This is a genomic window from Citrobacter sp. Marseille-Q6884 (genome assembly GCF_945906775.1).
Taxonomy (GTDB): domain Bacteria; phylum Pseudomonadota; class Gammaproteobacteria; order Enterobacterales; family Enterobacteriaceae; genus Citrobacter.
Genome location: NZ_CAMDRE010000001.1, coordinates 346030 through 403700 on the forward strand (window position 1 = coordinate 346030; position 57671 = coordinate 403700).

General features: G+C 51.5%; 50 protein-coding genes and 1 tRNA gene (2 of these 51 only partly in view). 23 read left to right on the forward strand and 28 right to left on the reverse strand.

Translation table 11 applies throughout. The features are described from left to right. The 5 genes from N7268_RS01535 to N7268_RS01555 form a co-directional block, all read right to left on the reverse strand. Window positions 1-3 carry the start of a small-conductance mechanosensitive channel MscS gene (locus N7268_RS01535; protein ID WP_260861573.1) on the reverse strand. Its footprint begins 858 nt before the window's first position, so the window shows 3 of its 861 coding nt (coding positions 1-3); its start codon is at window positions 1-3; its stop codon lies off the left edge, out of view. A gap of 192 nt (window positions 4-195) precedes the next feature. Then, the gene (fbaA, locus tag N7268_RS01540; RefSeq protein WP_003027029.1) at window positions 196-1275 is read right to left on the reverse strand and encodes a class II fructose-bisphosphate aldolase; all 1080 of its coding nucleotides are present in this window, start codon (window positions 1273-1275) and stop codon (window positions 196-198) included. 89 nt (window positions 1276-1364) lie between these two features. Continuing rightward, window positions 1365-2528 (reverse strand): phosphoglycerate kinase, encoded by a 1164-nt coding sequence (gene pgk, locus N7268_RS01545; protein WP_198905848.1) that lies wholly within the window; start codon window positions 2526-2528, stop codon window positions 1365-1367. A 39-nt stretch (window positions 2529-2567) separates the two neighbouring features. Further along, complete coding sequence (gene epd / locus N7268_RS01550; RefSeq protein ID WP_198905846.1) at window positions 2568-3596, reverse strand: erythrose-4-phosphate dehydrogenase; 1029 nt, start codon at window positions 3594-3596, stop codon at window positions 2568-2570. 343 nt (window positions 3597-3939) lie between these two features. After that, complete coding sequence (locus tag N7268_RS01555) at window positions 3940-8139, reverse strand: Ig-like domain-containing protein (RefSeq protein ID WP_260861574.1); 4200 nt, start codon at window positions 8137-8139, stop codon at window positions 3940-3942. Window positions 8140-8416: 277 nt separating this feature from the next. On the opposite strand from N7268_RS01555, the gene N7268_RS01560 reads away from it, so the two are divergent. Together N7268_RS01560 and N7268_RS25125 are read left to right on the forward strand one after the other, a co-directional pair. Further along, complete coding sequence (locus N7268_RS01560; protein WP_000019445.1) at window positions 8417-9397, forward strand: IS5-like element ISKpn26 family transposase; 981 nt, start codon at window positions 8417-8419, stop codon at window positions 9395-9397. Next, a complete protein-coding gene (locus N7268_RS25125) occupies window positions 9379-9564 on the forward strand; it encodes a hypothetical protein (RefSeq protein ID WP_313958365.1) in 186 nt (61 codons plus the stop codon). Before N7268_RS01560 ends, N7268_RS25125 begins: the two co-directional genes overlap by 19 nt. Window positions 9565-9880: 316 nt before the next feature. Here N7268_RS25125 and tkt read toward each other — a convergent pair whose 3' ends face one another. Further along, entirely contained in the window at window positions 9881-11872 is a 1992-nt protein-coding gene (gene tkt, locus N7268_RS01565) for a transketolase (protein ID WP_260861575.1), read from the reverse strand. Between the two features lie 279 nt (window positions 11873-12151). Here tkt and N7268_RS01570 point away from each other — a divergent pair, with 279 nt between their 5' ends. Then, on the forward strand, window positions 12152-12910 hold the full coding sequence (locus tag N7268_RS01570) for a M48 family metallopeptidase (RefSeq protein WP_260861576.1): 759 nt from the start codon (window positions 12152-12154) through the stop codon (window positions 12908-12910). Window positions 12911-13056: 146 nt separating this feature from the next. Here the strand turns inward: N7268_RS01570 and speB are convergent, their stop codons facing one another. The 4 genes from speB to N7268_RS25130 form a co-directional block, all read right to left on the reverse strand. Continuing rightward, a complete protein-coding gene (speB, locus tag N7268_RS01575) occupies window positions 13057-13977 on the reverse strand; it encodes an agmatinase (RefSeq protein ID WP_198905842.1) in 921 nt (306 codons plus the stop codon). 143 nt (window positions 13978-14120) lie between these two features. Next, the gene (gene speA, locus N7268_RS01580; protein WP_260861577.1) at window positions 14121-16097 is read right to left on the reverse strand and encodes a biosynthetic arginine decarboxylase; all 1977 of its coding nucleotides are present in this window, start codon (window positions 16095-16097) and stop codon (window positions 14121-14123) included. 8 nt (window positions 16098-16105) lie between these two features. Further along, complete coding sequence (yqgB, locus tag N7268_RS01585; protein WP_198905840.1) at window positions 16106-16237, reverse strand: acid stress response protein YqgB; 132 nt, start codon at window positions 16235-16237, stop codon at window positions 16106-16108. Window positions 16238-16327: 90 nt separating this feature from the next. Beyond that, complete coding sequence (locus N7268_RS25130; protein ID WP_269149342.1) at window positions 16328-16465, reverse strand: hypothetical protein; 138 nt, start codon at window positions 16463-16465, stop codon at window positions 16328-16330. A 541-nt stretch (window positions 16466-17006) separates the two neighbouring features. Between N7268_RS25130 and metK the strand changes: the two genes are divergently transcribed. The 8 genes from metK to ruvX all read left to right on the forward strand — a co-directional run bounded on the left by metK (window position 17007) and on the right by ruvX (window position 24280). After that, on the forward strand, window positions 17007-18161 hold the full coding sequence (gene metK, locus N7268_RS01590) for a methionine adenosyltransferase (protein ID WP_020996311.1): 1155 nt from the start codon (window positions 17007-17009) through the stop codon (window positions 18159-18161). Between the two features lie 406 nt (window positions 18162-18567). After that, entirely contained in the window at window positions 18568-19962 is a 1395-nt protein-coding gene (gene galP / locus N7268_RS01595) for a galactose/proton symporter (RefSeq protein ID WP_260861578.1), read from the forward strand. A 77-nt stretch (window positions 19963-20039) separates the two neighbouring features. Then, window positions 20040-20537, forward strand: coding sequence for a SprT family zinc-dependent metalloprotease (locus tag N7268_RS01600; RefSeq protein WP_260861579.1), 498 nt, complete (start codon window positions 20040-20042; stop codon window positions 20535-20537). Between the two features lie 94 nt (window positions 20538-20631). After that, entirely contained in the window at window positions 20632-21339 is a 708-nt protein-coding gene (gene endA / locus N7268_RS01605; RefSeq protein WP_198905834.1) for a deoxyribonuclease I, read from the forward strand. Window positions 21340-21414: 75 nt separating this feature from the next. Then, window positions 21415-22146 (forward strand): 16S rRNA (uracil(1498)-N(3))-methyltransferase, encoded by a 732-nt coding sequence (gene rsmE / locus N7268_RS01610; protein WP_198905832.1) that lies wholly within the window; start codon window positions 21415-21417, stop codon window positions 22144-22146. Window positions 22147-22166: 20 nt separating this feature from the next. Then, complete coding sequence (gene gshB / locus N7268_RS01615; protein WP_198905830.1) at window positions 22167-23114, forward strand: glutathione synthase; 948 nt, start codon at window positions 22167-22169, stop codon at window positions 23112-23114. A gap of 186 nt (window positions 23115-23300) precedes the next feature. Continuing rightward, window positions 23301-23864 (forward strand): YqgE/AlgH family protein, encoded by a 564-nt coding sequence (locus tag N7268_RS01620; RefSeq protein ID WP_260861580.1) that lies wholly within the window; start codon window positions 23301-23303, stop codon window positions 23862-23864. Beyond that, window positions 23864-24280: a Holliday junction resolvase RuvX gene (ruvX, locus tag N7268_RS01625; RefSeq protein WP_198905827.1), complete on the forward strand. Its 417-nt coding sequence runs from the start codon at window positions 23864-23866 to the stop codon at window positions 24278-24280. Before N7268_RS01620 ends, ruvX begins: the two co-directional genes overlap by 1 nt. Window positions 24281-24286: 6 nt before the next feature. Here ruvX and N7268_RS01630 read toward each other — a convergent pair whose 3' ends face one another. Then, window positions 24287-25267 (reverse strand): type IV pilus twitching motility protein PilT, encoded by a 981-nt coding sequence (locus N7268_RS01630; protein ID WP_260861581.1) that lies wholly within the window; start codon window positions 25265-25267, stop codon window positions 24287-24289. 17 nt (window positions 25268-25284) lie between these two features. Here N7268_RS01630 and N7268_RS01635 point away from each other — a divergent pair, with 17 nt between their 5' ends. The 5 genes from N7268_RS01635 to hemW are packed head-to-tail and all read left to right on the forward strand — an operon-like array spanning window position 25285 to window position 28591. Next, window positions 25285-25989 (forward strand): YggS family pyridoxal phosphate-dependent enzyme, encoded by a 705-nt coding sequence (locus tag N7268_RS01635; RefSeq protein ID WP_260861582.1) that lies wholly within the window; start codon window positions 25285-25287, stop codon window positions 25987-25989. A gap of 18 nt (window positions 25990-26007) precedes the next feature. Then, complete coding sequence (locus N7268_RS01640) at window positions 26008-26574, forward strand: YggT family protein (RefSeq protein WP_198905824.1); 567 nt, start codon at window positions 26008-26010, stop codon at window positions 26572-26574. After that, window positions 26571-26861 (forward strand): DUF167 family protein YggU, encoded by a 291-nt coding sequence (gene yggU, locus N7268_RS01645; protein WP_003027101.1) that lies wholly within the window; start codon window positions 26571-26573, stop codon window positions 26859-26861. The genes N7268_RS01640 and yggU overlap by 4 nt, the downstream gene beginning before the upstream one ends. A 7-nt stretch (window positions 26862-26868) precedes the next feature. After that, window positions 26869-27462, forward strand: a complete 594-nt coding sequence (locus N7268_RS01650) for an XTP/dITP diphosphatase (protein WP_260861583.1) — start codon at window positions 26869-26871, stop codon at window positions 27460-27462. After that, window positions 27455-28591 (forward strand): radical SAM family heme chaperone HemW, encoded by a 1137-nt coding sequence (hemW, locus tag N7268_RS01655; protein WP_260861584.1) that lies wholly within the window; start codon window positions 27455-27457, stop codon window positions 28589-28591. The genes N7268_RS01650 and hemW overlap by 8 nt, the downstream gene beginning before the upstream one ends. A gap of 80 nt (window positions 28592-28671) precedes the next feature. Here the strand turns inward: hemW and ansB are convergent, their stop codons facing one another. The 4 genes from ansB to trmB form a co-directional block, all read right to left on the reverse strand. Then, the gene (gene ansB, locus N7268_RS01660; protein WP_260861585.1) at window positions 28672-29718 is read right to left on the reverse strand and encodes an L-asparaginase 2; all 1047 of its coding nucleotides are present in this window, start codon (window positions 29716-29718) and stop codon (window positions 28672-28674) included. 189 nt (window positions 29719-29907) lie between these two features. Next, window positions 29908-30627: a DUF2884 domain-containing protein gene (locus N7268_RS01665; protein ID WP_198905819.1), complete on the reverse strand. Its 720-nt coding sequence runs from the start codon at window positions 30625-30627 to the stop codon at window positions 29908-29910. Between the two features lie 49 nt (window positions 30628-30676). Continuing rightward, entirely contained in the window at window positions 30677-31003 is a 327-nt protein-coding gene (locus N7268_RS01670) for a YggL family protein (RefSeq protein WP_260861586.1), read from the reverse strand. Beyond that, the gene (trmB, locus tag N7268_RS01675; RefSeq protein ID WP_260861587.1) at window positions 31003-31722 is read right to left on the reverse strand and encodes a tRNA (guanosine(46)-N7)-methyltransferase TrmB; all 720 of its coding nucleotides are present in this window, start codon (window positions 31720-31722) and stop codon (window positions 31003-31005) included. The genes N7268_RS01670 and trmB overlap by 1 nt, the downstream gene beginning before the upstream one ends. Window positions 31723-31882: 160 nt before the next feature. Here trmB and mutY point away from each other — a divergent pair, with 160 nt between their 5' ends. The 4 genes from mutY to N7268_RS01695 all read left to right on the forward strand — a co-directional run bounded on the left by mutY (window position 31883) and on the right by N7268_RS01695 (window position 35885). After that, window positions 31883-32935, forward strand: a complete 1053-nt coding sequence (gene mutY / locus N7268_RS01680; protein WP_260861588.1) for an A/G-specific adenine glycosylase — start codon at window positions 31883-31885, stop codon at window positions 32933-32935. A gap of 27 nt (window positions 32936-32962) precedes the next feature. Next, the gene (locus N7268_RS01685) at window positions 32963-33238 is read left to right on the forward strand and encodes an oxidative damage protection protein (protein ID WP_016154409.1); all 276 of its coding nucleotides are present in this window, start codon (window positions 32963-32965) and stop codon (window positions 33236-33238) included. Between the two features lie 97 nt (window positions 33239-33335). Beyond that, entirely contained in the window at window positions 33336-34418 is a 1083-nt protein-coding gene (gene mltC / locus N7268_RS01690) for a membrane-bound lytic murein transglycosylase MltC (protein WP_260861589.1), read from the forward strand. A 210-nt stretch (window positions 34419-34628) separates the two neighbouring features. Then, complete coding sequence (locus N7268_RS01695; protein WP_260861590.1) at window positions 34629-35885, forward strand: nucleoside permease; 1257 nt, start codon at window positions 34629-34631, stop codon at window positions 35883-35885. A 71-nt stretch (window positions 35886-35956) separates the two neighbouring features. Here the strand turns inward: N7268_RS01695 and N7268_RS01700 are convergent, their stop codons facing one another. Next, on the reverse strand, window positions 35957-38092 hold the full coding sequence (locus N7268_RS01700) for an ornithine decarboxylase (protein WP_260861591.1): 2136 nt from the start codon (window positions 38090-38092) through the stop codon (window positions 35957-35959). A gap of 469 nt (window positions 38093-38561) precedes the next feature. Between N7268_RS01700 and N7268_RS01705 the strand changes: the two genes are divergently transcribed. Then, the gene (locus tag N7268_RS01705; protein ID WP_260861592.1) at window positions 38562-39269 is read left to right on the forward strand and encodes a DUF554 domain-containing protein; all 708 of its coding nucleotides are present in this window, start codon (window positions 38562-38564) and stop codon (window positions 39267-39269) included. Between the two features lie 105 nt (window positions 39270-39374). Beyond that, window positions 39375-39450, forward strand: a tRNA-Phe gene (locus N7268_RS01710). A gap of 245 nt (window positions 39451-39695) precedes the next feature. Here the strand turns inward: N7268_RS01710 and N7268_RS01715 are convergent. The 5 genes from N7268_RS01715 to N7268_RS01735 form a co-directional block, all read right to left on the reverse strand. Continuing rightward, complete coding sequence (locus tag N7268_RS01715) at window positions 39696-43454, reverse strand: peroxidase family protein (protein WP_260861593.1); 3759 nt, start codon at window positions 43452-43454, stop codon at window positions 39696-39698. A 778-nt stretch (window positions 43455-44232) separates the two neighbouring features. Continuing rightward, a complete protein-coding gene (locus N7268_RS01720) occupies window positions 44233-45723 on the reverse strand; it encodes a hypothetical protein (protein ID WP_260861594.1) in 1491 nt (496 codons plus the stop codon). A 71-nt stretch (window positions 45724-45794) separates the two neighbouring features. Then, entirely contained in the window at window positions 45795-47288 is a 1494-nt protein-coding gene (locus N7268_RS01725) for a hypothetical protein (RefSeq protein ID WP_260861595.1), read from the reverse strand. A gap of 270 nt (window positions 47289-47558) precedes the next feature. Next, a complete protein-coding gene (gss, locus tag N7268_RS01730; protein ID WP_260861596.1) occupies window positions 47559-49418 on the reverse strand; it encodes a bifunctional glutathionylspermidine amidase/synthase in 1860 nt (619 codons plus the stop codon). Between the two features lie 151 nt (window positions 49419-49569). Continuing rightward, the gene (locus tag N7268_RS01735; protein WP_260861597.1) at window positions 49570-51858 is read right to left on the reverse strand and encodes an FdhF/YdeP family oxidoreductase; all 2289 of its coding nucleotides are present in this window, start codon (window positions 51856-51858) and stop codon (window positions 49570-49572) included. A 218-nt stretch (window positions 51859-52076) separates the two neighbouring features. Here N7268_RS01735 and yghU point away from each other — a divergent pair, with 218 nt between their 5' ends. Then, entirely contained in the window at window positions 52077-52943 is an 867-nt protein-coding gene (gene yghU / locus N7268_RS01740) for a glutathione-dependent disulfide-bond oxidoreductase (protein ID WP_260861598.1), read from the forward strand. 51 nt (window positions 52944-52994) lie between these two features. Here the strand turns inward: yghU and hybG are convergent, their stop codons facing one another. The 7 genes in view from hybG to hybA are tightly spaced (at most 30 nt apart) and all read right to left on the reverse strand, a layout consistent with a single transcriptional unit that may run on beyond the window. Further along, window positions 52995-53243, reverse strand: a complete 249-nt coding sequence (gene hybG, locus N7268_RS01745; RefSeq protein WP_260861599.1) for a hydrogenase maturation factor HybG — start codon at window positions 53241-53243, stop codon at window positions 52995-52997. A gap of 30 nt (window positions 53244-53273) precedes the next feature. Then, window positions 53274-53615 carry a hydrogenase maturation nickel metallochaperone HypA gene (gene hypA, locus N7268_RS01750; protein WP_198905799.1) on the reverse strand — a complete coding sequence of 114 codons (342 nt, stop codon included), beginning with the start codon at window positions 53613-53615 and terminating at the stop codon, window positions 53274-53276. Continuing rightward, window positions 53608-54099 carry a hydrogenase-2 assembly chaperone gene (hybE, locus tag N7268_RS01755; protein WP_260861600.1) on the reverse strand — a complete coding sequence of 164 codons (492 nt, stop codon included), beginning with the start codon at window positions 54097-54099 and terminating at the stop codon, window positions 53608-53610. The genes hypA and hybE overlap by 8 nt, the downstream gene beginning before the upstream one ends. Next, on the reverse strand, window positions 54092-54586 hold the full coding sequence (locus N7268_RS01760) for a HyaD/HybD family hydrogenase maturation endopeptidase (protein WP_260861601.1): 495 nt from the start codon (window positions 54584-54586) through the stop codon (window positions 54092-54094). Before N7268_RS01760 ends, hybE begins: the two co-directional genes overlap by 8 nt. Further along, window positions 54586-56289 (reverse strand): hydrogenase 2 large subunit, encoded by a 1704-nt coding sequence (gene hybC / locus N7268_RS01765; RefSeq protein ID WP_260861602.1) that lies wholly within the window; start codon window positions 56287-56289, stop codon window positions 54586-54588. Before hybC ends, N7268_RS01760 begins: the two co-directional genes overlap by 1 nt. Then, window positions 56286-57464 (reverse strand): Ni/Fe-hydrogenase cytochrome b subunit, encoded by a 1179-nt coding sequence (gene hybB, locus N7268_RS01770; protein ID WP_198905795.1) that lies wholly within the window; start codon window positions 57462-57464, stop codon window positions 56286-56288. The genes hybC and hybB overlap by 4 nt, the downstream gene beginning before the upstream one ends. Next, window positions 57454-57671, reverse strand: the 3' end of a protein-coding gene (hybA, locus tag N7268_RS01775) for a hydrogenase 2 operon protein HybA (RefSeq protein ID WP_260861603.1). The gene runs 769 nt beyond the window's last position; 218 of the gene's 987 nt are visible here — the last part of the coding sequence; its start codon lies beyond the right edge, outside the window; the stop codon is at window positions 57454-57456. Before hybA ends, hybB begins: the two co-directional genes overlap by 11 nt.

Below are 57671 nucleotides of genomic sequence, written 5' to 3' on the forward strand. Positions count from 1 at the left end.
CATTCACTATTCCTTTTATGCTTACCCAAAACGGGAGAAATAAAGCCGTCCCATAAGGACGGGCAATTTGACAAGGGTAAACAATAAACCCGGTTTTTGCCAAATTGATCACAGAAATTTCTGTAAATAGCACATTGAAATAGAAATAAAAAAGGCCCGCATGTGCGGGCCTCGTCTCACGTAGAACGGGATAAATTACAGAACGTCAACCGCGTTCAGTTCTTTGAAAGCCTGTTCCAGACGGGTGATCATGGTTGCCTGACCAGCACGCAGCCATACGCGCGGATCGTAGTATTTCTTGTTCGGCTGATCTTCGCCTTTCGGGTTACCCAGTTGACCCTGCAGGTAAGCTTCGTTTGCTTTGTAGTAGTTCAGAACACCTTCCCAGGTTGCCCATTGGGTGTCGGTATCGATGTTCATTTTCACTACACCGTAGCTTACGGAGTCTTTGATTTCCTGAGCAGTAGAACCGGAACCGCCGTGGAAGACGAAGTTCAGGCTGTTGTGCGGCAGGTTGTGTTTCTTAGAAACATAGTCCTGAGAGTCGCGCAGGATAGTCGGGGTCAGAACCACGTTGCCTGGCTTGTACACGCCGTGTACGTTACCGAAGGAAGCCGCGATGGTGAAACGCGGGCTGATTTTGCTCAGTTCAGTGTACGCGTAATCAACGTCTTCTGGCTGAGTGTACAGTGCAGAAGCGTCCATGTGGCTGTTGTCCACACCATCTTCTTCGCCACCGGTGCAACCCAGTTCGATTTCCAGAGTCATGCCCATTTTGGACATGCGCGCCAGGTATTTGGAGCAGATTTCGATGTTCTCTTCCAGAGACTCTTCAGACAGGTCGATCATGTGAGAAGAGAACAGCGGTTTGCCGGTAGCTGCGAAGTGTTTTTCACCTGCGTCCAGCAGACCGTCGATCCACGGCAGCAGTTTCTTCGCGCAGTGGTCAGTGTGCAGGATAACCGGAACACCGTAGTGTTCAGCCATCTGATGAACGTGATGCGCGCCAGAGATAGCACCCAGGATAGCAGCACCCTGAGGAACGTCGGACTTCACGCCTTTACCCGCGATGAAAGAAGCACCACCGTTGGAGAACTGTACGATAACCGGCGCTTTCACTTTTGCAGCGGTTTCCAGAACGGCGTTGATGGAGTCGGTACCAACGCAGTTAACCGCTGGCAGAGCAAAGTTGTTTTCTTTTGCTACCTGGAAAACTTTCTGTACGTCATCACCAGTGATTACGCCCGGTTTTACGAAATCAAAAATTTTAGACATGTTGCGAGTCCTGTATCTTCGGCCTTGGAAAGGGCGCGCGCTCTGAAGCGCGCTAAAAATTGGGCAGGTTATCCCTGCCCATTAGTGTCTTACTTTTTAGCACGCTCTTCGAGCATAGCTACTGCTGGCAGTACTTTACCTTCCACGAATTCGAGGAATGCGCCGCCGCCAGTGGAGATGTAGGAGATCTTGTCAGCAATGCCGAACAGGTCGATTGCTGCCAGAGTATCGCCGCCACCTGCGATAGAGAATGCTTCGCTGTCTGCGATAGCGTTAGCAACGATTTCAGTCCCTTTACGGAAGTTCGGGAATTCAAACACGCCAACCGGGCCGTTCCACAGAATGGTTTTTGCATTCTTCAGGATGTCAGCCAGCTGCTGTGCAGACGCGTCACCGATATCCAGGATCTGCTCGTCTTCTTTCACATCGCTAACGGATTTCAGCGTCGCTGCGGCGGATTCAGAGAACTCGGTCGCAACACGAACGTCAGTCGGAACCGGGATGTCGCAAGTGGTCAGCAGACGTTTAGCTTCATCAACCAGATCAGCTTCGTACAGGGATTTACCCACGTTGTGGCCTTGAGCAGCAACGAAGGTGTTCGCGATACCACCACCTACGATCAGCTGGTCAGCGATTTTAGACAGGGAGTCCAGAACGGTCAGTTTGGTAGAAACTTTAGAACCACCAACGATAGCAACCATCGGGCGAGCCGGTTCTTTCAGTGCTTTACCCAGCGCGTCCAGTTCAGCAGCCAGCAGCGGACCTGCGCAAGCTACGTCGGCGAATTTACCGATACCGTGGGTAGAAGCCTGCGCACGGTGAGCGGTACCGAATGCGTCCATGACGAATACGTCACACAGTGCAGCGTATTTTTTGGACAGCGCTTCGTCGTCTTTCTTCTCGCCTTTGTTGAAGCGAACGTTTTCCAGAACAACCAGTTCACCGGCAGCGACTTCAACGCCGTCCAGGTAATCTTTTACCAGGCGAACCGGAGCAGACAGTTTGTCTTTCAGGTAGTTAACAACCGGCAGCAGAGAGAATTCTTCGTTGTACTCGCCTTCGGTAGGACGACCCAGGTGGGAAGTTACCATCACTTTAGCACCCTGTTTCAGGGCCAGTTCGATGGTCGGCAGGGAAGCACGGATACGCGCATCGCTGGTTACTTTCCCTTCTTTAACTGGTACGTTCAGGTCCGCACGGATAAAAACGCGTTTACCAGCCAGATCCAGATCGGTCATCTTAATTACAGACATGGTGAATCCTCTCGTTGATTCATAAAGTTTTGTCGACGCTCAAGCGTCGAGCCTGAAACCAATAGCAGCCATCGCTAACGTCGTGTCGAGCATACGGTTAGCAAAGCCCCATTCATTATCGCACCAGACCAATGTTTTGATCAGGTGAGCACCACTCACCCGCGTTTGCGTACCATCAACGATGGCGCTGTGCGGGTCGTGATTAAAATCTACAGAGACCAACGGTAATTCCGTATAGTCAACTATACCATGAAATGCACCTTGTGCTGCTTTTTGCAGCAACTGGTTGACTTCAATGGCTTTTACCGGTTTTTTCACCGTCACGCTTAAGTCGATCGCCGTCACATTTATGGTCGGAACACGCACCGCAATCGCTTCGAATCGATCGTTGAATTGCGGGAAAATACGCGTGATGCCCGCCGCCAGTTTAGTATCTACTGGAATAATAGACTGGCTGGCCGCTCGCGTACGACGCAGGTCTGGATGATAAGCATCAATTACCTGCTGATCGTGCATCGCTGAGTGGATCGTCGTGACGGTGCCAGATTCAATGCCGTAAGCATCATCCAGCAACTTAATGACGGGAATTATACAATTCGTGGTGCAGGAGGCGTTTGATACGATCCGGTGTTCAGCGCGCAGCTGATCCTGGTTCACGCCAAACACAACGGTTGCGTCGATATCGTGACTACCAGGATGTGAAAAGAGCACTTTTTTTGCACCGGCGGCAATATGCGCCTCACCGTGTTCACGGTTGCCATAAACTCCCGTGCAATCCAGCACAATATCGACACCCAGTTCACGCCATGGCAGCGCATCAAGGGTTCGCTCGTGCAGAATGCGAATCGCGTCGTCACCTACCATGAGCTGGTCGCGTTCCTGGCGAACATCCCATGCAAAACGTCCATGGCTGGTGTCATATTTCAACAAATGCGCCATGCCTTCAGCATCCGCCAGTTCATTGATTGCCACCACGGTGATTTCCGCCCGACGTCCGGATTCATACAACGCACGAACCACGTTACGTCCAATGCGACCGAAACCATTAATCGCTACGCGTACGGTCATAGGTCCCCTGCAAGGATTTCTCAGAAACGATGTGGCAGACAGAGTAATGCAGCAAACCGCTCAGGAAAACCTTACCTGTCGCAAACTGCGACTGATTGATTAATTGTCGAACATTTAATCGACTGAAACGCTTCAGCTAGAATAAGCGAAACGAGGAATAAAAGGAATGATTGTCCAGCAACAGAACACAGTTATCTGACTTACGTCACATTTTACTGTTTGATTGCTGTCAAAAAGTGATGAGGGTGACGAAAGGAATATTGGGGTGGAATTTACTCATACCCCTTGATTTCACATGGAAACCTCTCCCGCAGCAAGCACTGTCGCTGCGGGAGAGATAGCGTTAGTTCACCACCAGCGTCGTTGTGATGGTATAGCTCAACGCCCAGGAAGAGTGCCAGTCGCGACCATTGAAGGTAATCACACCACTATAGTTCCCCTTAGGTAAGGCGGCGTTACTCCCGTCTTCCGGCACATAGGTAATCTTCGGCGCATTACCCGGCGCCGTACACCCTGAGGCACTGTTAAATTCAAAGAAGGTACATTTGTTTGCTACCTGCCCTCTGAACGTTACCGTTTGGGGATTGCCCTTTTCATCAGTCAACTCAGCCGTCAATACTGAGTACGCCCCATAATTCGTCGACCATATTAATGACGTAGGGCCTGTGGTATTCCCGGTGACCACAAAACCCAGGTTGAGAAAGTTATAAATTGTTTCTCCTGTATACGCGTTCGACTGAGTAGAACTGGGAATATTCCACGTATCCTCAATTGACCCCATAAATATGGTCGAGCCATTAGAGAGACTGCTACCGTTAATGCTGGCAGTCACATTCGCATTTCCGAATTCGGAACCGGACAATTGTACCGCCGCTTCCCCTTTATCATTCGTATCGCTAGTCGCAGCAGAAAGATTATTTAAGGTCGTTGTCCATGAGACTGTTACCGCCTGCAAGGGATTATCGTTAGCATCTGTAACCGTGGCCGTATACGTAACAGGCGCGGTGTTTGCTGCTACGTGGTCTGTACTGGCGGTGACTTTGACAACCCTGGCTGTTTTAGCATCACCGATAAACGTCACTGTAGTCGCGCTCAGTTGACTCGCTGGTGATGTCAGGGAGGCTGTTATTTTCACACTCCCGGCTTTAAGCGATTTACCGCTGACGCTCGCTTTGCCACTCTCTGACGTAATACTGTTTGCAGAAGAAAGCTGTATATCTTGATTATCCGCGGTCCAGTTTACTGTCACTCCTTTCAGCATATTCGTGTTGGCATCTGTAATATCGGCAGTCCAGGTGACCGATGAAGAACCCTCTGCGATCGCCTGGGCATTATCTGCAGTCACCGCATTGATTTGCGCCGTTTCGATATTTCCAACCACCTGCAATGTCTGCGACTGACTGCTTACACCTGCTGTTGCCGTTACGGTAATACTCCCCGCTTTCAGGCTGGAAAATGACGTCGTCGCATGTCCATTTTGATCCGTTACGGACGACATGCGGCTGAAAGTACTGCTGGTTTCGCTACTGCTCCAGTTTACCGTCACTCCCGGAACCGGGTTATTGTTTGCGTCCATCACGCTAGCCGTCAGCGCGACACTGTCCTTATCGGCAACAATATCATTTAACTTCTCGGCCACCAGCGTACTCACCTGTAAGGAGTCGCTGTCAGCGGTAAAGTTGAGGTCAGACAACCGTTGTGAACTGCCATTAATGCTGGCATCCACACTATAGCTACCCGCTGTTTTCGACGACACTTGTACCTGAGCAACGCCGCTACTGTTGGTTTTACTGGTCTGTACCGACATTTCCGCACCAGCAGGAGAGGAGCTCCAGTTAACCTCAGCACCTTCCAGCAGATTACCGCTAGCATCAGTGACGGTTGCGCTGATGATAATTCCCTCTTTTCCATTCGCAACGACACTTTGGCGATCGCTGGTGATATTCGCGAGTTTGGCCGTCGTCGCGTCTGCTACAAACGTCACTTTATCGGCCTGAAGCGTCGTACTTGCTTCCGTACGGGCAGAGACAACAACATTACCGGCGCTGGTGGACATCAACACAACCTGCGACTGGCCATTTGCGTCACTGGTGGTTTCCGTCGCACTAAATCGGGCATTTGAGGTATCTGCTGACCAGAGTACCTTCATGTTTTGCAGCGCTTCACCCTGCGCATTTGTCACGGTAGCAGTATAGGTAATGCCATCGTTACCATTCGCAGTAGCCTGCGTTTTACTCATCGTAATGGCGCTAATTTTCTGCGTACTGTTGTCAGCAACAAAGGTGATAGATTCTGTTTTCTGCGGGGATTTTCCGTTCACATCCGCGGTTACCGTCACCGTACCCACTTTTGCCGATTTCAGCGCAAATGTCGCTTTGCCCTGGCTGTCGGTTAGTGACGATTGGCTCCCAACCCGGGTGTTATCCGTTTTCTCCACGGTCCAGTTAACCGTCACGCCTTCCAGAGGGTGATTGAAATCATCCGTCACCTGAGCGGTGAGCGTATTGGTGTCGTTATTATTCGCGACGACCTGCTGTTTTTCACTGTTAATAGAGACAACTTTGGCCGTCGCGGTGTCCGCCACAAAACTCAACGTTGGCGAGCTTAATGTCCTCCCCTGATCCAATTGTGCAGTAATAATCGTGTTAACCACGGCATTACTGGTCACCTGAATTTGTGCATCACCCTGCTCATTGGTCGAGGTTTGGGATGAAGACAACGCTGCCTGCGCGGCGTCTGCCGTCCAGTTTACGGCGATGCCTTTCAGCGGTCTTTCGTATTGGTCGATAACATGTGCCGTCAGCGTTATCGGTGCGGCCCCGCTCGCTACCACACGCGTGGCTGAGGTATCCAGCCCGGCGAGCTGTGGCAGCGTCTCTACCGCCTCTTCGATCAGTTTCGTACTCACCAGCCTCACCGTTTTGTCAATCAGCGGCTGAATGAGCAATGTTTCCGGCTGAGTACCTGATGTCAGCGTCGCTGCATACTCCCCAGGCGCAGTTTCGCTATAACCAGTTATTGTCGCTTTTTTCAGCGAGTCCTCGATATCGGCATCAACCGTTGTTGAGGCAGAGAGCTCGGTGGTTAATCGTGAGGCTAATCCTGTTGCATGCTCACCCTGGCTGGTTTTAAGGCTCACTGTCACCCTGGCGGTGGTAGTACCATCCGCCGGAACCTTACCCGGCGTCACTGCAACCGAAGACTGGAGAGTCGTGACATCAATACCGCTGACATTGACCTTCATCTCGCTGGCATTTGATTTATTGCCATTTTTATCCCACGCGATCCCGGTCAGTGTGTAACTATTGATACCATTACCCTGCCAGGCTGGCAGGGTCAGGACAAACTGTTCCGGAGTGCTACCCTGCGCGATTTTTCCACCGCTATTCAGAAATGACGCCGCCTGCCATTCAATAGATTCAAGGCCATATTTAGTTTTAACCTTCGCACTGACATTCTGTCTGGACTGCTCTTTCCCAGCCAGAGAAGCAGGAAGCGCCAGCGAGATCAGATCCTGTTTGCGGTACTCAAGTACAATATTGTTGTTTCGTGCGACCAAATCATGTCGGCTCCCCATAAGCGAGCGATGTTGCGCAACCGCCGCGCCATCAAGCTGAGCGCTCAACGGCATCCCCATGAGCCAGTTGAACGTCAAATTAAGCTGGGTATCTTTCTCACCATTTTTCCCCCACTTCTGGTCTACACCAAACGTCAGTAATGGGAACGGTGTATAATTCAGACCCAAAGTAATCGCGTGCGGGTTACTCTGGCGGTCATCTTCGTCATCGCCAAACAATCCCACACTGTCGCCATAATATTGTTCATAAACGACGTTGGTGCCAAGCTGCGGCCAGGCGGGTAAATATCCTTCAAGTCGAATATCGAACCCATTAGCAACACGCTCATCATAATCGGTATAACGTGATGAGGACTTCCAGTCACTCAAGCGAAAATAACCATTAGCAGCAAGTTTTATATAGTCCCAACCTGACTCCACGCCAATACCCAAACGGTCATGCTGAACACCTGATACTTGACGATCATAAAAAATATTATTCCCCAGCATCCATTTATCGGAGAAATAACGATAACCTATACCGGCATTAATGATATTACGATCATCGTGACGACGACCACCCAACTGGGTAAACAGGAGATTTTCTTCATAATCATAAAGTGGCAGCAATATATCCATTGAAGAGTCGTTTAACGTGAAACGCTCATCGGTACTGATATTCACCCTCGCCGTACCAAACTGATTTAACCACTGTTGTAACTCAGCAGAGGCTATGCCTGTCGAGGTGGATACCAGTGTCTGACTCAGTGCCCCTGCATTGTCGCCACTGAGTAATGTTCCAGCCTGTATGGTGGCCTTTGCAATACGACTTTCTGTCTGTTTCTGTGAGGATTCATCAGGCTCTGAACGCGTCAATGCCTGTGCGCTAACATTACTGGTTGGCGCTAAATATAATAAAAATGAAGGGGGGCATAATTGCAGAACGATCTGAACCGCAGCAAGCAGTTTTTTGCCAGAAAATTTCATCTCTACACTCCATGAAAGAGAACTCCATATTAATCGGCGAAGATTATATTTGTTAATTTAAATATACAACCCCTCGATCATTTCCCTGACCTTCACACCTTACATATCCCCTCGTTAAATACATTTTAATTATGAATGGTTATTTTATATATCATTATAATTTTGGCACTCAATGCCACCAATACATTAATAAAATGGATTAATACTAAGGAAGGTGCGAACAAGTTCCTGATATGAGATCATCATATTCATCCGGAGCGCATCCCAGAGGGACATCATGAGCCATCAACTCACCTTCGCCGATAGTGAATTCAGCACTAAGCGCCGTCAGACCCGAAAAGAGATTTTCCTCTCCCGCATGGAGCAGATTCTGCCATGGCAGAATATGACCGCTGTCATCGAGCCGTTTTATCCCAAGGCGGGCAATGGCCGACGGCCCTATCCGCTGGAGACCATGCTGCGTATTCACTGCATGCAGCATTGGTACAACCTGAGCGACGGTGCCATGGAAGATGCCCTGTACGAAATCGCCTCCATGCGCCTGTTTGCCCGATTATCCCTGGATAGCGCCCTGCCGGATCGCACCACCATCATGAATTTCCGCCACCTGCTCGAGCAGCATCAACTGGCCCGTCAATTGTTCAAGACCATCAATCGCTGGCTGGCCGAAGCAGGCGTCATGATGACCCAAGGCACTTTGGTGGATGCCACCATCATTGAGGCACCCAGCTCTACCAAGAACAAAGAGCAGCAACGCGATCCGGAGATGCATCAGACCAAGAAAGGCAATCAGTGGCACTTTGGCATGAAGGCCCACATTGGTGTCGATGCCAAGAGTGGCCTGACCCACAGCCTAGTCACCACCGCGGCCAACGAGCATGACCTCAATCAGCTGGGTAATCTGCTTCATGGAGAGGAGCAATTTGTCTCAGCCGATGCCGGCTACCAAGGAGCGCCACAGCGCGAGGAGCTGGCCGAGGTGGATGTGGACTGGCTGATCGCCGAGCGTCCCGGCAAGGTAAAAACCTTGAAGCAGCATCCGCGCAAGAACAAAACGGCCATCAACATCGAATACATGAAAGCCAGCATCCGTGCCAGGGTGGAGCACCCGTTTCGCATCATCAAGCGGCAGTTCGGCTTCGTGAAAGCCAGATACAAAGGGCTGCTGAAAAACGATAACCAACTGGCGATGTTATTCACCCTGGCCAACCTGTTTCGGGTGGACCAAATGATACGTCAGTGGGAGAGATCTCAGTAAAAACCGGAAATAACGCCAGAAATGGTGGAAAAAATAGCCTAAATAGGCTGATTCGATGTGTTTGCGGGAAAAAAATCGGCCCAGATCCGCGAAATTTTAATCAGCGAGTCAGCTTGGGAAGAAATGACCTGCTTATTCGCACCTTCCCTAAGGAAATACTTAATTGAGTAACATCTTAAAATTTACACTGGAGGTATTAAAAAATAAGTGAGGGCATGATAAAAACCCTCCGTTACAGCGGGTAAAGCGGATGTGGGTAACACTGGAAGTGGGTATCGCCCGGCAGGTGCCCGACGCTAAAGCAAGATAGGTAAAGCACGGGGATAATAGAAAAACGATCGGTAAGAAGAAAACGGACCTTCCCGCAAGCGGTGAGGAGAAAACCAAAGATGGGCAGATAAAGCGGGAGAACAGGCAGTCAGTTACTTAACTGACTGACTGGCACGGGCCGCCTGAGCGACCCGTTTTCAACGGTAATCAGAATTACAGCAGTTCTTTTGCTTTCGCGACGACGTTGTCTACAGTGAAGCCGAACTCTTCAAACAGCAGCTCTGCCGGTGCAGACTCACCGAAGGTGGTCATGCCGACGATAGCGCCGTTCAGGCCCACATATTTGAACCAGTAGTCAGCGATACCCGCTTCGATTGCTACGCGAGCAGAAACGGCTTTCGGCAGTACAGATTCACGGTAAGCCGCATCCTGCTTGTCAAACGCATCGGTAGACGGCATGGAAACCACACGCGCCTTCACGCCTTCAGCGGTCAGTTTGTCCCATGCTGCGACAGCCAGCTCAACTTCAGAACCGGTAGCGATGAAGATCAGTTCCGGCTGACCGGCACAATCTTTCAGCACATAACCACCGCGAGCGATGTTTGCCAGCTGCTCAGGAGTACGTTCCTGCTGCGCCAGGTTCTGACGGGAGAGGATCAGCGCGGTCGGGCCGTCCTGACGCTCAACACCGTATTTCCATGCCACTGCAGATTCAACCTGGTCACACGGACGCCATGTAGACATGTTCGGCGTAACGCGCAGAGAAGCAACCTGCTCTACCGGCTGGTGAGTCGGGCCATCTTCGCCCAGACCGATGGAGTCATGGGTGTAAACCATAACCTGACGCTGTTTCATCAACGCAGCCATACGTACGGCGTTACGTGCGTATTCAACGAACATCAGGAAGGTAGAGGTGTACGGCAGGAAACCACCGTGCAGAGAGATACCGTTAGCGATAGCCGTCATACCGAATTCACGAACACCGTAATGGATGTAGTTACCGGCAGTATCTTCGTTGATCGCTTTAGAACCGGACCACAGGGTCAGGTTTGATGGAGCCAGGTCAGCGGAGCCGCCGAGGAACTCAGGCAGCAACGGACCGAATGCTTCGATAGCATTCTGAGACGCTTTACGGCTGGCGATTTTCGCCGGATTAGCCTGCAGCTTCGCAATGAATTCGTTCGCTTTCGCGTCGAAATCAGACGGCATTTCACCTTTCATACGGCGGGTGAACTCAGCAGCTTCCTGCGGGAAGGCTTTCGCATAAGCGGCGAACTTCTCGTTCCATGCTGCTTCTTTTGCCTGACCTGCTTCTTTCGCATCCCACTGAGCATAGATTTCAGACGGGATTTCAAACGGCGCGTATTTCCAGCCCAGCTGTTCACGGGTCAGTGCAATTTCTGCATCACCCAACGGCGCACCGTGAGAATCGTGCGTACCCGCCTTGTTCGGGGAACCGAAACCGATGATGGTTTTGCACATCAGCAGGGACGGTTTGTCGGTCACTGCGCGTGCTTCTTCAACTGCGCGCTTAATCGCGTCAGCATCGTGACCATCTACGCCACGAACCACGTGCCAGCCGTAAGCTTCGAAACGCTTAGCGGTGTCATCAGTGAACCAACCTTCAACGTGACCGTCGATGGAAATACCGTTGTCGTCATAGAACGCAACCAGTTTACCCAGTTTCAGGGTGCCTGCCAGAGAACATACCTCGTGAGAGATACCTTCCATCATGCAGCCATCGCCCATGAACGCATAGGTGAAGTGGTCAACGATATCGTGGCCTGGACGGTTAAACTGCGCCGCCAGCGTTTTTTCAGCGATAGCCATACCAACTGCGTTAGCAATACCCTGACCCAGAGGACCTGTCGTGGTTTCAACACCCGCGGTATAACCCACTTCCGGGTGGCCCGGTGTTTTGGAATGCAGCTGACGGAAGTTCTGCAGCTCGGACATCGGCAGATCGTAGCCGGTGAGGTGCAGCAGGCTATAGATCAGCATGGAGCCGTGACCATTGGACAGCACGAAGCGGTCACGGTCAGCCCAGGACGGGTTATTCGGGTTGTGGTTCAGGAAATCACGCCACAGGACTTCGGCAATGTCAGCCATACCCATCGGGGCACCCGGGTGACCGGATTTGGCTTTCTGTACTGCGTCCATGCTCAGCGCACGAATAGCATTGGCAAGCTCTTTACGTGAGGACATTTTGACTCCAGATCGGATAATGAAGGCCGAGCCCTAAACGACTTGACGACCGCGCGTTTTGGGCTACGCCGGAAAAAAGTGCCAACAATGTAACCTAAGCCGCGTGTCATGTACATGGAGCATCCTTTTGCCGCTTCAGAAATCTCTGGATCATGTACGCATGTTGCGCAATCTTCTCGCCCGCTTATTGTTCTTTTCTTTATACTTAGGCTGAGCGTCGGTTTACCTGCCAACGACGTATTTTTTAGAATAATCCTGACTTTGTGCGGAAGAGAAAAAATGAAAATTCGCGCTTTACTGCTTGCTACGAGCATGGCGGCGGCATTGACTGGCTGCCAGAATATGAACTCCAACGGACTGCTTTCATCGGGGGCCGAAGCTTTTCAGGCCTACAGCCTGAGTGATGCACAGGTAAAAGCGCTAAGCGACCAGGCCTGTACGGATATGGACAGTAAGGCAACCATCGCCCCGGCCAGTAGTGAGTACGCTAAACGACTCACCAAAATCGCGACCGCACTGGGTGACAACATCAACGGGCAGCCAGTGAACTACAAAGTGTATATGGCGAAAGATGTGAACGCGTTTGCGATGGCCAACGGTTGTATTCGCGTATACAGCGGGCTGATGGATATGATGACCGACAACGAAGTTGAGGCGGTGATCGGCCACGAAATGGGGCACGTTGCGCTCGGTCATGTGAAGAAAGGGATGCAGGTTGCGCTGGGTACTAATGCGGTTCGCGCGGCTGCAGCCTCTGCAGGCGGTATCGTCGGCAGCCTTTCACAGTCGCAACTGGGCGACCTTGGCGAGAAACTGGTGAATTCACAGTTCTCACAACGTCAGGAATCCGAAGCGGATGACTACTCGTATGATTTGTTGCGCAAACGCGGCATTAACCCGGCGGGATTAGCGACCAGTTTTGAGAAACTGGCGAAACTTGAAGCAGGACGCCAAAGCTCAATGTTTGACGATCATCCGGCCTCAGCCGAACGTGCCCAGCATATTCGCGATCGAATGAGCGCAGACGGAATTAAATAACCCCTATCTTGCACGGGATATCGGACGCAATTGGCGAAGCCAGTTTGGACACGGGCAGCGCGCCACCACCGGAACGTACACCTGGTACGTAAAGATGGCGAGCACTGCCCGAGTTCAAAATGACGAACAAAAGAGTCCGATTCCGATTACTCGCCTTTCTTCGCCGCCTGGATATACAGCATCTCTAATGCCAGAGTCGCAGCAGCCAGCGCCGTGATTTCAGACTGATCATAAGCCGGAGCCACTTCTACCACATCCATACCGACGATGTTCAGATCCTTCAGACCACGTACCAGTTTGATTGCGCGATCGGAGGTCAGGCCGCCAATTACCGGTGTACCGGTACCCGGCGCAAAAGCCGGATCCAGGCAGTCGATATCGAAGGTCAGATAAACCGGCATATCACCCACGATCTGCTTAACTTGCGCAATGATGTCATCCACGCCGCGATCGTTCACCTGGCAGGCATCCAGCACGGTAAAACCGTTATCTTTGTCGAATTCGGTACGAATGCCGATCTGCACGGAGTGATTCGGATCGATCAGACCTTCGTTCGGCGCGGTGTAGAACATGGTACCGTGGTCAAATTCGCAGCCGTTGGCATAGGTATCAGTATGGGCATCAAAATGCACCAGCGCCATTTTCCCGAAGTGTTTGGCGTGTGCGCGCAGCAGCGGCAGTGTGACAAAGTGGTCACCGCCAAAAGAGAGCATGCGCTTGCCCGCGGACAGCAGCTTCTCAGCATGCGCCTGCAGTTTTTCGCTCATTTCACGGGCATCACCGAACGCGTAAACCAGATCGCCGCAATCCACAACGTTCAGGCGCTCACGCATATCGAAGTTCCACGGGAAACGGTTATGTTCCCATGCCAGGTTAGTGGACACCTGACGGATCGCTGCCGGGCCATGACGACCGCCAGCACGACCGGAAGTCGCCATGTCAAACGGTACGCCAGTAATAACCCAATCGGCATCACTGTCGTATGGCTGGAAATTCATCGGCAGACGCAAAAAACCAAAGGCGTTAGAAACCAGGGAGTTATCGTATTGATGACCTAAGGTGCTCATGTACTGACCTCTTTTAACATCGGTGAAAAAAAAATCCCCTCCGCGTCGTTAAGCCCGACGAGGAAGGGATTGATTTACGTGACTACTTGTATAGGCGAATTATCGCCGTTAATTTGCCCAGGTTCAAGCGAACCAGGACATCCTTACTCGTCTTCGAGATAGGTGTATCCGTACAGACCCGCTTCAAACTCTTCGAGGAACTGCTGTTGCAGCGCATCATCCAGCCCGGTCTGCTTAACCTGATCGCGGAAGTGCGTCAGCAGCGTGTTAGGGTCCAGCTGCACGTACTGCAGCATATCCGCCACGGTATCCCCTTCGTCAGACAGCTCAACTTCCACGCTGCCATCCGGGAAGACAAACACGTCAACCGCTTCGGTATCCCCGAACAGGTTGTGCATGTTGCCAAGGATCTCCTGATACGCGCCCACCATAAAGAATCCGAGCATTGGCGGGTTCTCTGGATCGTATTCCGGCATCGGCATCGTCGTGGCAATACCGTCACCATCGATGTAGTGATCGATAGCACCATCGGAGTCACACGTAATATCCAGCAGCACCGCACGGCGCTCTGGCACTTGATCCAGCCCTTCCAGCGGCAGTACCGGGAACAGTTGATCGATACCCCACGCATCTGGCATTGACTGGAACAGAGAGAAGTTGACGTACATTTTGTCCGCCATACGTTCCTGCAGCTCATCAATGATCGGACGGTGCGCACGGTTTTGCGGGTCCAGCTGTTTTTGCACTTCGTGACACATGCTCAAATACAGCTGCTCTGCCCAGGCACGCTCTTGCAGGCTAAAAGTACCGGAAGAGTATCCGATATGGATATCGTGCAGATCCATCTGGCTGTCGTGCAGCCACTCGCGCAGAGAACGACGGGTGCCTGGTTCGTGCATCTCCTGCCAGGTTTCCCACATGCTTTGCAGCGCGCGCGGCGCGTCTTCTTCCGGAGCGGTAGGTACCGTGTATTCGTTACGCTCCACACCGATGATATTAGACACCAGCACGGTATGGTGCGCGGTAACAGCACGACCAGACTCGGTGATCACCGTCGGGTGCGGCAGACCGTTTTCCTCACACGCATCGCCAATCGCCCAGATGATATTGTTGGCGTACTCGTTCAAACCGTAGTTGACTGAGCAGTCAGACTGCGAGCGCGTACCTTCATAGTCCACACCCAGACCGCCGCCCACATCGAAGCACTGGATATTGACGCCCAGTTTATGCAGCTCAACGTAGAAACGCGCGGATTCACGTACGCCAGTGGCGATATCGCGAATATTCGCCATCTGCGAACCGAGGTGGAAGTGCAGCAGTTGCAGGCTATCCAGTCGCCCTGCTTCACGCAGTGTTTCGACCAGTTGCAGAACCTGCGTGGCAGCGAGGCCGAACTTGGATTTTTCGCCGCCGGAGGACTGCCATTTGCCCGAACCTTGAGAGGCCAGACGCGCACGCACGCCCAGACGAGGGATCACATTCAGGCGTTCAGCTTCATCCAGCACGATGGCGATTTCAGACATCTTCTCGATAACCAGATAGACCTTATGGCCCATCTTCTCGCCAATCAACGCCAGACGGATATATTCGCGGTCTTTATAACCGTTACAAACAATGACGCTACGGGTCATACCCGCATGGGCCAGAACGGCCATCAGTTCAGCCTTCGAACCCGCTTCCAGTCCCAGCGGCTCGCCGGAATGGATCAACGATTCAATCACACGACGGTGTTGGTTCACTTTGATCGGGTAAACGAGGAAGTAGTCACCGTTGTAACCGTAGGATTCACGCGCACGTTTGAACGCGGCATTAATCGAACGCAGACGGTGTTGCAGGATCTGCGGGAAGCAGAACAGTGCAGGCAGGCGCTGGCCTTGCGCTTCACGGGCTTTAACCAGTTTGGCGAGATCGACACGCGCTTCGGGTACGTCAGGGTCCGGGCACACGCTGATGTGGCCTAACTCATTGACGTCATAGTAGTTATTACCCCACCAGGCAATATTGTAAGTACGCAGCATCTTGCTGGCTTCCTGGGAACTCATTGCAACCTCCTGCATGGAGCGTAGTACACCCTGTTCGCCTGCTGACGAAGGCGAACCCATAGAAATGTCGTCAGACATAGCGAACCTCAGATTTTATTAACAAGTGTAAAACAGTTGACTACTATCGCAATCCGAGGACGCGATAACAACCCATATACAGGCAGAATTTCCAGCAGATAGTGCTGACGCTCCGACTGTGCGACCGGTTTCTTTTTCATATCATTGTAAACACGTAACCGAACTTAATGATGATGGTTCGGCGAAACCACGAGAAAACTCTTGTTTCCAAGAGCGCCCTTGTTCAGTCCTTAGTGACCGTTACCGGCTCTGGAGTCCTGAGAAGCGCCGAGATGGGTATAACATCGGCAGGTATGCAAGATGCAGATTGCGGGAGACATATGTACACCAGAACGGTGTGACAGATTCAACAGAATACAACGGTTCATTATCTCGTATCACCTCCACGGGCGCTCCACACGGAACGGACCCACAAGCCAAAGCTAAAGTTTTAACCCGGCTGGAAGTGGCAACACGATGAAAATGTCGTGTGCTTTTTGTCTATCCTAAATAATTCGCGTTGCGGGAAGGCGGCTACGCAGAGAGTCCCCGGGAGCTTACAAAAGTAAGTGACTGGGGCGAGCGAGCATTGCCAACGCACATGCAACTTGAAGTATGACGGATATGAGCCGCGCGCCGCGTTTTATACCGACAACAGTACGAAAAAGCAAAAGATAAATGCACACATTGCCAGCACCGTCAGGAAAAATTTCCAGTTAGATTTTCAAAACAATGCGACCGTCCTCAAAAAAAACTGGAAATCGTGAAAAGAAGTGGCCTAAAATAGACGTCCAGATGTTAATCCATCTATACCGATTAACACTCAGACTGCCGGTGTCCGTCTATGCAGACTCATGGTAGAATCTTCTACACATGACTATTCCACACGACAGCTTGAGCTAACCAAATTCTCCTTAGGTGAAATTAAATATGGCAAAACACCTTTTTACGTCCGAGTCCGTATCAGAAGGGCATCCTGACAAAATCGCTGACCAAATTTCTGATGCCGTGCTGGATGCGATCCTCGAGCAGGATCCGAAAGCACGCGTTGCCTGCGAAACCTACGTCAAAACTGGCATGGTTTTAGTTGGCGGTGAAATCACCACCAGCGCATGGGTCGACATCGAAGAGATCACGCGTAATACGGTTCGCGAAATTGGCTATGTGCATTCCGACATGGGCTTTGATGCCAACTCTTGTGCAGTGCTGAGCGCTATCGGTAAACAGTCCCCGGATATCAACCAGGGTGTTGACCGTGCCGATCCGCTGGAACAGGGTGCAGGCGACCAGGGTCTGATGTTTGGTTATGCAACCAATGAAACCGATGTACTGATGCCAGCACCGATCACTTACGCTCATCGTCTGGTACAGCGTCAGGCTGAAGTACGTAAAAATGGCACATTGTCCTGGCTGCGCCCGGATGCCAAAAGCCAGGTGACCTTCCAGTACGACGACGGCAAGATCGTCGGTATTGATGCGGTCGTTCTGTCTACTCAGCACTCTGAAGATATTGATCAAAAATCACTGCAAGAAGCGGTGATGGAAGAGATCATCAAGCCGGTACTGCCAACTGAATGGTTGACCGCTTCGACTAAATTCTTCATCAACCCAACCGGTCGTTTCGTTATCGGCGGCCCAATGGGCGACTGCGGCCTGACCGGTCGTAAGATCATCGTTGATACCTACGGCGGCATGGCTCGTCACGGCGGCGGTGCATTCTCTGGTAAAGATCCGTCTAAAGTTGACCGCTCTGCAGCCTACGCGGCTCGCTATGTCGCGAAAAACATCGTTGCCGCAGGCCTGGCTGACCGTTGTGAAATTCAGGTTTCCTACGCTATCGGCGTGGCTGAACCGACTTCCATCATGGTGGAAACCTTCGGGACTGAAAAAGTGCCTTCAGAGCAGCTGACCCTGCTGGTTCGCGAGTTCTTCGACCTGCGTCCGTACGGCCTGATTCAGATGCTGGATCTGCTGCACCCGATCTACAAAGAAACCGCCGCTTACGGTCACTTTGGTCGCGAACATTTCCCATGGGAAAAAACCGACAAAGCACAGCTGCTGCGTGATGCTGCCGGCCTGAAGTAATTTTCGCACAACCTGTCACAAGCAGAGACCAGCCTGAGTGCTGGTCTTTTTTTTATGCATTCGCTCCCTTCCCTTCACCGTTTTCTGAATCACATTCTGCACGTCCCATTGAATGAAAATGAAAGCGATTACATTCAATCACGATCAACCCACATTGAATTTACATCCCCTTATTTCTGCAGTTTCAATACTGTTACATCATTTTTCAGCATCGTCTTAATTTCAGACAATTACTCTTGTTCTATCCTTATATAAATCTTTTATTTTCAATGCGATAATTCATAACCACCACAAATAGCAGTGTAACCGATTACACTAATGTGATTTGAATCGCATTTTTTTACCCCGTACTCACCTACCCTTAACATCAACACGATTACCTATACCTACCCAACCGGAGGGCATCATGCCTGACAATAAAAAACAGGGGCGTTCCAATAAGGCGATGACATTCTTTGTCTGCTTTCTTGCAGCCCTGGCAGGATTACTTTTTGGCCTGGATATCGGTGTTATTGCCGGTGCATTACCCTTTATCACGGATGAGTTTCAAATTACTCCGCATACCCAGGAATGGGTGGTGAGTTCCATGATGTTTGGTGCAGCGGTAGGGGCTGTCGGCAGCGGCTGGCTCTCCTTCAAGCTGGGGCGTAAAAAAAGCCTAATGATCGGCGCGATCCTGTTTGTTGCTGGCTCATTGTTCTCCGCCGCCGCACCTAACGTTGAAGTCCTGCTTCTCTCCCGCGTCTTGCTGGGTCTGGCCGTCGGTGTTGCTTCCTACACCGCACCGCTGTACCTGTCCGAAATTGCGCCGGAAAAAATTCGTGGCAGCATGATTTCCATGTATCAGTTGATGATCACCATCGGGATCCTCGGCGCCTATCTGTCGGATACCGCTTTCAGCTATAGCGGCGCATGGCGCTGGATGCTGGGCGTGATCATCATCCCTGCGCTCCTGCTGCTGGTTGGCGTTATCTTCCTGCCGGACAGCCCACGCTGGTTCGCCGCAAAACGTCGCTTTGTCGATGCCGAACGCGTGCTGCTGCGCCTTCGTGACACCAGCGCCGAAGCAAAGCGTGAGCTGGATGAAATTCGCGAAAGCCTGAAAGTGAAGCAAAGCGGCTGGGCGCTGTTTAAAGAAAACAGTAACTTCCGTCGCGCGGTCTTCCTCGGCGTTCTGTTACAGGTGATGCAGCAGTTCACCGGGATGAACGTCATCATGTACTACGCGCCAAAAATCTTTGAACTGGCAGGCTATACCAACACCACCGAACAGATGTGGGGCACCGTTATCGTTGGCCTGACCAACGTACTGGCTACCTTTATCGCCATTGGTCTGGTTGACCGTTGGGGTCGTAAACCAACGCTGATTCTTGGTTTTATCGTGATGGCAGTCGGTATGGGTGTATTGGGCTCGATGATGCACCTGGGTATTCACTCTGCAACCGCTCAGTACTTCGCTGTATTGATGCTGCTGATGTTTATCGTTGGCTTCGCCATGAGCGCCGGTCCGCTGATTTGGGTACTGTGTTCTGAAATTCAGCCGCTGAAAGGCCGTGATTTCGGTATCACCTGCTCTACCGCAACCAACTGGATCGCCAACATGATCGTCGGCGCAACCTTCCTGACGATGCTGAATTCGCTGGGCAGCGCCAACACCTTCTGGGTCTACGGCGGTCTGAACGTTCTGTTCATCTTCCTGACCCTGTGGCTGATTCCTGAAACCAAAAACGTTTCTCTGGAACACATTGAACGTAACCTGATGAAAGGTCGTAAACTGCGCGAAATCGGCGCGCACGACTAATCACCCGAGGCTTCCTCCCTTATCGGGGGAAGCCTTCCTCTTGCAGTCCCTTCCCTGTCGCACTATTCTCTGGCGTTATGAAAACCTCCCGTCTTCCCATCGCCGTCCAGCAAGCCGTTATGCGCAGCCTGCGGGAAAAACTCGCCCAGGCCAATCTCAAGCTTGAACGTCACTACCCGGAACCCAAACTGGTTTACCAGCAGCGCGGAACCGCCGCAGGTACAGCGTGGCTGCAAAGCTATGAAATCCGACTAAACCCGGTATTGCTGATGGAAAACGTCGAGGCTTTTGTTAACGAGGTGGTTCCTCATGAGCTGGCGCATTTGCTGGTATGGAAACACTTTGGCCGCGTACCGCCACACGGCAAAGAGTGGAAATGGATGATGGAAAGCGTACTGGGCGTACCGGCCAGGCGTACGCATCAGTTTGAACTGCAATCCATACAACGTAAGACCTTTACCTACCGCTGTAAGTGTCAGGAACACCAGTTGACCGTCCGCCGCCACAACCGCATTGTCCGCGGGGAAGCGACCTATCGCTGCGTACACTGCGGAGAACCGCTGGTTGCGGAGTAACATTCAGAATTATCAGGAGCTTTTCTGATCCTGCTGATTGCATACATGAACAACTTTCGCTACGTTGCGGGCTCGTTTTAACACGGAGTTCGTGATGTACCGTAATCTCTCTTTTGCAGTGGCGTTGCTGGCCACCGCGCTCTCAGGTTCTGTTTTCGCCGAAGGTATCAACAGTTTCTCACAAGCTAAAGCCGCCGGCGTCAAAGTGAATGCTGACGCGCCTGGCGATTTCTACTGCGGATGTAAAATTAACTGGCAGGGTAAGAAAGGGGTCGTTGACCTGGCCTCCTGCGGCTATAAAGTACGAAAAAATGAAAACCGCGCCAGCCGTATTGAATGGGAACACGTCGTGCCCGCCTGGCAATTTGGCCATCAACGTCAGTGCTGGCAGGACGGCGGTCGTAAAAATTGCGCCAAAGATCCGGTCTATCGCAAAATGGAAAGCGATATGCATAACCTGCAACCGGCGGTGGGTGAAGTGAACGGCGATCGCGCTAACTTCATGTACAGCCAGTGGAACGGTGGCGAAGGTCAGTACGGACAGTGCGACATGAAAGTTGACTTCAAAGAGAAAGTCGCCGAGCCGCCAGCCCGCGCTCGCGGCGCCATTGCCCGTACCTATTTTTACATGCGCGACCAGTACAATCTGACGCTCTCCCGTCAGCAAACCCAGCTTTTTAATGCCTGGAATAAACAATATCCGGTGACCGACTGGGAGTGTGAACGTGATGAACGTATCGCAAAGGTCCAGGGGAACCATAACCCATACGTGCAACGCGCTTGCCAGGCGCAAAAGAGCTAACCTACACTAGCGTCAATATTTTTAACCCATGCCCTGGCCTTTTGCAGCCCAGGGCCATGACGCGGATGTTTAATTATGCGCATTCCTCGCATTTATCACCCTGAGCCACTCTCTTCCGGCAGCCAAATCTCCCTGTGTGAAGATGCTGCCAACCATATCGGTCGTGTACTGCGTATGGGGCCAGGCCAGGCTCTCCAGTTATTTGACGGCAGCAACCAGGTATTCGACGCCGAAATCATCCACGCCAGCAAAAAAAGCGTGGACGTAAAGGTGATTAACGCGGAACCCGACGATCGCGAATCACCGTTGCACATTCATCTCGGGCAGGTAATGTCACGCGGCGAAAAAATGGAATTTACTATCCAGAAATCCATTGAGCTGGGTGTAAGCCTCATTACGCCACTTTTTTCTGAGCGCTGCGGCGTTAAACTGGATAGTGAACGCCTGAACAAGAAGCTCCAGCAGTGGCAGAAAATTGCTATTGCAGCCTGTGAACAGTGTGGTCGTAACCGGGTACCTGAAATCCGCCCGGCAATGGATCTGGAAGCGTGGTGTGCCGAACAGGATGAAGGATTGAAACTCAATCTTCACCCGCGCGCCAGTGCCAGCATCAATACGTTGCCGCTACCGGTGGAGCGCATCCGGTTGCTGATTGGCCCGGAAGGCGGACTGTCGGCCGATGAAATCGCCATGACCGCACGTTACCAGTTTACTGATATCCTGTTAGGACCTCGCGTTCTGCGTACAGAGACAACTGCGCTTACCGCCATTACCGCGCTACAGGTGCGATTTGGCGACTTAGGTTGAAGCGTTAACGGAGAAGAACAATGATCAAGCTCGGCATCGTGATGGACCCCATCGCAAGCATCAACATCAAGAAAGATTCCAGCTTCGCTATGCTGCTGGAAGCACAACGTCGTGGTTACGAACTTCATTATATGGAGATGGCCGATCTTTATCTGATTAACGGTGAAGCCCGCGCCCACACGCGAACCCTCAGCGTCGAACAGAATTACGATAAATGGTACGAATTTACCGGCGAGCAGGATCTGCCACTGGCCGATCTCGACGTTATTCTGATGCGTAAGGACCCGCCGTTTGATACCGAGTTCATCTACGCGACCTATATTCTGGAACGTGCGGAAGAGAAAGGTACGCTGATCGTTAACAAACCGCAGAGCCTGCGTGATTGCAATGAAAAGCTGTTCACCGCGTGGTTCGCCGACCTGACGCCGGAAACGCTGGTCACGCGCAACAAAGCGCAGCTGAAAGCCTTCTGGCAGAAACACAGCGACATTATTCTCAAACCGCTGGACGGTATGGGCGGCGCCTCTATCTTCCGCGTGAAGGAAGGCGACCCGAACCTCGGCGTGATTGCCGAAACGCTGACCGAGCACGGTACCCGCTACTGCATGGCACAGAACTATCTGCCAGCGATTAAAGACGGCGACAAACGTGTGCTGGTGGTCGATGGTGAACCGGTGCCGTACTGCCTGGCGCGTATTCCGCAGGGCGGCGAAACCCGTGGTAACCTGGCTGCCGGTGGTCGTGGCGAACCCCGTCCGCTGACTGACAGCGACTGGGAAATTGCGCGTCGCATTGGGCCTACGCTGAAAGCCAAAGGCCTGATTTTTGTCGGCCTGGATATCATTGGCGATCGCCTGACGGAAATTAACGTCACCAGCCCAACCTGTATTCGTGAAATTGAGGCGGAATTCCCGGTTTCCATTACCGGTATGCTGATGGACGCGATTGAAGCTCGCCTGCAAAAGTAATCAGCCATAAACAGATAGACACATAGCCATTCATGATATTTCAAGGTGGCAATCCTTAGCGTCCCCAGGCGCGTAAATGATGATGTGCCTAGGGACGCAAGGGTAAAGTGTATCGTGACATCTGTGCGCTTTGCCCACATACTGGACGCTGTTGCTTTTTTGAACCAGGAAACAGAACCTCTGACAATGAATTTACAGCATCACTTTCTTATTGCCATGCCTGCTCTCCAGGACCCGATTTTCCGTCGTTCCGTGGTGTACATCTGTGAACATAATGAAAACGGCGCAATGGGGATTATCATCAATAAGCCCCTCGAAAATTTACAGATTGAAGGGATACTGGAAAAACTGAAGATTACCCCTGAGATGCGCGATCCGGCGATTCGCCTGGATAAAGCGGTGATGCTCGGCGGCCCGCTGGCGGAAGATCGTGGGTTTATTCTGCATACCCCGCCATCACGTTTCGCCTCCAGTATTCGTATCTCGGATAACACCATCATTACGACGTCCCGCGATGTGTTAGAGACCCTGGGTACCCAGGAGCAGCCCTCCGAAGTGCTGGTCGCGTTAGGCTACTCGTCGTGGGAAAAAGGCCAACTGGAGCAAGAGCTACTGGATAATGCCTGGCTCACTGCCCCTGCCGATCTGAACATTTTGTTTAAGACGCCGATTGCTGACCGCTGGCGCGACGCAGCAAAACTTATCGGAATAGACATTCTGACCATGCCTGGCGTGGCGGGACATGCCTGATGAGCGGAACATTACTCTCCTTTGATTTTGGTACGAAAAGTATTGGCGTTGCCATTGGTCAGCGCGTGACCGGCACGGCCAGAGCACTGCCAGCCATCAAAGCGCAGGACGGTACGCCGGACTGGAATTTGATTGAGCGCCTGCTCAAAGAGTGGCAACCGGATGAAGTCATTGTCGGCCTGCCGCTCAATATGGATGGCACCGAGCAACCTCTTACCGCACGTGCCCGCAAATTCGCCAACCGCATTCATGGTCGTTTCGGCGTGACGGTCACGCTTCATGACGAACGCCTGAGTACCGTAGAAGCCCGCGCAGGTCTGTTTGAACAAGGCGGGTACCGTGCGCTGAATAAAGGCAAAGTGGACTCCGCTTCTGCCGTTATTATTCTCGAAAGCTATTTTGAACAGGGCTACTGAGACCCGTTACAGCCTGCCCTGCGCCTGACGCAGTTGCAGGCTCTGAGCAAAGGTCTGCATTCCCACCTGTTGCCCGGTTTGTATCACTCCGGGAAGCTGGTGGGTTTTCCCCTCACGGATCAGATTCCCGACCGCCGCCGTATTGATGAGCAGTTCGAATAACGCGACTCGCCCTCCTTGCTTGTCTTCCTCCAGTTTTTGCGAGAGTACCGCCCGTAAACTGCCTGCCAGTTGATGGCGAACCGGCTCCTTTTCCTGTGCCGGAAACGTATCCACCAGCCGCTCCACCGCTTGTGCCGCACCGCGCGTATGGAGCGTTGCCAGCACCAGATGTCCGGTTTCCGCTGCCGTGAGCGCCAGACGAATGGTCTCTGTGTCACGCAACTCACCCAGCAGAATGACATCGGGATCTTCACGCAACGCCGCCCGTAACCCGGCAGCAAAAGAAGCGCAGTGCACGCCTATTTCCCGTTGTTGAATCAGACAGCGCTGGCTGGCATAGCGGTACTCGATAGGATCTTCCAGCGTCAGAATATGCCCCTCAACATGCTGGTTAAGATGCTCCACCATCGCCGCCAGCGTCGTGGACTTCCCACTTCCTGTGGCTCCCGTCACCAGAATCAGCCCATTTTCGCCGTGCAGCAGTTCAGGCACACTGTCAGGCGTCTGCAGCTCCTCAAGGCGCGGACAGACAACCGGCAACAACCGTAGCGCCAGCGAAGCCCCCTGCTGATGAGCAAAAGCGCTGGCGCGCAAACGCCGGGAATCCGATAGCGCAACGGCAAAATCAATCTGCCCCTTTTCCTGCCACTGTACCTGTTGTTGGTCACTCAGCCAGTGCAGCAGTAATGCGTCCACGTCGGGTGCGGTGAACGGCGCGATTTCTATCCTTCCTCGTATGCGCCAGCGCGCAGGCCATGCATTGCACAGGTGTAGATCCGACACGTTATGCTTTACACTAAGGGCCACTATTTCTTCCATATTCATATGAACATCCTCGGAAAATGAACGATATCGCGCATAACCTGGCACATGTCCGGGACAAAATCTCAGCCGCCGCGACGCGTTGCGGGCGGTCTTCAGAAGAAGTTACGTTACTTGCAGTCAGCAAAACCAAACCTGCGAGCGCCATCGAAGAAGCCATTGCCGCAGGGCAACGCGCGTTTGGCGAAAACTATGTTCAGGAAGGGGTGGATAAAATCCGCTACTTCAAAGAAAACGGTGTCGAGGGCCTGCAATGGCACTTTATCGGTCCGTTACAGTCCAACAAAAGCCGACTGGTGGCTGAACATTTTGACTGGTGCCATACGATAGACCGTTTGCGTATCGCGGCCCGTCTCAGTGAGCAGCGCCCGCCACACTTGCCGCCGCTGAATGTACTGATTCAAATTAACATCAGCGATGAGAACAGTAAGTCGGGTATTCCGCTTACAGAGCTGGATGCCCTGGCCGCAGAAGTCGCCGCCCTACCGCGAATTACCCTGCGCGGGTTAATGGCGATCCCGGCGCCAGAGTCAGATTATGTAAGGCAGTTTGAAGTTGCACAGCAAATGGCTGTAGCATTTGCCGGGCTGAAAACGCGTTACCCGGATATCGACACACTCTCACTGGGCATGTCTGATGATATGGATGCCGCCATCGCGGCGGGTAGCACGATGGTGCGCATTGGCACTGCTATTTTTGGTGCTCGTGATTACACAAAAAATTAAGGAAAACTGAGGAACACCATGAATACGTTGACCTTCCTGCTCTCAACGGTAATTGAGCTTTATACCATGGCGCTGCTATTGCGCGTGTGGATGCAGTGGTCCCGCTGCGATTTTTACAATCCGTTCTCACAGTTTATTGTGAAAATCACCCAGCCTGTTATTGGGCCGTTACGCCGTATCATTCCCCCGATGGGGCCGATTGACAGCGCCTCGGTCGTGGTCGCGTTAATTCTCAGCTTTATCAAGGCGATAGTGTTGTTTAAAGTGGTGACGTTCCAGCCGATTATCTGGATAGCCGCTGTGCTGATTGTCCTGAAAACCATCGGATTGTTGATTTTCTGGGTATTGCTGGTGATGGCGATCATGAGCTGGGTCAGCCAGGGTCGCAGCCCTGTGGAATACGTCCTGATGCAACTGGCAGATCCGCTGCTGCGCCCCATCCGCCGTATACTCCCGGGAATGGGCGGAATCGACTTTTCTCCGATGATCCTGGTGCTGCTGCTTTACGTCATCAACATGGGGATCGCTGAAGTATTACAGGCGACAGGCAACATGCTGCTGCCGGGGCTGTGGATGGCGCTATGAGTGCCGTCACCCCCTGCGACGACGGTCTGGTTTTACGGCTCTACATTCAGCCTAAAGCCAGCCGTGACAGTATTGTGGGTTTACATGGCGACGAAGTAAAAGTCGCCATTACCGCCCCGCCTGTCGATGGCCAGGCGAACAGCCATCTGGTGAAATTTCTCGGTAAACAGTTCCGCGTGGCGAAAAGCCAGGTCGTCATTGAGAAGGGCGAGCTTGGTCGCCACAAACAGGTTAAAATCATTCATCCGCAACAGATCCCGCCAGAAATTGCGGCGCTAACTGATTAGGTATCCCATGCAAAAAGTTGTCCTCGCGACCGGCAATGCCGGTAAAGTGCGTGAACTCGCCTCTCTTCTGAGCGATTTCGGGCTTGATGTCGTTGCTCAAACGGATCTGGGCGTTGATTCAGCGGAAGAGACCGGCTTGACCTTTATTGAAAATGCCATTCTGAAAGCGCGTCATGCTGCGCAAATCACCGGCCTGCCTGCCATTGCCGATGACTCCGGTCTGGCTGTTAATGCGCTGGGTGGCGCACCGGGTATTTATTCCGCCCGCTATTCCGGTGAAGACGCGACCGATCAACAGAACCTGGAAAAACTGCTGCACACCCTGCGGGATATCCCGGAAGAAAATCGTCAGGCGCAGTTCCATTGCGTGCTGGTGTACATGCGCCATGCAGACGATCCCACCCCTATTGTTTGTCACGGAAGCTGGCCGGGTGTCATTACCCGTGAGCCTGCCGGAAACGGGGGATTTGGCTATGATCCGATCTTTTTTGTCCCCTCGGAAGGTAAAACCGCAGCGGAACTGACGCGTGAAAAGAAGAGTGCAATCTCCCACCGCGGACAGGCGCTGAAGCTGCTGTTGGATGCCCTGCGTAATGGTTAAGCTTCCACCGCTGAGTCTGTACATTCACATCCCGTGGTGCGTGCAGAAATGTCCTTACTGCGATTTCAACTCGCATGCGCTGAAGGGCGAAGTCCCTCATGATGACTATGTCGGACACCTGCTAAGCGATCTGGATGCCGACGCTGCCTACGCGCAGGGCCGTGAAGTAAAGACCATTTTTATTGGTGGCGGTACGCCGAGCCTGCTGTCCGGCCCGGCAATGCAAACGCTGCTGGATGGTGTGCGAGCGCGCCTGAACCTGGCGGCGGATGCTGAAATTACTATGGAAGCCAATCCTGGCACGGTTGAAGCCGATCGTTTCGTCGATTATCAACGTGCCGGAGTGAACCGTATCTCCATTGGCGTGCAAAGCTTCAGTTCGACCAAACTCGAACGTCTGGGACGTATCCACGGACCGGAAGAAGCCAAACGCGCAGCGCACCTGGCGAGCGGTCTGGGACTTCGCAGTTTTAACCTCGATCTGATGCACGGTTTGCCGGATCAGACGCTGGAAGAAGCACTGGGCGATTTGCAACAGGCGATCGCACTGAACCCGCCTCACCTTTCCTGGTACCAGCTGACTATCGAACCCAACACGCTGTTTGGCTCCCGTCCACCGGTGTTACCTGACGATGACGCACTGTGGGATATTTTTGAGCAAGGCCATACGTTGCTTACCGCCGCCGGGTATCAGCAATATGAAACGTCGGCCTACGCAAAACCGGGCTATCAGTGTCAGCACAATCTTAATTACTGGCGTTTTGGCGACTATCTCGGCATTGGCTGTGGAGCGCACGGCAAGGTCACGTTCCCTGACGGACGCATTCTGCGCACCACCAAAACGCGGCATCCACGTGGATACATGCAGGGGCGTTATCTGGAAAGCCAGCGAGATGTGGCTGAGGCCGATAAGCCATTCGAGTTCTTTATGAACCGTTTCCGGTTACTGGAAGCCGCGCCGCGTGCTGAATTCACACAATACACCGGGCTTGCTGAAGACGTTATACGTAAAGAGATCGATGAAGCCATCGCGCAGGGATATCTCACTGAGAGCGAAGCGTTCTGGCAGATTACCCAGCACGGTAAGCTGTTTTTAAACTCTCTGCTGGAGCTGTTTCTGGCGGAGTAATGCCGAAAATCAGGTAAGACGGCAGCTGCGCTTACCTGCCCTGCAGGGGGTAGGGAGATAAGCGCAGCTACCTTTATCGATTAATACTGATTAAACATCGTCTGGATCTGTTTAGGATCTTTGGTTTGAGTCAACGCCAGTTGCAACAGCACACGTGCTTTTTGCGGATTCAACGAGCCTGAAGCGACGAAACCATATTTAGCATCATCCACTTCTGCATCCTGAGTGGTCGCGCCCGTTGGTACACGGGAGGAACGCACGACAACGGTACCCTTATGCGCGGCAGTCGCCAGCGTATCGAAAACCGTTTTATACAGGTTGCCATTACCCACACCCGCACTGACGATCCCCGCATAACCCGCGTCCACCAGCGCTTTTGCTGGCAGATCGGACGCGTTAGCGTAGTTATAAACAATTCCCACCTTCGGCAGTTCGTTCAGCTTAGAGACATCGAACGGTGTTTCGGTGGTGTGCTTACGCGCAGGTGTGCGCTGGTAGTCGATTTTGCCGTTATGAATGTAGCCCAGCGGGCCGTAGTTAACGGATTTGAAGGTGGCAACATCGGTGGTGTTGGTTTTGGTCACATCACGACCATCCAGGACGGTGTCGTTCATCACCACCAGCACGCCGCGGTTTGCAGACGCTTTGTCGGCCGCCGTTACCACGGCGTTATACAGGTTGAACGGGCCATCAGCGCTCATCCCCGTAGACGGACGCATGGCACCAACCAGCACGACCGGTTTGTTGCATTTGACGGTCAGGTCGAGGAAGTACGCGGTTTCTTCCATGGTATCCGTACCATGAGTTATCACGAAGCCGTCGGTTTTATCACACTCGGTATTGATCTTCTTCGCCAGCGTTAACCAGACGTCGTCGTTCATATCCTGAGAACCGATATTCACAACCTGCTCGCCCTTAACGACGGCAATATCTTTCAGTTGCGGCACAGCATCTACCAGATTTTCTACGCCGACTTTACCCGCCGTGTAGTTAGATTTTGTAGCGGAATCACCGCCGCCTGCAATCGTACCGCCGGTAGCCAGAATGGTGATATTAGGTAATGCCAGCGCCGCGCCGCTGAATCCCATAACCAGTGCGGCGAGTGCCGTTTTCCTGAAAAACTCCATGTTATTTCTCCAGTTACTTGAATTTGCTGCATTATGTCGATCTCACAGTTGAATAATGTGACGTCGTCCAATTAACCAGATTTATATTTCTACGAAATTGTCGTTCTTAGAGATGGATATCAAAAAAAACAGAAAAGTACAAAATAAAACGGCGCAGAATGTTTCTGCGCCGTTAAATAGAAGTGAAGGTTATTTCAGATTATTAACTAATGCTTTACGGTCATCTTCCAGCGTCACGACACGAGCACAAACATCTTTGCCAAACTGCTGGAAGTCTTTTTCCTGATTCTTCCACTCATTCTGGATCGACGTTTGCAAACCACCGAGGCTACCCAGCACGCCCTGCAGCGGATTACCGCCGCCTTTGAGCACGGCTTTTGCACCCATCTCGTTGATGCTATCCTGCAAAATGCCGCCCATCGCCTGATTCACCAGCTGCTGCCCGTCAGCGCGAACCTGATCAATCGCTTTATAATGGAAGGTCAGACCGTCCGTACGATGCTCGATAATCCGGTTCATCTGCTCTTTTAATTGGGCATCAAGTTTGGTCAAGCGGCTGCGCATATTACTGCTTTCGCCCACTTCTTTGGCGATGATTTTATCCAGCGCCACGCGGCCTTTCTCTACGCGCGCTCTGGCACCTTCGTCAATCCACGGCAGGCTGCTACGCAACGCCGCCTGATAATCTTTAGCCTGCTCGCGCTGTGCGGCGCTCAGGGTGTACTGCTTGCCATTAAAGGTGACATTCCCGGCCGGTGTAATCACCAGGTCGCCGTTTTCACCCTTCACCTGCACCGTTTGCGGGCTCAAAATCACATCGTCACGTGGGGTGACGCTGCACTGGTAATCGGCATGTGCGGCCATCGCCGTGAACGTAAGAACTGCCGCCAGCAGCGTTTTGCGCATCATATCTATCCCTCAAGACAAATCGGGCCGGCATTTGCCGACCCTCTGCTACTTAGTCCCACCAAACATCGAAAAGTTCGCTGGTGCGCACTTCTTCAAGTTTGTGCTCTTCCAGCCACTTACGGACAATCGCCTGATGTTCTTCCGTGCATTTGCCGATTTCCTGCAGGCAGATCAGACCTTCCCAGGCCAGATAGCCGCTGCCGTCAAACGCCAGCTTGTTCGGCTCAATCACTTCATCGATAAAGTCATCAACGATTTTATCGACCTGCTCTCCAGATGTACCTTCCGGGAAACGCCATGCAACCGAAAATCCGACTTCCTGGAATTCGTCGATATGCATTTTTTTACGCAGACGACGGCTACGGTTCTTTGCCATTATTTCACCCTCTCGAACATTAAGTCCCATACGCCGTGGCCAAGACGATGACCACGTTGTTCAAATTTGGTTACCGGGCGCGATTCCGGGCGCGGTACATAATCGTTACTCTCTGACTGGTTTTTATACCCGTCAATTGAGGACATCACTTCAAGCATGTGTTCCGCATAAGCTTCCCAGTCGGTTGCCATGTGGAACACGCCGCCCAGCTTCAGCTTACTTTTCACCAGCTCAGCAAACGGTACCTGAACGATACGGCGTTTATTATGACGTGCTTTATGCCACGGGTCAGGGAAAAAGAGCTGAACCATAGATAAAGAATTGTCAGGAATCATTTTATGCAGCACTTCAACGGCATCATGACACATGACGCGCAGGTTGCTGACACCCTCTTCATGGGCGGAAGCCAGACACGCGCCGACGCCCGGCGAGTGAACTTCAATGCCGAGGAAATTTTGCTCCGGGCGCGCTTTCGCCATGGCGACCAGCGAAGCCCCCATCCCAAAACCAATCTCAAGCGTCACCGGCGCTTCACGACCAAACAGCGCGGCGAAATCCACGGGATCTTCGCTGAACTCAACGCCCATCACCGGCCAGTAGTTTTCCAGCGCGTGTTCCTGCCCTTTCGTCAGTCGCCCCTGGCGACGAACAAAACTACGAATCCGGCGCAGAGGGCGGCCGTTTTCATCAAATTCCGGTGAAATGACGTCGTTCTTCATAAAAGTTTAGTCTGCTGTGTTTGAGGTCTGAAAACGGGCATTATCCAAAGTTAGTTGCCGGATGCAAGTAAAGGAAGAAAGTGAGCACCGGAAAGTTCCGGTTTACACCCCGTTGCCTCTGTGCTGCAATCTTGCCCCCGGCAATAATGAAACGGTAATCATGCAAGCGTCTCAATTTTCAGCTCAGGTGTTGAGCTGGTACGACAAATACGGGCGGAAAACGCTGCCCTGGCAAATCGACAAGACGCCTTACAAAGTATGGCTCTCTGAGGTCATGCTGCAACAAACTCAGGTTGCGACCGTTATCCCTTATTTTGAGCGTTTTATGGCGCGCTTCCCAACGGTAGCTGATTTAGCCCATGCGCCGCTGGATGAAGTTCTGCATTTATGGACCGGGCTTGGTTATTACGCCCGCGCACGTAATCTGCATAAAGCCGCACAGCAGGTCGTCGCGCTGCACGGTGGCGTTTTTCCGCAAACTTTTGAGGAAGTCGCCGCTCTGCCTGGCGTTGGACGCTCCACTGCAGGGGCCGTCCTTTCGCTCTCTCTCGGTCAACATTTTCCAATCCTCGACGGCAACGTGAAGCGCGTGCTGGCCCGCTGTTATGCTGTAAGTGGCTGGCCGGGTAAAAAAGAGGTCGAGAAAAAACTCTGGGATTTGAGCGAACAGGTCACACCCGCTAACGGTGTTGAGCGATTTAACCAGGCCATGATGGATTTAGGCGCAATGGTCTGTACGCGTTCGAAGCCCAAATGCACCCTGTGCCCGTTACAAAATGGCTGCCTTTCTGCCGCGAATGAGAGCTGGTCGCTGTATCCCGGCAAGAAACCCAAACAAACGTTACCGGAACGTACCGGCTACTTTTTATTGATTCAGCATGATGATGACGTGCTACTCGCACAGCGCCCGCCAAGCGGATTATGGGGCGGATTATACTGTTTCCCTCAGTTTGAAGATGAAGATGGCGTACGTCAGTGGCTGGCGCAACGGCAAATTAACGCAGATAATCTGACCCAACTTAATGCGTTTCGCCATACGTTTAGCCATTTCCATTTAGATATTGTGCCTATGTGGCTTCCTGTGTCTTCATTCACCACCTGCATGGATGAAGGCAATGCGCTCTGGTATAACTTAGCGCAACCGCCGTCGGTCGGACTGGCAGCTCCTGTGGAGCGTTTGTTACAGCAATTACGCGCCGGTACGCATGTTTAACGCATCGGTCGATAAAGAGGATTATTTATGAGCAGAACAATTTTTTGTACTTTCCTGCAACGCGAAGCAGAAGGTCAGGATTTTCAGCTGTACCCGGGCGATTTGGGAAAACGCATTTACAACGAAATCTCGAAAGAAGCATGGGCACAGTGGCAGCATAAGCAAACCATGCTGATTAATGAGAAGAAACTCAACATGATGAACGTTGAGCACCGCAAATTGCTGGAACAAGAGATGATTAACTTCTTGTTTGAAGGCAAGGATGTGCATATTGAAGGCTATACGCCTGAAGAAAAAAAATAAGCACCGATTACTGGCAATCTCGTAGGCCGGATAAGGTGCTCGCACCACAATCCGGCAACGCGACACAACAACAAACACAACACGCACTTTCGGAATAATGAAAAAATTTCTCGCGCTTGCCGTTATTGCGCCGTTGCTGATCTCCTGTTCCAGTTCGACCAAAAAAGGCGATACCTATAACGAAGCCTGGGTCAAGGATACCAACGGTTTTGATATTCTGATGGGGCAGTTTGCCCATAACATCGAGAATCTGTGGGGGTTCAAGGAAGTGCTGATCGCGGGTCCGAAGGACTACGTAAAGTATACCGATCAGTACCAAACCCGCAGCCACATCAACTTTGATGACGGTACGATAACCGTCGAGACGATTGCCGGAACCGATCCTGCCGGACACCTGCGTCGGGCGATTATCAAGACATTGCTCATGGGCGATGATCCCGGCTCCGTCGATCTCTATTCCGATGTCGATGATATCAAGATTTCCAAAGAACCGTTCCTGTACGGACAGGTGGTCGATAATACCGGTCAGTCTATTCGTTGGGAGGGGCGTGCGACAAACTTCGCAAACTACCTGCTGCAAACACGCCTGAAAAGCCGCAGCAACGGTATTCGAATCATCTATAGCGTCACGATCAACCTGGTGCCGAACCACCTTGATAAGCGCGCGCATAAATACGTCGGCATGGTGCGTCAGGCTTCACGTAAATATGGCGTCGACGAGTCGCTGATTCTGGCCATCATGCAGACCGAATCCTCCTTTAACCCGTATGCGGTCAGCCATGCTGATGCACTGGGTCTGATGCAGGTGGTGCAGCACAGTGCCGGCAAAGATGTTTTCCGCTCACAGGGCCGCTCTGGTACGCCAAGCCGTAGTTTCCTGTTCGACCCGGCGAACAACATTGATACCGGTACCGCCTATCTGGCGATGCTTAACAATGTTTATTTGGGCGGTATTGATAATCCAACGTCACGTCGTTACGCGGTGATCACCGCATATAACGGCGGAGCGGGCAGTGTTCTGCGCGTTTTCTCAAACGATAAAATTCAGGCTGCCAATATTATCAACAGCATGACCCCGGGAGATGTTTATCAAACATTGACCACACGACATCCGTCTTCAGAATCACGCCGATACCTGTACAAGGTCAATTCCGCGCAGAAATCCTATCGACGCCACTAATCTTTCCCTCTCCTGCACCGTTAACCGGGTGCCAGGAGAGGCGAAAATGTTAACTACGTCACTCTTTTGCTTTGCAATTGGAAATTGTTTGCAAATATTTGTCACAGCTAACAAAAAAAGAGCCTCTCTCGTTGATAGAATCACATCATATAGCAACGGCAAATGTGCCTTTTAAAACATTCATCCGCATTACGGTGTGAGGAAATTAACATGAATCTTAAGCTGCAGCTGAAAGTTCTCTCGTTTCTGCAGTTCTGCCTGTGGGGTAGCTGGCTCACTACCCTCGGCTCCTATATGTTTGTCACCCTTAAATTCGACGGTGCATCCATTGGCGCTGTATATAGCTCGCTGGGGATTGCCGCCGTCTTTATGCCCACACTGTTAGGGATCGTGGCTGACAAATGGATCAGTGCGAAATGGGTGTATGCGCTTTGCCATCTGGTGGGTGCTGCGACGCTGTTCGCCGCGGCCGAAGTCACCACGCCAGGGGCGATGTTCTTTGTGATCCTGCTTAACTCCCTGGCCTATATGCCGACCCTGGGGTTAATCAACACCATCTCCTACTATCGCCTGCAATCCGCCGGAATGGACATCGTCACCGACTTCCCGCCAATCCGTATCTGGGGCACGATCGGGTTTATTATGGCAATGTGGGGGGTCAGCTTCTCTGGCTTTGAACTGAGCCATATGCAGCTTTATATCGGTGCCACGCTGTCTGTTGTGCTGGCGCTGTTCACCCTGACGCTGCCGCATATTCCGGTTGCCAATCAGCAAAAAAACCAGAGCTGGACATCAATGCTGGGTCTGGATGCCTTCGCCCTGTTTAAAAACAAGCGTATGGCAATTTTCTTCATCTTCTCGATGATGCTGGGTGCAGAACTGCAGATTACCAACATGTTTGGTAATACCTTCCTGCACAGTTTCGATAACAACCCGCTGTTCTCTGGTAGCTTTATCGTTGAACACGCGTCAGTAATGATGTCGATTTCGCAGATTTCTGAAACCCTGTTTATCCTGACCATCCCGTTCTTCTTAAGCCGTTACGGCATCAAGAACGTCATGCTGATCAGTATTGTGGCGTGGATGCTGCGTTTCGGTCTGTTCGCCTACGGTGACCCAACGCCGTTCGGTACCGTGCTGCTGGTGCTGTCGATGATTGTTTACGGTTGCGCCTTCGACTTCTTCAACATCTCCGGTTCCGTGTTTGTGGAAAAAGAAGTTCGACCAGAAATCCGTGCCAGCGCACAGGGTATGTTCCTGATGATGACCAACGGCTTCGGCTGTATCCTGGGGGGACTGGTGAGCGGTAAAGTGGTTGAATACTATACGCTGAACGGTATTACCGACTGGCAGACCGTGTGGTTAATCTTCGCGGGCTACTCGCTGGTTCTGGCCTTCGCATTCGTGGCGCTGTTTAAATATAAACACGTTCGCGTACCGGCAGGTTCTCAGACTATCGCGCATTAATTTTTCTGCCTGACGTACTTATCCGGCCTGCATGATTGCAGGCCGGATATGCGTTTAGCGCCATCCGGTATTTATTTCAGCACATACCCATACAAACGTTTAATACCATCCGCATCGGTCTCGCTGTACACCCCTTGCAACTCCGGTGAGAACCCCGGCAGCAGGTTTACCCCCTCTTCCAGCGCCAGGAAGTAACGCTGTACCGCGCCCCCCCATACTTCACCAGGAACCACGCACAACACCCCCGGAGGATAAGGCAACGCACCTTCTGCTGCGATACGACCAGCAGCATCACAAATACGCACCAGCTCAACATCACCACGAATGAAGGCGCTATTGGCATCCTGCGGGTTCATCGCCACGACCGGCAAACTCTCCTGACGGAACATCGCTTTTTGCAGATCCTTCACATCAAAACTGACGTACAGTGAGTGCATCTCCTGGCACAATTCACGCAGCGTGTAATCCCGGTAGCGTACCGGGTATTTGTTGAAAATGGTGGGCAGCACTTCTGCCAGCGGCGTATCGTCCTCAATGTGCTGTTCAAACTGCGCCAACATCGCCACCAGCTGCGCCATTTTCTCTGCGCTTTCTGCGGGTGTCAGCAGGAACAGAATCGAGTTCAGGTCGCACTTCTCCGGCACAATGCCATTTTCACGCAGGTAATGCGCCAGTATCGTCGCCGGAATACCGAACTCAGTATATTGCCCGGTTTGCGCATCGATACCTGGCGTGGTGAGCAATAGCTTGCAGGGATCGACAAAATACTGGTCGCGCGCGTAACCGGAAAAACCATGCCATTTCGCGCCCGGTTCAAAGCTAAAGAAACGACGCTCGCAGGCGATAGTCTCCGTCGGATAGGTTTCCCATGCTTTGCCATCGACCACAGGAGGAATGAACGGTTGGATCATCTTACAGTGGGCAATAATGGCTTTTCGCGCCTCGATCCCCAGCGTCACACATTCCGCCCACAACCGACGTCCACTTTCACCTTCATGGATTTTGGCATTCACATCCAGTGCGGCAAACAACGGATAAAACGGGCTGGTGGAGGCGTGCAACATAAACGCATTGTTCAGGCGTTTATGCGGGCAGAAACGCGCCTGACCGCGAATATGGTTATCTTTTTTGTGGATCTGCGAGGTTTGTGAGAACCCGGCCTGCTGTTTGTGCACCGATTGGGTCACAAAAATACCAGGATCGTTTTCATTGAGATCCAGCAGCAATGGCGAACCTTCGGCCATCATCGGAATGAACTGCTCATATCCAACCCAGGCTGAGTCAAACAGGATGTAATCACACAGACTGCCGATCTTGTCGATCACCTGCCGGGCGTTGTAGATCGTCCCGTCATAGGTGCCAAGCTGGATAATAGCCAGGCGGAACGGACGGGGCTCGTCAGCCTTTTCAGGTGCAACCTCACGGATCTGCCGGCGCAGATATTCTTCATCAAAGCAGTGCTCATCAATGCCGCCGATAAAACCAAACGGGTTGCGCGCTGCCTCAAGATAGACCGGCGTGGCTCCCGCCTGAATCAATGCGCCATGGTGATTCGACTTATGGTTATTGCGATCAAACAGCACCAGATCGCCGCGCGTCAGCAGCGCATTCGTCACGACTTTATTCGCAGCCGATGTGCCGTTCAGGACAAAGTAGGTTTTATCCGCATGGAAGACTTTAGCGGCAAATTTTTGTGCATGTTTGGCTGATCCCTCATGAATAAGCAGATCGCCCAACTTAACATCGGCGTTGCACATATCCGCGCGAAACACGTTCTCACCGAAGAACTCGTAAAAATGCCGACCCGCTGGATGCTTTTTGAAAAACTCACCGTGCTGATGACCCGGACAGGCAAACGTGCTGTTTCCCATTTCAACATACTGTGTCAGCGTGTCATAAAACGGCGGCAGCAGCGCGTCTTCGTAGCGACAGGCGGCGGACTCAAGCTCCAGCCAGTCCTGCGCATGACCGTTCATGACCGCTTCAACACCCGCAGGCGCGTCCATACTTTCGTCGGAGAAGATAAACACCGGTAAATGAAAACCTGTGCGTTTAAGCAACGTAAGGATCCCACTGCGGCTATCCGCAACGGTAATGACGACTGCCGCGACATCGGTAAAATCTGTACTGTCCAGCGACACCACCTGGCGGTGGGTAGACAGACGAGAGACCAGTTCACCACTGGCGGCAATATTCATTGATTTCATAAGCGCAAAACCCGTTTCGGGAAAGTCAAAAACCCCGGACAAAGTCGCAATGCTTTGCCCCACGAAATGACAGGTCAAACTGGTTACCAGCCCCGACCGCCAGACATCAGTAAAAGCAGATAGCCTCTGATTTTACTGTTATCCTGCAGTGAGCGTGCGCTGCCGTCACCGCATGGTGGGAGAATGAAGAGAGATCGCAGGAAGGGGCAAACGTCGCGCAAAAAGGCGATGTTGAAGGCGATGTAGGGGGAATAATAACATCCCAGGCAGCCCCATTCAGACAGGAGAAAATTCGCGCAATCATGGCACCTTTCCCCCTCGTGCGCAAGATTAAATCCTATGCATATCGCGCACAGATAAGCAGGCATTATTCATGACAATAACGCCATAATAATGCACTCTGAAAACATAACTATATCCAAATAATTGCCCTTATCATCACGTTGATGACGGGGATGCAGGAGTGAATGTGGTAATCGGACCTTTTATTAATGCCAGCGCTGTTTTACTTGGCGGTGTTCTCGGCACACTGCTCAGCCAGCATTTACCAGAACGTATTCGAGTCTCAATGACCTCCATCTTTGGGTTGGCGTCGTTGGGTATAGGGATTCTACTGGTCATCAAGTGCGCCAATTTGCCGGTTATGGTTCTGGCAACGCTGGTTGGGGCTCTGATTGGCGAGATTTGCCATCTGGAAAAATGGATCAACACGGCCGTCGCCAAAGCACAGCAGCTTTTCACGAAGTCTGATGTCAATGCCACACATGAGTCGTTTATCCAAAGTTATGTGGCCATCATTGTGCTTTTTTGCGCCAGCGGTACCGGGATATTCGGTGCGATGCATGAAGGGATGACTGGCGATCCGAATATTTTAATCGCCAAGTCCTTTCTCGATTTCTTCACTGCAGCCATCTTCGCCTGTTCACTGGGCATCGCGGTCTCCGTCATTTGCGTACCGATGCTCGCAATCCAGCTGACGCTTGCCACCTGCGCGGCACTTATTTTACCGCTGACGACACCTGTCATGATGGCTGATTTTAGCGCCGTAGGCGGCCTGCTGTTACTGGCAACCGGTTTACGCATTTGTGGCATCAAAATGTTTGCGGTCGTTAATATGCTCCCTGCGCTACTACTGGCAATGCCGCTTTCCGCAGCATGGACTGCATTTTTTGCCTGAGAACGCGTGCAATACCAGCAATCTGGTGATAGATTGTCCAGTCTGCGTTGATTTGAAGAAATTTCGTTGACGAAACGAAGCGAATCGGTTTTAATGCGCCTCGTTGCCCGGATAGCTCAGTCGGTAGAGCAGGGGATTGAAAATCCCCGTGTCCTTGGTTCGATTCCGAGTCCGGGCACCACTATTTAGAAGAACCAGCCTACGGGCTGGTTTTTTGCTTTTCAGGGTTCCGGTAGATTTCTGGTCACCCTGGACGGCATCTTGAAAGCCTCGGTTTTGGGCATAAAGCCTATTCACTTCGGTAGAGGCGCCAGCATAGGCAAGTTGATAACACACCTAAAAAACAGCGTTATAAAGGTCGCTTTCGTTCCCTTTAATCACTTCTTTAGTTTTGTTGGCATATGCTGGCGCGACATCGTCTTCTGCTTATCCGATTAGAATAAAATCATCAATATCGATGCTTTTAGCGTTTACGTTTTCTAAAGTAATGACATTGCCATTAACAGGATCGCCGATGGTAATCACGGTACTGTTACTGGCTCCCCCGGCAATCTTGACGCTGCTGGCAAAATTCGCCACACCAATGCCTAATAAACTCAGATCGAGGTAGTCCTGCCCTCCGCCGGGATTGCTATCGAAACCGTTGGTAATACGGTCTCGCCCAAAGTTTTGGCTAAAGACGAAGATGTCATTCCCTGAACCTCCTGTCATGATATCAGCGCCCTGGCCACCATCGAGCCTGTCGTTACCCGCTCCGCCTGTCATATTATCGTTGCCGGCCCCGCCCTGAAGGTTATCGGCACCGTCACCGCCATCAAGGGTGTCATTTCCTGCCCCGCCGTTGAGCGTGTCGTTACCTCCCAGACCATACAAAAAGTCATTGCCGCTGCCACCGTTGATGGTGTTGGCAATGGCATTCCCTCTGCCGGTGAAAGTACCTGTCCCGGTGAACACCAGGGTTTCAACGTTATTGGTCAACGTGTAATTGTGGAGGGCGGTCTGGACAGAGTCTGTCCCGCCATTAAGCCCCTCCTTGACAACATCCATCGCATTATCAACCAGATACGTATCATCTCCGGAACCACCTGTCATGCTATCGGCACCCTGCCCACCATCGAACCTGTCGTTACCCGCTCCGCCTGTCATGTTATCGTTGCCGGCCCCGCCCTGAAGGTTATCGGCACCATCACCGCCATCAAGGGTGTCATTTCCTGCCCCGCCGTTGAGCGTGTCGTTACCTCCCAGACCATACAAAAAGTCATTACCGCTGGCACCGTTAATGGTGTTGGCAATGGCATTCCCTCTGCCGGTGAAAGTACCTGTCCCAGTGAACACCAGGGTTTCAACGTTATTGGGCAACGTGTAATTGTGGAGAGTGGTCTGGACAGTATCGGTCCCGCCATTAAGACCTTCTGTGACGAAATCTCCAGCATTATCAACAATATAGGTGTCATTACCGAGAGCGCCCACCATCACATCGGCCCCGAGACCGCCGTTGAGGGTATCGCTGCCAGCCCCACCGTTGAGCGTGTCGTTGCCGCCCCCACCGTTCAGGACATCGTCGCCGAGCCCCCCATTGAGGACGTCAATGCCGTTCCCGCCATTGAGGACGACGTTGTGGTTGACAACAACCGGCGGTTTATCGAGCTGACTCGTCCCGAAAATGTTCTCGGGAAGATTGGTCAGGCCCGTGTTGCGTGCCACGATCCCGGCAAAGCCCTGCTCCTCGAGAACCTCGTAGAGGTCCAGATGCTCCACACGGTCGAGATAATACAGCCGGTCACCTTCCTGTATCCGGTCAAGTTGCTCGTGGATAATGACCCAGAAAGTCTGGCCGACCACACCGCCATTGATGTGCTTCTCAGCGAGTCCTCCGACGAACAGATCAACTCGGTCGATGCCTTTGACGGTGTTTCCGTTGACAAATTTATAGCCAGGATTTGCCGACAGGAAGCCTGCCATTTGCGACTCTTCCAGCACGAGGTCTGGATAGGCCTGCCTGAATTGCGCGATGACGGTGTCGCTGAGATCGTTCCGTGCCTGGAAGTCCTCCCACGAACTGTAGGGTGTGAGATCGCCGGCAAAGCTTACTGCCTCCTTCACATACGGATCCAGAGAGGCCATCAGGTCGGCCCGGATCTGGTTCATCGAACCCAGACCGACGTCCCACTCGCGGGCAACGTCGAAGGCGAACACATCAGCACTCATGCGAACGAGGTCGTTTCGGACAGCATCAACGATATTGACGTCGACCTCTTCCGCAGGCTGGACAACACCACCGGCAATGATCCCTGCGACACCGAGTTGCTCATATCCCGGCTGTGGAGAATAAGGCAATTGCGCTTTGGGCAAGGTGAACGCGCTCATATCGTTCGTCGGGTTGAGGAATGCGTCGAACAGCGGTACCTGCGTTGCATTGCCCTGAGCATCTAACACCGTGAGCGTCTGCCCTATCAGCGAATGGCCGAAGCGGTAAGCTGCCGTCGCGAACTCGTGCGAGACGCGTGCATCCACTTCCGGATTGTACTCGGCGAAGCCGTGATCGCCCTCGCCTCTCATGCCACCAAGCAACTTGTTGGCAAAGTCGGTGTAAATAACGCGCTGATATTCCGCTTCGTTAATGATCTTGGCAGCCTGGAACAGCTCTTCAGCGGTTCCATTAAATCCGGCTTCGAGCAATCCGTTGACATGGAAGTTGTGATTCCGCTCCCAGATGTTGTGGATCGCGGTGAGTGCGATGTTCTCGTTCGCACGTCCATCACCCGCCACGTAGTGGTCGAGCAGGCTGATAAAGGGGTTGGTGTCGAGTAGCAGCGCAAAGCCACTTCCCATGAAATTAGAGGTCATGGCAGGAAGCATCGCCTGGTTGATAACGCCATTGCTGTCGACCAGCCCTGCGAAGTACTCCCGAAAAGTGACGCTGTGGTCGCCCGGCAGCGAGCTGTCGGTGAACCGCGTGTTGTTGTTCCAGTGATGGAGGATCAGTTCACTCAGCGTGGGCAATAGCCTGAAATTTGGATTTGAGGGATCCACGCCGCCCTCTAATAGCTTGCCCGTAAACCCGCCCAGTCCATCGCCTTCTCGCAGGAACTGACCGACGAGTTCGTTAGAGCCATAAGTTTGGTTCTGGTCAGCGAATGGCGATGTCTTATTGAGATGCTGCGGGATTCCATTGGCATCAATACTGTCAACGGTACCGCGAGTCAGGTCCGCGGGATTGGGAACCGAGCCCGGAGCGCCAATCTGGATCGTTCCGTTACCTCCCTTACCGAGGAAATCGAGACCGTGATCGAAGTACTGACCGAAGGCCGTGAATAAGCTGTTCACGCCAGCGGCGTTGCCGGAAAGGTTTGCTTCCTGTGCGCCAAGGACATTGCTGATGGTACGCGGATCCAGTCCAGAAAACAGCGGGTTGATGTCGCGGTTGTGAGTCGTCTCATTCCAGGCACCGTAGTGCGCGTCGGTGAGTCGAATGAACGGCTGATCGGCTGAACCATAGTCAAGGTGAACGCGGTTATTACCGGTGCCTTCGAGATCGCGGATCCCGAGCGCATCGTTGTCTTCACCTCCTTCAAGTCCGTTGACCAGATTCTTCAGGTTGGCGACATCACTGGCGGTGAGCGGGAAAGCACCGTCGCCGCCGACATCATCATTATCATCGTCATCGTCATCGGCTTCCGTCGATGTTTCCTTGCGCGCCAGGAGAATGGGATCGGTAGGTTTCAACCTGGTGTTCATACCGTCAGGCACCGCTATCTTGTCCTGAGTCAGCGTAGAAACCTTGGATCTCGGTGCCTGCTCAATAACCGCCTGCGGCGACGGCGTGCCAAACACATCATTCAGACCTATGCCGAGCACCGGATCGGTACCTTTGTTCACTTCAACTGCAGATAAGAAACTGGCGGTCCGGTTGCTGGTAATCCATGACGGCGGATCCATAACCGACCCTATCCCAGCGTATCCCGCGTGAAACGAGGAATCAAAAAAGTGCAGGAAGGAAAGGTCTGTGGCACCAAACTTGCCTTGCCCTGTGACCAGGTGGTTAAAACTAGCCTCGAAGGTTCGCAGACTGAATGGCGCAGGACAGTTAGATAATATACTGAAGTTGAGATCGTCAGCATCCGTTTGTGCTATAGGTATTTGTTTGAGGGTATATTTCAGGTCGGGTTTTATGTCATTCTTCATTTTCATTTCTCTCAATAATGATTATGAAAGGCACGAAAAGGCGAAGCCGGTAGCGGCACTCGAATTACGCGTCTGGAATTGCTAACTGAGCGAATAGGCAGAGCGACTTCGAGCTCCGGATGGGCGCACGACCTATATATATCCCCCCTTTAACTTCACAAAAGACCCTATGATGGATATGCTCAGCCCCCACTGGAAAATCGCGACGACTTACTTTGCCAAAGTGATAGCAGGTTTCAGAAAAGCGATCCCCTGATATTGAATAAAGCCAAAAAAATAACATCCGTCAATGAGTAGAAACAATATTTAAATTTCGAATAACAAAAAAATCATCAATATTACACAGTGAATACAGCCCCCAGCATTTAACCGAACAACGCTGCGTTAATGGCTTCTTTTTAATTATCATTAAATTCAATGCTCTATGAAAATAGATCCAGATAAATATGGAGCCATATCATAAAGAAAAAATTAACTATCAATCAATCCGCACTAATATAAATGATATAAAAGTTTAAATAGCGACAATAGAAATAATACATTCTCATTACCGCTTTGCTGACATGCCGGAGCTAAATTATATTAATATGTCACTAACAACATAAAATTAAGTCATTATATGTGATGTTAAACTTGCTTATGCTGCTTCGATTATGATTTGCCTGACTGGATGTACGGAATAGCTCCGTATTTCTGTTTTACTGCGTTACGTTAACCCCAGACTGTTGCAGGCTGGGGGATTAGCATGTTTACTCGTTCGGGTATATATCAGCCATATTTAGTGTGGCTCAAAGTGGCTTAAATTTATAAGAGCCTTACTGTCGAGACTATACATATCACGATAATTCCCATAATAATCAATATTGCTGAGTATCGGGTGATTGTTATTCTTATCACTAATATGAATAATCAGCTCGCTGGGACTGCATTTAATCGGGCTGGACAAATTTGAATCTTGTAAGTACCAGACATCCTCTTTTTTATTAAAGCAGGTAGCATGGCAGGACTGGCCATCACGAGAGGTAAGAATGCACATCAGGCTATCCTGCTTTTGCTCTAGTTGATGAAGATTATCTAACTGGGAAGCCCATACCTGTGCATCCTTACGACCAGCCTGGATCTGGGCAGGAAGCCCATAAGTTTGATTAATTAACTCCGTGATTTTAGCGCCCCAAATACGGCTGGTTTTCACAGTATTTATCATATCAGACAGATCATAATTCTCACCATAATTCATTAACTTGTTCTTTTGCTTATCTTTGAGTATAAATTTTTCATTTTGCTCTAACTCAGACATAACAAGTTTTTTGGCTTTTGCTGAAGACTTTCCTTCCTGTACATACATGGTCTTCAGTTCCTCAACTTCTGTATTCTGGCGATTTTGTATGGCCGATAACAAAAGCTCCAGACGACGCGGAGTCAACGCCAGAAAGGGTCTTTCTTGTCTTTCACACCAGGCGGCAAGGTAATGATTATTAGCATGTGTAGCACAGCTTCCAGATTTAGAAAACTGCTGCTCATGATACAAACCTGAGTCAGCATCAATGCCACGTATACTCTCAAAGTATGGTTTGGATAACGCATTTTGCATGCTCGCTGATACGAGGTCATCCGCGTTGATGGCTGATTGCGTGTTAAGCGCCGCGTCTCCCGGAGGTGTCCATTCAGCCTGCTCGTTTAACCTTAAAATGCGCAGACAAAAATCAGAGACCGCCAGCCGTGTCTCCGCAATTCTTTTATGCAGAATGAGTTTTTCATTGTGTGACAGATGCTTATGATTGTTTCCCGTCAGTTCTTTTTGCGACAATGAAGAGGTGAGTATTTGACTCTCTTCCGTCATTATCGCCTTATAAAGTGCACCATGTTTATTAAAATCACTATTGTTGACAGAATCATACAGCCTTTTCGCAAGCTCTGCCGTTACCGCTTTATGATCGATATCCTTAGCATGTCTGGCATCCATTTTTCCAATTTCCGCAGCCAGCTGGGTATTTTTTTCGTTCACATAGTGCTGCATGTTCATCAAATCATCTATTTGCCGATGACACTCTGTTTGTTTTATTGTCTGAACATGAGATAACGTGCCCATCTGCACATTTTTTAGATCAGGGGCATGAGTTTCATGACCGTGCCTCTTTGCATGCAGCGTTCCATTTTTAACCGACTTTATTATTGTTGAAAAGTGGGATTGTGATTTTTTATCTTGAGGAAAATCGTGAGTCATACTACTCACGTGATGCATTGATGCTTTGTTAATAACAATTGGCATGTTGATGTCCTGAAGTATTTATTTTATAGTTGTGAATACACCTTACCCTTTGGATGATGTATCAATAATACTTAGTGCGGTTCAAAATGGCTGAAGTCTACAGCAGAATTGCTGTCAAGATTATACCATCTACGATATTCTCCAACATCCTCAATATGTCTCAGTATAGAGTGACTGTTATCCATCCCACACAGATGGTTAACCAGATCACTGGGGCGGCATATAATTGGACTGGGTAAATTCGAATCCTGTAAATACCACTCCCCTTCTTTTTTATTAAAACAGACAGCATGACATATTTTCTTATCAGACGAGGCAAAAATGCATATCAGACTATCCTGTTTTTCCTCTAATTGATGAATACCATCAGGCTGGTAATACCATGACAAGGCATCGTTGTGGACTGAATCAACCTGAGTGGGTAGTCCATAAGATTGATTAATTAACTCAACTATTTCATGCGACCAAATGTTAGGCGTTATCACAGTGTCTTTTACATTATAAGTGCCATAATATTTACCATATTCCACCAGCGTATTTTTATTTTCATCATTGAGTATATATTTTTCATTTCGTTTTAATTGTGAATGCACGACGGCTTTCGCATCTGCAGAAAATTCTTCATTTTGTTGGGCATACATGGTCTCCAGTTCCTTAACTTCCGTATTCTGGCGATTCTGTATTGCTGAAAGTAAAAGTTCCAGACGCCGTGGAGTCAGCGCCAGAAAGGGTCTTTCTTCTCTCGCACACCAGGCAGCAAGATAGTGGTTATTCGCGTGGGTAGCGCAAGTTCCTGATTTATAAATCTGCTGTTCATGATACAAACCGGACGCAGAATCAATACCACGCTTACTGTCGAAGTAAGGTTTGGATAACGCATTCTGCAAGCTCGCAGATAACAGTTCATCCGCATTGATGGCTGATTGCGTGTTAAGCGCCGCTGATCCAGGTGGCGTCCATTCTGCCTGCTCATTCAATCTTAAAATACGCAGGCAAAAATCAGCGACCGCCAGTTTTGTCTCGGCCGCTTTTTTCTGCAGAACGAGCTTTTCATTATGCGACAATGCTTGATTACTGCTTATTGCCCGTTCTTTTGGCGTCAGCGAAGAAGTGAGTATTTGACTCTCTTCCGTCATCACCATTTTATAAAGCGGACCGTAGCTATTAAAGTCATTATTATTCACTGATTCATTCAGTCTTTTTGCAAGTTCAACCGTTATCGCTTTTCTATCTATATATGAACCATTCCTGGCATCCATTTTATCAAGCTCTGCAGCCAGACTGGTGTTTTGTTCGTTAACATAACGCTGCATGTTCATTAAATCATCTATTTGTTTACGACACTCTGACTTGCTTTCATTTTTAACAAGAGATAGATTGTTTTTCTGTATATCTTGTTGCACAACAGCATGTGTCTTATGATTATGTCCCTTGACATGCAGCGTTCCATTTTTTACTGATTTTATTAATGTCGAAAAATGAGATTGTGATTTCGTATTTTGAGGGGAGGTTTGAGTAATGTTACTCACGTTATGTGCTGATGTTTTGCTGATAACAACTGGCATACTGATATCCTGAAATAAGTAATTTATCGTTTGTTATCACGAGATAATACTTATAAGAATACAGAGAACACCATAAATTTTATTTTATATTAACAAATCACTCAGAAAGATATTCACTTAATACCGTCATATTACACGATAAATTAAAGCCATTTAATAGATATGTCGTGATGACTGATGGAGGAGCGTATCTTACCATCAAGACAGCTTACGGGAACTTATCTTTAAGCATCCCGTGATGATTTGCCACCATCACGGGAAACAGTAAGGTTATCCTTTCACTACGATCAGCGGTTCGATATCACTCTCTTTTTTAATGACCAGTGATTCATCCCCGCGCAGGCAGGTGCCACCATAATTCCCCCCGACAGTAAATGTGCAGACCTGAATATATTTTCCGGCGACCTGTGGCAGACACCAAAGTTGCTGATAAATATTTTTCTGTTCCGCAAATTTACCGCTGGTTTTATCCAGCAACTCTTCCTGATGACTGACTAAATCAATGTTGCTACCACAGCGTCCGGCAATAGGTTTAACGGCATAACCGGTTTGTGCCAGTTCTTCGTTAACCGTGAAATCGGTATCAAGCAGATAACGATGATGCGGGAACAGTTGCCACAGAATAGGCAGTATCGCCTTGTTACCCGGAATTACCGTCCACAGCGGTTCAAAGACCAGGACTTCCGGGCGCAGGAGTACATCTATCAGACGAACTTCCTGATGGGTATGACCGGTGCGAATCGGCACGGCGGCATATTCAGTTTCACTGACCTCACGAACCTGCTCAATCGCAGTTTCCCACGCCCAGGTTTTCCAGACACAGTTCACCAGCCGACCATCACCATCAATCAACTGACCCGCGTCATCCCAACGTAGCTCATCTAACCCCCGCAGAATTTTGCTTTCAAACCCAGCCTGATGCAGAGCCTGCTGCATAAATTGTGCGTGGTAGTTCTCCTCAATGTCCTTGTCCTGCATGATGTGTACGAAAGGACGCGCGCGACTGTGCTTCCAGGCGCCAGCCAGTTCGTTGATCAACCCTTCCGCTGGGTTATGTCCCTGCCCTCTGTAACCTTGCTCAGCCCATCGTTCAAGGATCAGTCCCGCTTCGGTATGGCACGATGCGGAATCGGCGTTGTACTCGTACACCTTAAGCCCACGCTCATCCATACAGAAATCCATACGACCGGTGATCATATGATGACGACGGCGCTGCCAGGAAAGACGCAGACGCGGCCAGAGGATTTTCGGGATATCAAACAGCGCCAGCAGGTTATCGTCTTTCAGCACTTTATCCGTGGCGTGCAGATACATCAGATGCAGTTCGTTGGTCGCTTTAATTAGCTCCTGTTCTGCTCTCTCTGTAATGGTGAAATACTGATGCGGATCCTGATTAATCACATGGCCATTCGCCAGCACGTACGCTTTTTGCAGCGGATCCTGCTCATCCAGCCATTTGCCATCAAACTGCCCTTTGTCTTCCAGGCGGGCACCCGAAATTTTCAGTGAGTCGTTGGCGATCTGCGGCTGCGGCAGGCTGTAACGGGTATCATCCGTCTGGATCATCCACCCCAGGATCGTGGTGTCATCAAAGGTGTCACGCAGCGTATAGCGCCCATTTTCAACCACCATCTCCAGCTCACGGGTCCACTGTTGCCCCGGAGGAAGCGGCGTGTGGAGCACGTTCTGTTCTGCAATACGGATTTTGTTTTCCAGAAGCTGAGTGACGACCGCGACGTGCCCGGTATCTTTGAACTCACCGCCTTTTTGCCAGATAAGCAGAGCGCCAGCTACCGGGGCGCGAGGAGAACCGTTGGGAAAGGCTTGTAACGACAGGATATTGTCGTTCACTACTTCTCGCAGGAAGCGCAAGGAGAAGATCTCCCAGGCCATGCCGACATCCGTGAACACCACACCGTAGTTAAGAAAGAGGAAGCGGCGCGCAAACTCTACGCACTGCCATTTGTGGCCCATATATTCGTCGTCGATATAGCTGCGAAACGCGGCATCATCGTCGTAGTCCCGTGGGTCGAGGGAGCTGTAATCTGAAGAGTAGATTGCTACGCCGCCTGGGGCGTAGCCCAATAATGTCCCGAATGGGGCATCCTGACTGGTCGTTCCTTTGCTCATGCACCTTACCTCAAAACAATACAGCCTGAGCAGCCTGGCGTGAATTTTCGCTCTGATTGCCTGCTCTGCGACACTAACCGGACAGAGGTCGACCTATCATACACCTCAACGCAGCGGCTGGCGCTCAGAGGCGAAAAATTCACAGCAGGAACTACGCTTTTGTCAGGGTGACCGGTACGCTTTTATATGCGGGGGTCAAACTTTCCGTGTCTACCGCATCGAGCGACAGCAGTACGTTGGCTTCCGGCAGGTACGCGCCGATTGATCCTGCCGCCATGTCGTAGATCACCACGGTGAGTCTGTGCATCGTGCGCTCAACACAAGGTTGACCGTGATCGTCCAGAGCCTGCACATTCACAATATCGCCCAGCTTCAGACCCCGCGCGGTGGCTTCCTCTTCACTTAAAAACACCACATCGCGTCGCCCGGTAATACCGCGATAACGATCGTTCATACCATAAATGGTCGTGTTGTACTGATCGTGACTGCGCAGCGTGGCCAGAATCAGCGCATCGGCTGGCTGGTTTTCCCGCTCAACCGCATATTGGTGGCTGACGATAAAGTTGGCTTTACCCTTCGCCGTTCGCCACTCACGCCGCGCTGCAGGCGTATCCATGCGAAATCCGCCTGGCTCGGCAATACGCGCATTGTAATGGTAAAATTCAGGAATAACGGCTTCGATGGCATCGCGGATCAGCGCATAGTCACCCGCGAATGCTTCCCAGTTGACCGGAGAATGGGGAAGCGTAGCCCGTGCCATTGAAGCCACAATAGCGGGTTCGGATTTTAACCCTCTGGAGGCCGGTTTCAGTCCTCCGCAGGAAGCATGTACCATTGACATTGAATCCTCGACGGTGACTGACTGAATACCGCTCGCCTGCACATCGAGTTCCGTTCTGCCCAACGCAGGCAGCAGATAGTTGTGTTTTGCCAGCAGTAAATGCGATCGGTTCAGCCTGGTCGCCACATGGACCTGCATATCCAGGTTTCTCATCGCCGCAAAGGTACGTTGTGGTTGTGGCATCGCCACCGCCAGGTTGCCCCCCATGCAAATTAACGCTTTCGCATCCCCCCGTTCTATAGCCCGAATGCTTTCCACGCTGGAGCGGCCATGTTTACGCGAAACCGTGATCGAAAAATGGGCTTCCAGGCGCTGCAGAAAATCTTCGGATGCCGCCTCGTTAATGCCCACGGAACGGTCGCCCTGCACGTTCGAATGACCACGCAGCGGGCAAATCCCTGCCCCCGGTTTGCCAATATTGCCTTTCAGCAACAGCAGGTTCACGAGCTGCTGGACATTCTCAGTCCCGTTCTTGTGCTGGGTAATCCCCAGACCATAGCAGATGATGGTGGCACGGGATTTGTTGTAACTGTGCGCAAGGTCTTCCATCTGGCTACGCGTCAGGCCAGCGTCCTGCTCCAACTCCGCCCAACTACACTGGCGTAAATCGTCATACAGTGCTGAATATCCCTCTGTATGTTCGTCGATAAACGCATGATCGAGACAGGGCTGCCGTCCCAGTAAAATCCGCGCCTCATCCATTTCGATCAGTGCTTTCATGATGCCTTTGAGCAGCGAGGCATCGCCGCCTATTTTGACCTGGTAATAATCGTTGCTGAGCTCTGTCGCCTGGCCGGTGAACATTTCTTTTGGGCTTTGGGGGAAGCTAAAACGCTCAAGTCCCCTTTCGGTCAGCGGATTGATGGAGATAATTTTGGCTCCGCGTTTGGCCACGTCACGCAATGTGGTGAGCATACGCGGATGGTTCGTCCCTGGGTTATGTCCGATACAAATCACCAGATCACAATGGTCAAAATCGTCGAGTTCAACGGTTCCTTTCCCCAGACCGATTGCTCGTGTCAGCCCTGCGCTGGTTGGACCGTGACACATGTTTGAACAATCAGGAAAGTTATTGCTTCCGTATTCGCGGGCAAACAGCTGGTACAGGAACGCGGCCTCATTTGAGGTTCTGCCAGAGGTATAAAACTCTACCTGCTCTGCGGAATCATAGCTGCGCAGACGCTCGCCAATCTCCTGAAACGCGGTATCCCATTCGACGGTCTGCCAGGTGTCCGTTACCGCATCGTATTTCATCGGATGCGTCAGCCGACCGATATTTTCCAGCGCATAATCGCTGTATTGCCATAGCGTTGAAACCGTGTGGCGGCTAAAAAACGCCGGCGAAGCTTTCTTGCTGGTTGTTTCCCAGGAAACCGCCTTTACACCGTTTTCGCAGAGCTCCATCGGCGCACGGTGGCCCGGATCCGGCCATGCGCAGCCTGGACAGTCGAACCCTTTCACCTGGTTCATTTTGAACATCGCGATAATATCGCGCGCGACCGCCTTTTGTGAAAACACCGAAGCAGTGACGGCTTTTACCGCGCCCCATCCCCCCGCCGGTCCCTGATAAGCGCTTACTCCTGGCACACCATTTTTCATTGTTACTGCTTATTTACCGCCAATTATTGATGGCGAGTACGGTAGCAATTTCTGTCTGACATTGATTTCCTCTTCACGGAGTACAGCCCGGATACAATGAATGGGTTAGATTTATCTTCCCCTTTCAGCACAAAGCGACATAAAGTCCCAATCTGTTAAATTGAGTTCTACCTAACTGCTACACTGCTTCAACACAACCACTCAGAAGGCAGGTCAACATGTCAGACAATACTTATCAGCCCGCGAAAGTCTGGACGTGGGAGAAATCAAACGGCGGCGCATTCGCTAACATCAACCGCCCTGTTTCCGGTGCCACACACGAGAAGACACTGCCGGTCGGCAAACATCCGCTGCAACTCTACTCGCTGGGTACGCCGAACGGTCAGAAAGTCACAATTATGCTGGAGGAGCTGCTGGCGCAGGGGGTGACGGGCGCGGAATATGATGCCTGGATTATTCGCATTGGCGATGGCGATCAGTTTTCCAGCGGCTTTGTTGAGGTGAACCCGAACTCCAAGATCCCGGCGCTGCGCGATCATTCGCAAAATCCGCCAGTTCGCGTGTTTGAATCTGGTGCCATCCTGCTCTATCTTGCGGAAAAATATGGCTATTTCCTGCCACAGGATTTAGCGAAACGGACAGAAACGCTGAACTGGTTATTCTGGCTTCAGGGCGCCGCACCGTTCCTCGGCGGCGGCTTTGGACATTTCTATAATTATGCGCCAGTCAAAATTGAGTACGCTATTAACCGCTTCACCATGGAAGCCAAGCGTTTACTCGACGTGCTGGATAAGCAGCTTGCAAAACATAAGTTTGTGGCTGGGGATGAGTACACCATTGCCGATATGGCTGTCTGGCCGTGGTTTGGCAATGTCGTGCTGGGCACGGTCTATGACGCGGCAGAATTCCTTGACGCAGGCAGCTACAAGCATGTCCAGCGCTGGGCAAAAGAGATTGCTGAACGCCCGGCCGTTAAGCGTGGACGGATCGTAAACCGGACTAACGGACCGCTGAACGAACAGCTTCATGAACGCCATGACGCCAGTGACTTCGACACAAATACCGAAGATAAGCGCCAGGGGTAACATGCAATGCCGGAGAGTCGCATAAGCGCACTCCGGCATTTTTAAGACGTGTCACGCGCTGGTGACGTCATACTCCATACGGCGTAGCGCGTCTAACGTGGCTTTAGCTTCATCTTCATCAATGATGCTCATGGCGAACCCTACGTGCACCAACACCCATTGCCCAACCAGCTCAGCAGGATCGCCTTCGCAAATCAGAGCAATATTCACATCGCGTTTGATGCCGCACACTTCAACCTGCGCAAGTTGGTGAATATCTTCACCGACGGCCAGAATCTGACCCGGGACTCCAATACACATATCTGACTCCGCCCCATAGCACTCTATGGGTTATTCGACTTCTATACTTTTCACTTTCAGTGAATCGCCAGTTTCAACGCGCAGACGATCGCCCTGACAACGTGGACATTGCGCGTCATGCTGGGTGATTTCCACAACTTGACTGCAATCCCAGCACCAGGCCTGGGCGGGTTTGTAATCAATGTGCAGTTCACATCCCTGCGCCACCGTATCCTGGCAGACGATGTCAAAACTGAAACGAACAGCGCTCTCTTCAACACAGGAGAGCGCCCCGATTTCCAGCCAAACGCCGGTAACACGTTTTACACCGTGCTGCTCTGCCTGCTGCTGAATAATCTCAACCGCGCTCTGGCAAAGAGACAGCTCATGCATTTTCACAACTCCGACGTCCCAACAGCAGCGCGCGACGCCCTGCCTGCTGAGGAGCGTTAGGATCGCTCACCGGTAGCGATAACAACATCCGCGCGCAATCGTCAGCCAGACGGACACCCTCTTGTGCCGACATACTGTGCGAAAGCGGTGACATCAGCGAACAGGAGAAGTATTGCGATACGTTATCCAGTTCGCCAACGGTAAATGTCATCTCGCCATACGGTAAACGCAGCCCGATTTTCTCGCTGACTTTACGTACGGGCCAGACCTGGTCTGGCCCCGGGAAAATCACTGCGCTGAGCATCCAGGGTGTGATAACGCATCCCGTCCACTGCCCTTCAAACAGCGTAAAATCTGAAACATACACCGGCATATTCGGATGCAAGAAAGAGAGATCGTGCATCGAACGTCGGGCAATTTCTTCAAACGCTGCCTGAACCTGCATTTTCGGGGCTGTCTGAAAGCCTGAAAACTCTTCAGACATGCGCAGTCTCCCTGGGTTTCGCTTCCACACCCGATTCGCGTAGCGCGGCAAGAACCTGCTCAAGCGCAGGTTCTATCATGGCTTCAATCGTCGGCGTTAGTCCAATATGCGGCTCCAGCGATTCCGGGATCACACCAACTAACGTCAGTTTTTTCGGAGACTCGCCGGTAAAACGCAGGGCCGACAAAACGTCGGCCAGGCCAAGCTGGTGCGGTGAGATTTTGTTGGTAAACAGCGCCGGAACCTCGTCATCCCGGAGGATCATCATGGTTCCTGGGGTGTTTTTTCTCGACACAATGGCGTCAGCAATGATCAGGTGATCTCTGTTCGCCATATCACCGAGAAGTTCCATCCCCGCTGTACCGCCATCCAGAACGTCAACATAGTCTGGCAGGATGTACCGTTGCTCTAATGCTTCAACGATACGTACCCCGATGGCTTCGTCGGTCAGCAAAATATTACCGACCCCTAACACTAATATCCGCATTACAGAACCTTAACTGAGACAACTTCGTTCCCGTCAACGTCCACCACATGCACTGCACATGACATACAAGGGTCGAAGGAGTGAATGGTACGTACCACTTCCAGCGGTTTATTTGGATCGGCGATCGGCGTTCCTACCAGTGAGCGCTCATACGGTCCCACTTCATCATTAAAGTTACGTGGGCCAGAGTTCCAGGTTGAAGGAACAACCGCCTGGTAGTTACTGATAATGCCGTCTTTAATGACCATCCAGTGAGAAAGCATCCCGCGTGGCGCTTCCAGGAAGCCGACACCTTTAAATTCGCCAGTTGCCGGAATATCCGGTTTCACGAAGGTGGTGTGGTCGCCTTTACCGATGTTAACAATCAGCGCATTGTACTGATCCTGCAGGACGTTCTGCAGTTCACAGCAGTGAACGGTACGACCAATAATACGGCCCAGCGTCGAATGCAGCTGCGCCACTTCGATGGTTTTACCGGTCAGCTTGGTGTAAATCGCAATGATTTCATTCAGCTTGGCGTGGGTAGACTCGCGTTTCGCAGCCAGTTTACACAGCATGTTAGCCAGCGGACCCACTTCGACAGTTTTGCCATAGAAGGTCGGCGCTTTAACCCAGGAGTATTTACCGTCATCTGACCAACCGGTGTAGTTAGCAACCGTTGTGCCTTCCCACGGAGCCTGCGGCGCTTCGTCTTTGTACCATGCGTGTTTCGCACTCTCCTGAATCCCTTTAATCAGGTATTCATCGGAATGAGAGTTGATCGGACGATAGGTCGACAGATCGGCATTGGTGATGTAGCCCCCCGGGAACAGGAAGCTGCCGTTTTTACCGTCAGTCGGGAATTCCGGCGCGCTCAGGTAGTTAACCGCACCCTGACCGCGTTCCAGCCACTCAGGATAGTATGCCGCAATAACGGCGGTATCTACCTTGTAAACCTGCTCAACGAAGTCGCTCAACTTATCGATAAAGGACTTGATGTACATCAGGCGTTCAAGGTTCAGTACGCCGAGACCGTCGAGATTAATTGGGTTCGCAACCCCACCCACCGCCAGGTTCTGAATGTGCGGTGATTTACCGCCCAACAGCGCCACAACGCGGTTTGCATCACGCTGGCATTCCAGCGCTTGCAGGTAGTGCGCGACCGCAATCAGGTTCACTTCCGGCGGCAGCTGCATTGCCGGGTGACCCCAGCAACCGTTGGCAAAAATACCTAACTGACCGCTGGCAACAAGGTCTTTAATCTTGTTCTGAACCTTAGTGAACTCTTCTGCGCTGTTCAGGTGCCAGGACGACACCCCATTCAGCATCGCAGAAGCTTTCGCCGGATCGGCTTTCAGTGCGGAGGTGATATCCACCCAGTCCAGCGCAGAAAGCTGATAGAAGTGCACGATATGGTCATGCGTCGTATGCGCTGCCAGAATGATGTTACGGATGTACTGTGCGTTCACGGGAACATCAATATTCAGCGCGCTTTCAGCTGCACGCACGGAAGAGATAGCGTGAGTCGTGGTGCAAACACCACAAATACGCTGCACAATCATCCACGCATCGCGCGGATCGCGATTTTTCACGATCTCTTCCATGCCGCGCCACATGGTACCGGACGCCCACGCTTTAGATACCACGCCATTTTCGATTTCGCAGTCGATGCGTAAATGGCCTTCAATACGGGTTACCGGATCAATAGTAATTCTCTGGCTCATGCTTTGCTCGCCTCATGACGATTTTGATCGTTTTGTTTTAAAGGAGGAAGTATCGGCAGTAGACGAATGAGTACGATGTATGCACAAATCTCAATAGCCACAAAACCAATAGAAATCAACAGTTCTTCCCAGGTCGGGAAGTAGTGGTAGCCACCACCAGGATTGAACGCAACCAGCGAATAAGACAGACGCCATGTCGCACAACCCAGCAATGCACTCAGCGCAGACAGGTACAACATACGCGAGTCATTGCGCAGCTTCGTGATACGCAGTACCACCAGCGGGAACACCATCAGCACGACTTCAATCCAGAACATCATGGAGTAAAGATCGCCTGCAAATGCGTATGACAGCTTGTCCCGATAAATCAGTTCACCGAAGCGCAGAACCACGAAAATCGCCAGCAGAACGCTAATCGTATTCGTCAGCTTGATGAACAAATGCTTCTCATCCGGACCGTTACCTTTCAGGCCAGCTTGTACCAGCGAGCCTTCAAAAATCACGATCGAGAAGCCCATGATAAAGGCAGTGAGTACCGAGAACAGCGGCAGCATTTCATAGGCCTGCCAGAGCGGATGCACCTTATAACCTGCAGAAATCATCAATGAACCCATTGAAGACTGGTGCATTGTTGGCAGCAGCGCGCCGAAGGCGATAATAAAGAACATCACTTTGTTCAGACGCTTAAGAGAGACTTTCCATCCCAGGCGTTCAAACAAGGCCGGAGCGAATTCCAGCGCCATGATGCCGATATAAATCGTCATACAGACCGCCGTTTCAAACAGTACCGAGTTCACGTTAAAGTGACCCGGAATGTAGAAATACGGCAGGTTCCAGTAACGACCTACGTCGATGGTGATCGACAGACCACCCAGCGAGTATCCAAACAGGCTCGCCAGCAATGCCGGACGCACGAGCGGATGGTATTGGCCTCGGTTGAAAACATAAACCGCCCACGCCAGCGCCCAGCCGCCACAGGCGAAACCGGTGCCGATCAGCAGGTCAAACGCGATCCATACACCCCATGGGAAACCGCCGTTCAGATCGGAGACTGAGCCCAATCCGAAGACCAGACGTTTCACGATCAGGATCATACACAGGACGATTAGCGGCCCAAAAATAATGACCGGTTTACTGACTATTTTTCCGCCCAGCGGTTTAGGATCATGACTCATGATCGTCTCCTCCGTCGTGATGGTCGTTTTTCATGTTACGACGAACCAGCACGGTTATGCCCGCCAGCGCAGCCAGGGGTAATATCATGCCCTTATACAGGGAATGTTGAACATGTTCGGAACGCGCACCGGTTGAAAGCTCAGCCAGTTTAGGCAGATCCAAATCCTCGTAAGGAACGCCGGTCAGCACCATTACCTGCGTACCGC

What these genes read in the sequence shown, in the direction of transcription:
- hypA (WP_198905799.1), bottom strand. Translation starts at nt 53,615, where the DNA reads ATGCATGAGCTGTCTCTTTGCCAGAGCGCGGTTGAGATTATTCAGCAG.
- N7268_RS01720 (WP_260861594.1), bottom strand. Translation starts at nt 45,723, where the DNA reads ATGCCAATTGTTATTAACAAAGCATCAATGCATCACGTGAGTAGTATG.
- N7268_RS25130 (WP_269149342.1), bottom strand. Translation starts at nt 16,465, where the DNA reads ATGAACCGTTGTATTCTGTTGAATCTGTCACACCGTTCTGGTGTACAT.
- mltC (WP_260861589.1), top strand. Translation starts at nt 33,336, where the DNA reads ATGAAAAAATTTCTCGCGCTTGCCGTTATTGCGCCGTTGCTGATCTCC.
- ansB (WP_260861585.1), bottom strand. Translation starts at nt 29,718, where the DNA reads ATGGAGTTTTTCAGGAAAACGGCACTCGCCGCACTGGTTATGGGATTC.
- N7268_RS01620 (WP_260861580.1), top strand. Translation starts at nt 23,301, where the DNA reads ATGAATTTACAGCATCACTTTCTTATTGCCATGCCTGCTCTCCAGGAC.
- N7268_RS01725 (WP_260861595.1), bottom strand. Translation starts at nt 47,288, where the DNA reads ATGCCAGTTGTTATCAGCAAAACATCAGCACATAACGTGAGTAACATT.
- metK (WP_020996311.1), top strand. Translation starts at nt 17,007, where the DNA reads ATGGCAAAACACCTTTTTACGTCCGAGTCCGTATCAGAAGGGCATCCT.
- rsmE (WP_198905832.1), top strand. Translation starts at nt 21,415, where the DNA reads ATGCGCATTCCTCGCATTTATCACCCTGAGCCACTCTCTTCCGGCAGC.
- hybC (WP_260861602.1), bottom strand. Translation starts at nt 56,289, where the DNA reads ATGAGCCAGAGAATTACTATTGATCCGGTAACCCGTATTGAAGGCCAT.
- N7268_RS01560 (WP_000019445.1), top strand. Translation starts at nt 8,417, where the DNA reads ATGAGCCATCAACTCACCTTCGCCGATAGTGAATTCAGCACTAAGCGC.
- yqgB (WP_198905840.1), bottom strand. Translation starts at nt 16,237, where the DNA reads ATGAAAAAGAAACCGGTCGCACAGTCGGAGCGTCAGCACTATCTGCTG.
- speA (WP_260861577.1), bottom strand. Translation starts at nt 16,097, where the DNA reads ATGTCTGACGACATTTCTATGGGTTCGCCTTCGTCAGCAGGCGAACAG.
- epd (WP_198905846.1), bottom strand. Translation starts at nt 3,596, where the DNA reads ATGACCGTACGCGTAGCGATTAATGGTTTCGGTCGCATTGGACGTAAC.
- hybB (WP_198905795.1), bottom strand. Translation starts at nt 57,464, where the DNA reads ATGAGTCATGATCCTAAACCGCTGGGCGGAAAAATAGTCAGTAAACCG.
- N7268_RS01630 (WP_260861581.1), bottom strand. Translation starts at nt 25,267, where the DNA reads ATGAATATGGAAGAAATAGTGGCCCTTAGTGTAAAGCATAACGTGTCG.
- N7268_RS01685 (WP_016154409.1), top strand. Translation starts at nt 32,963, where the DNA reads ATGAGCAGAACAATTTTTTGTACTTTCCTGCAACGCGAAGCAGAAGGT.
- yggU (WP_003027101.1), top strand. Translation starts at nt 26,571, where the DNA reads ATGAGTGCCGTCACCCCCTGCGACGACGGTCTGGTTTTACGGCTCTAC.
- N7268_RS01735 (WP_260861597.1), bottom strand. Translation starts at nt 51,858, where the DNA reads ATGAAAAATGGTGTGCCAGGAGTAAGCGCTTATCAGGGACCGGCGGGG.
- N7268_RS01555 (WP_260861574.1), bottom strand. Translation starts at nt 8,139, where the DNA reads ATGAAATTTTCTGGCAAAAAACTGCTTGCTGCGGTTCAGATCGTTCTG.
- N7268_RS01760 (WP_260861601.1), bottom strand. Translation starts at nt 54,586, where the DNA reads ATGCGGATATTAGTGTTAGGGGTCGGTAATATTTTGCTGACCGACGAA.
- ruvX (WP_198905827.1), top strand. Translation starts at nt 23,864, where the DNA reads ATGAGCGGAACATTACTCTCCTTTGATTTTGGTACGAAAAGTATTGGC.
- N7268_RS01715 (WP_260861593.1), bottom strand. Translation starts at nt 43,454, where the DNA reads ATGAAGAATGACATAAAACCCGACCTGAAATATACCCTCAAACAAATA.
- N7268_RS01640 (WP_198905824.1), top strand. Translation starts at nt 26,008, where the DNA reads ATGAATACGTTGACCTTCCTGCTCTCAACGGTAATTGAGCTTTATACC.
- speB (WP_198905842.1), bottom strand. Translation starts at nt 13,977, where the DNA reads ATGAGCACCTTAGGTCATCAATACGATAACTCCCTGGTTTCTAACGCC.
- yghU (WP_260861598.1), top strand. Translation starts at nt 52,077, where the DNA reads ATGTCAGACAATACTTATCAGCCCGCGAAAGTCTGGACGTGGGAGAAA.
- hemW (WP_260861584.1), top strand. Translation starts at nt 27,455, where the DNA reads ATGGTTAAGCTTCCACCGCTGAGTCTGTACATTCACATCCCGTGGTGC.
- N7268_RS01695 (WP_260861590.1), top strand. Translation starts at nt 34,629, where the DNA reads ATGAATCTTAAGCTGCAGCTGAAAGTTCTCTCGTTTCTGCAGTTCTGC.
- hybE (WP_260861600.1), bottom strand. Translation starts at nt 54,099, where the DNA reads ATGTCTGAAGAGTTTTCAGGCTTTCAGACAGCCCCGAAAATGCAGGTT.
- gss (WP_260861596.1), bottom strand. Translation starts at nt 49,418, where the DNA reads ATGAGCAAAGGAACGACCAGTCAGGATGCCCCATTCGGGACATTATTG.
- N7268_RS01665 (WP_198905819.1), bottom strand. Translation starts at nt 30,627, where the DNA reads ATGATGCGCAAAACGCTGCTGGCGGCAGTTCTTACGTTCACGGCGATG.
- N7268_RS01700 (WP_260861591.1), bottom strand. Translation starts at nt 38,092, where the DNA reads ATGAAATCAATGAATATTGCCGCCAGTGGTGAACTGGTCTCTCGTCTG.
- pgk (WP_198905848.1), bottom strand. Translation starts at nt 2,528, where the DNA reads ATGTCTGTAATTAAGATGACCGATCTGGATCTGGCTGGTAAACGCGTT.
- N7268_RS01650 (WP_260861583.1), top strand. Translation starts at nt 26,869, where the DNA reads ATGCAAAAAGTTGTCCTCGCGACCGGCAATGCCGGTAAAGTGCGTGAA.
- N7268_RS01600 (WP_260861579.1), top strand. Translation starts at nt 20,040, where the DNA reads ATGAAAACCTCCCGTCTTCCCATCGCCGTCCAGCAAGCCGTTATGCGC.
- trmB (WP_260861587.1), bottom strand. Translation starts at nt 31,722, where the DNA reads ATGAAGAACGACGTCATTTCACCGGAATTTGATGAAAACGGCCGCCCT.
- endA (WP_198905834.1), top strand. Translation starts at nt 20,632, where the DNA reads ATGTACCGTAATCTCTCTTTTGCAGTGGCGTTGCTGGCCACCGCGCTC.
- hybG (WP_260861599.1), bottom strand. Translation starts at nt 53,243, where the DNA reads ATGTGTATTGGAGTCCCGGGTCAGATTCTGGCCGTCGGTGAAGATATT.
- tkt (WP_260861575.1), bottom strand. Translation starts at nt 11,872, where the DNA reads ATGTCCTCACGTAAAGAGCTTGCCAATGCTATTCGTGCGCTGAGCATG.
- fbaA (WP_003027029.1), bottom strand. Translation starts at nt 1,275, where the DNA reads ATGTCTAAAATTTTTGATTTCGTAAAACCGGGCGTAATCACTGGTGAT.
- N7268_RS01670 (WP_260861586.1), bottom strand. Translation starts at nt 31,003, where the DNA reads ATGGCAAAGAACCGTAGCCGTCGTCTGCGTAAAAAAATGCATATCGAC.
- N7268_RS01635 (WP_260861582.1), top strand. Translation starts at nt 25,285, where the DNA reads ATGAACGATATCGCGCATAACCTGGCACATGTCCGGGACAAAATCTCA.
- gshB (WP_198905830.1), top strand. Translation starts at nt 22,167, where the DNA reads ATGATCAAGCTCGGCATCGTGATGGACCCCATCGCAAGCATCAACATC.
- mutY (WP_260861588.1), top strand. Translation starts at nt 31,883, where the DNA reads ATGCAAGCGTCTCAATTTTCAGCTCAGGTGTTGAGCTGGTACGACAAA.
- N7268_RS01570 (WP_260861576.1), top strand. Translation starts at nt 12,152, where the DNA reads ATGAAAATTCGCGCTTTACTGCTTGCTACGAGCATGGCGGCGGCATTG.
- galP (WP_260861578.1), top strand. Translation starts at nt 18,568, where the DNA reads ATGCCTGACAATAAAAAACAGGGGCGTTCCAATAAGGCGATGACATTC.